Consider the following 56,144-nt stretch of genomic DNA (forward strand, 5'->3'; position numbering starts at 1 on the left):
CAGAGCCTCGGGGTGGTCGCCGGGCACGAGCAGCACGGGATGGCCCGCCGCGAGGGCCGCCAGGTGGACGACGAGCGCGTCGACGGTGTTGGCGCCGCTCAGCAGGATCAGCCGGCGCTCCCGGCCCAGGCGGCGCGCCGTGGCGTCCACGCGCGAGGCGAGCTCGCGGTAGGTCACCGCACCGTCGGCGGAGATGAACGCGGTGCGGTCGCCGTGGACGCCGAGGGACTGGGCGAACGGGACGGTTTCGGTACCCGGGAGTAGGGCGGAGGGGGGCATCACGTGCGAATCTTAGGAATGCCTTACCTCATTGGACAGTCACAGAAAAGTCACATTCGACCCGTTGAAGATCGACTGGTCGGACACCTGTAGGGTCGGCTCCGCCGCCGTCCGGACGCGGACGAAACGTTGTCTGCGTCACTCTTGACCTTTAGGTTAGCTTTACCTTAGTTATGGGGCGTAAAAACTTCTCCGCCGCACATGCAGGAAAGGCTTCCCATGCGACGCCCCTCTGTCCGACGTCTGACCGCGCTCTTCGCGGCAGCGCTCCTCCTCCCCGCTGTCGCCGGCTGCGGCGTCGACGAGGACGATGCCGGGCTCGTCATCTACTCGGGCCGCAACGAGAAGCTGGTCAAGCCGCTCCTGGACGAACTGGAGAAGGCCGTCGGCACCACGGTCGCCGTCCGCTACGGCGAAAGCGCCGAACTCGCGGCCCAGATCCAGGAAGAGGGCGCGAAGACCAAGGCCGCCCTGTTCTTCTCCCAGGACGCGGGCGCCCTCGGTGCCCTGTCCACCAAGGGGCTGCTGGAGAAGCTGCCCCAGGAGTCGCTCGACAAGGTCGACCCGGCGTTCCGCGGCGGCGCGGGCGACTGGGTGGGCACCTCGGGGCGCGCGCGCGTCCTCGCCTACGACCCGGGCCAGGTCACCAAGGTTCCCGACAGCGTGCACGACCTGGTCAAGCCGGAATGGAAGGGGAAGATCGGCTATGTCCCGACCAACGCCTCCTTCCAGGCCTTCGTCACCGGCATGCGCGTCCTCGAGGGCGACGACGCCACCCGCGCCTGGCTGCGGGGACTCAAGGCCAACGAGCCGAAGGTCTACGACAACAACCTGAAGGTGCTCGAAGGCGTCGGGAAGGGCGAGGTCTCGCTCGGCCTCGTCAACCACTACTACTGGTACGAGCAGGTCGCCGAAAAGGGCGAGACCAAGGTCAAGTCGAAGATCCATTTCCTGCCGGGCGGCGACCCGGGCGCACTCGTCAACGTGGCCGGAGTGGGCCTCGTCAAGGGCAGTTCCCAGACGCCGGCCGCCCAGAAGGCCGTCGATTTCCTCCTTTCCGAGAAGGCGCAGAAGTACTTCGCGGACGACACCAAGGAGTACCCCCTGGCCGCCGGCGTCACCAGCACGGTCAAGGACCTGCCGCCGCTGGCCTCTCTCGACGCGCCGAAGATCGACCTCGGCAAGCTCGAATCTCTTCAGGAGACCCTGAAGATGCTCCAGGACGCCGGGATGGTCTGAGCCGTCATGTCCGCCACGGATCCCGCCCCGCGCACGGATCCGGCCGCCCGCCCGACCGGTGTCTCCACGCCGGCCGGGCGGCAGCGTGCCGGGGCCCGCCCGCCGGCCGTCCTGCTGATCCCCGCGGCCGTCGCCGCGGTCTTCGCGCTGCTGCCCCTCGGCTACCTCGCGGTCCGCTCCCTGGAGCGCGGCCCCGCCTTCGCCTGGGACGTCGTCGCCGACGAGCGCACGGCCCAGCTGCTCGGCCGCAGCCTGACCCTCGCCGCGGTCGTCGTGACCGCCTGTCTGCTGCTGGGCGTCTCGCTGGCCTGGCTGACCGTCCGCACCGCGCTGCCCGGCGCCCGCGCCTGGTCGGTGCTGGTGACCCTGCCGCTGGCCGTGCCCAGCTACGTCGCCGCCTTCGCCTGGCTGTCCGCCTTCCCCGACCTCGTCGGCTTCACCGGTTCGGCGCTGGCCCTGACCCTGGTGAGCTTCCCGTACGTCTACCTGCCCGTCACGGCCGCGCTGCGCGGCACCGATCCGGCACAGGAGGAGGTCTCCCGCTCCCTCGGCCACGGACCGCTGAAGACCTTCCTGCGCGTCACACTGCCGCAGCTGCGCCCCGCGGCCGCGGGGGGCTCCGTACTGGTCGCGCTGTACGTGTTCTCCGACTTCGGTGCCGTCTCCCTGATGCGGTACGACACCTTCACCCGCGGCATCTACACCTCCTACCGCGCCAGCTTCGACCGCACTCCGGCCGCCGCGCTGAGCGTCGTCCTGGTGGTGATGACCGTGCTGCTCGTCGCCGCCGAGGCGCGCACCCGCGGCCGCGCGGGCCACGCCAGGACGGGAGCCGGCACCGCGCGCCCCGCCGTTCCCGCGCCGCTCGGCCGGTGGCGGGCACCCGCCCTGGCATGGTGCACGGCGGTCACCGCCGTCGCCGTCCTCACCCCGCTCGGCACCCTCGGGTACTGGCTCGCCGTGGGCAACTCCGCGACCTGGGATCCGGCCGGGCTCCTCGACACCGCCGGTACCACCCTCGGTGTCGCGGCCGCGGGTGCCGCCCTCACCACGCTCCTCGCGCTGCCCGTCGGGGTGATCGCCGCCCGCCACCGCGGCCGCACCGCACAGCTCCTGGAGCAGTCCGCCTACGCCGGGCACGCCCTGCCCGGCATCACCGTCGCACTGTCCCTGGTCTTCTTCGCGGTCCGCTACGCCGAGCCGCTCTACCAGGAACTCCCCCTGCTGGTCTGCGCGTACGCGGTGCTCTTCCTGCCCGTGGCGGTGGGGGCCACCCGCGCCGCCGTCCTCCAGTCCCCGCCGGTGCTGGAGGAGGTCGCCCGCTCGCTCGGCCGCTCTCCGCTGAGGGTGCTGCGCGAGGTGACCGTGCCCCTGGCGGCCCCCGGCGTCGCCGCCGGAGCCGCCCTGACCTTCGTCGTGTGCATGAAGGAACTGCCGGCGACCCTCCTGCTGCGCCCCACGGGCATGGACACCCTGGCCACCCGGCTCTGGACGGAGACGGGAACCGGATCCTTCGCCGCCGCGGCGCCCTACGCCGCAGCGCTGATCCTGCTGGCCGCCGTGCCCTCGTACCTCCTCGGAAGGCACCGCACATGACCGACTTGAAGATCACGGGAATGACCAAGGCCTACGGGACCGGAGCCACCGTCCTCGACGGGCTCGACCTCACGGTCCCCGGCGGCGCGCTGACGGCCGTCCTGGGCCCCTCCGGCTGCGGCAAGACCACCCTGCTGCGCATCATCGCCGGATTCCTGCGCGCCGACGCGGGCAGCGTCACCATCGGCGGCCGCACCCTGGCCGGCCCCGGCGTCCACCTGCCGCCCGAGCGGCGGCGCATCGGCATCGTTCCCCAGGAAGGCGCGCTGTTCCCGCATCTCGACGTGGGGCGCAACATCGCCTTCGGCCTGACCGGCCTGGACGGGGCCGCGCGCAAGGCCCGCGTCGGGGAGATGCTCGACCTGGTCGGGCTCGAGGGGTACGGCGACCGGATGCCGCACGAACTCTCCGGCGGCCAGCAGCAGCGTGTCGCCCTCGCCCGCGCCCTGGCCCCGCGGCCGCAGCTCGTGCTGCTCGACGAGCCGTTCAACGCCCTGGACAGCGCCCTGCGCACCGGCGTACGGGCCGACGTACGCGCGGCCCTGCGCGCCACCGGAGCGACCGCCGTCATGGTCACCCACGACCAGCAGGAAGCGCTGTCCACCGCGGACCTCGTCGCGGTGGTCCGGGACGGGCGCGTCGCCCAGTGCGCCAGCCCCCAGGAGGTCTACCACCACCCTGCCGACCCCTGGGTGGCCGCCTTCGTCGGAGACTCCGTGCTCGTGTCCGGCACCGTGGAGAAGGGTATGGCGACCACCGCGCTCGGCCGCGTCAGGCTGACGGACCGCCAACCCGGCGGGCGGGGTGAGGGCATGGTGCTGCTGCGGCCCGAGCAGCTGCGGCTGAGCGACGCCGATGCGGCGGAAGCCCGGGGAACGGTGACCGACGTCCGTTTCTACGGCCACGACGCCATGGTCACCGTCGCCGTCGACGGAATGGACGAGCCGGTGGACGTGCGCGTCCCAGGCCAGGCGCCCGTAGCCCCCGGCGGGCGCACCGGGATCCAGGTCACGGGGGATGCGACCCTGCATCCCGTATCCGTCCCGGACGGGGTTCAGGCGTAACGGCCTGGCGGGGCAGGCGGACCTCCTCGCGACTCGGGGACGTGCGGGACGTGCGTAGGGCGTGAACTACGAGCTGTGCACCAGTGGGAGCGCTCCCACTGTGCGGACACGGGCGCAACGACGTCAAGACGCTCGAAGGAACGAAGGCGTGCCGCTGAGGAATTTCGACCACTTCTCTTTCGCGGGGCGTCAGTTGGCGCTACCGTCTGGCCCCAACCAGTGGGAGCGATTCCGTCAGTCGGCGCGCCGTACAGAGCGCGCCCTCGCTGCAAGGAGTCGCTCATGCGACACCCCCCGCGTCTGTCCGCGTTGCTCGGCGCGGCGCTGCTCACCTTGGCGAGCACCGCCCTCGCCGTGGCGGGTACGGCCTCAGGAGCAGCGGCCGCACCCCCCTGCACGGTCCAGTACTCCGTCGTCGGCTCCTGGGCCGGCGGCTTCCAAGGGTCCGTCACCGTCACCAACAACGGTGCGATGTTGCACGGCTGGAGCCTCGGCTTCGATTTCTCCGACGGTCAGGAGATCAGTCAGGGCTGGGGTGCCACGTGGTCCCGGTCCGGGGCGCGCGCCACAGCCGTGAACGAGAGCTGGAACGGGACGATCGGCACGGGCGCCGGCGTCACCGTCGGCTTCATCGCCTCCTGGACGGGCTCCAACAGCCCGCCCACCACGTTCACGCTCAACGGCGCGGCCTGCACCGCAGTGCCGGACCCCACCCACCCGACCCCGACCCCGACCCCCACGCCGACACCCACCGGCCCGGCCGATCCCCCCGGCCCGGTCTCCGGGGCGCCCGAACTGAGCGTCACCGGAAACCGCCTCACCGACCGGAACGGCGCCACCCGCCGTCTCCTCGGCGTCAACCGGTCCGGGGCCGAGTTCATGTGCGTCCAGGGCCACGGCATCTTCGACGGTCCCGTCGACGACGCCTCGGTGCGCGCCATCGCCGACTGGAAGGCCAACACCGTCCGCATCCCCCTCAACGAGGAGTGCTGGCTCGGCCTCGACAACATCAAGCCCGAGTACCGGGGCACGCATTACGTCGACGCCGTCAAGGGCCTGGTCAGCCGGGTCCTCGCCCACGGCATGACCCCGGTCGTCGAGCTGCACTGGACGTACGGCCAGTACACCGGCAACTCCTCGGGGTGCGCGGACATCCACGCCTCCTGCCAGAAGCCGATGCCGGACGCCCAGTACGCCCCGGCGTTCTGGACCTCGGTGGCGAACACCTTCAAGAACGACCGCCGGGTCGTCTTCGACCTGTTCAACGAGCCGTACCCCGACCGGGCGACCCCCACGGCCGGGCAGGCCTGGTCCTGCTGGCGCGACGGCGGCACGTGCGCGGGCATCGGTTACGAGGTCGCCGGGATGCAGGACCTGGTGGACGCGGTCCGTGCGGCCGGGGCCCGCAATCTCGTCCTCGTGCCCGGCATCGCGTACTCCAACGACCTGAGCCAGTGGCTGGCCCACGCCCCGGACGACCCGACGGGCAATCTGGCCGCGGCCTGGCACGTGTACAACTTCAACGCCTGTGTCAGCGAAGCATGTTGGCAGTCGACCCTCGCCCCGGTCGCCGCCCAGGTCCCCCTGGTGGCGGGCGAGATCGGTGAGAACACCTGCGGACACGCGTTCATCGACCGCGTCATGAAGTGGTTCGACGACCGCGCCCTCTCGTATCTCGGCTGGACCTGGAACACCTGGAACTGTCACTCCGGGCCGGCCCTGATCACCTCGTACGACGGCACACCCACCGCATTCGGCACCGGGCTGCGCGACCGCCTGCGCGCCCTGAACTGAAAGGCACCCCACGAAATGAGCCGTACGCTTCCCCACACGACCACCCGCACCGCCCTGCTGGCGGCCATGAGTCTCGTCACCGCCGCCGGCGCCTCCGCCACCCTGTTCGGTACCACCGCCGGCGCGGCCTCCGCCGGCTGCACCGTCGACTACCGGGTCACCAGCCAGTGGAACGCCGGGTTCGGTGCCGATGTGACCGTCACCAACACCGGTGATCCTGTCGCCTCCTGGACCCTCGAGTGGTCCTACGGCGGCGACCAGAAGGTCGTCCAGGGCTGGAACGCCGCCATCACCCAGTCCGGTACGGCCGTGACCGCGAGGAACGTCTCCTACAACGGGTCCTTAGCCAGGGGCGCTTCGACGTCCTTCGGCTTCAACGGCTCGTACAGCGGCACGAACGCCGTCCCCGCGGCCTTCAAGCTCAACGGCGTCACCTGCAACGGCACCACCGTGCCGACGGAGCCGCCGACCACTCCGCCGACGACGCCGCCCACCACCCCTCCGCCCTCCGGCAGCAAGGCCGACAACCCGTACGCCGGCGCCAAGGTGTACGTGAACCCCGAGTGGTCCGCCAAGGCGGCCGCCGAGCCGGGCGGCACCAGGGTGTCGAACCAGCCGACCGGCGTCTGGCTGGACCGCATCGCCGCCATCCAGGGCGTGAACGGCGGGATGGGCCTGCGCGCCCACCTGGACGCGGCTCTGGCACAGAAGGGCAGCGGCGAACTCGTGGTGCAACTGGTGATCTACAACCTGCCGGGACGGGACTGCGCCGCCCTCGCCTCCAACGGCGAGCTGGGACCCACAGAGATCGACAGGTACAAGACGCAGTACATCGACCCCGTCGCCGCGATCCTCGCCGACCCCCGGTACGCGGGGCTCCGGATCGTCACCACGGTCGAGATCGACTCGCTGCCGAACCTGGTCACCAACGTCTCGGGGCGCCCGACGGCCACCCCCGACTGCGATGTGATGAAGAACAACGGCAACTACGTCAAGGGAGTCGGCTACGCACTGAACAAGCTGGGCTCGATCGCCAACGTGTACAACTACGTGGACGCGGGCCACCACGGCTGGCTCGGCTGGGACGACAACTTCGGCGCCTCCGCGGAGCTCTTCAAGCAGGCGGCCACCGCCGAAGGCTCCACGCCCTCCAAGGTGCACGGCTTCATCGTGAACACGGCCAACTACAGCGCCCTGAAGGAAGACCACTTCAGGATCGGGGACTCCGTCAACGGCACGTCCGTGCGCCAGTCGAAATGGGTCGACTGGAACCGGTACACGGACGAGTTGTCGTACGCCCAGGCCATGCGGTCCAAGCTGGTCTCCCTGGGGTTCGACCCGGGACTCGGCATGCTGATCGACACCTCCCGCAACGGCTGGGGCGGCACGGCCCGGCCCACCGGACCCGGCGCGCCGACCAGCGTCGACACCTACGTCAACGGCGGCCGCTACGACCGGCGCATCCACCTCGGCAACTGGTGCAACCAGGCGGGGGCGGGGCTCGGTGAGAGGCCGCAGGCGGCGCCGGCCGCCGGCATCGACGCGTACGTGTGGATGAAGCCGCCGGGCGAGTCGGACGGGGCGAGCAAGGAGATCCCGAACGACGAGGGCAAGGGCTTCGACCGGATGTGTGACCCGACCTACACGGGTAACGCCCGCAACGGCAACAGCATGTCGGGTTCCCTGCCGGACGCGCCCCTGTCCGGCCAGTGGTTCCCGGCCCAGTTCCAGGAGCTCCTGAAGAACGCCCACCCGGCGCTGTGACACAGCGCCCATGAGGAACGCGCGGGCCGTACGGAACCCCCGGGTTCCGTACGGCCCGGTCACAGCCGTGTGACGCACGTCGCACGACTTTCCCGCCGTCCCCGGCAACTCCGGCGGGTGCGGCGGCAACTCAGGGGCGACAGAGCAGTACTCCGCTCCACCTCCGCACAAGGAACGCCACCCGATGCCCCCTTCCTCACACCGCCGCTTCCCCGCCCGTCGCCGTCTCGCCCTGGTCACCACGGGACTCGTCACCGCGGCGGGTCTCGGCGTCCTGCCGTTCGCCACGCGTGCCGACGCGGGTGCCGTCGATCTCGCACATGACCGCCTGGCCGCCCAGGACGGCTGGGCGTCGAGCGGCTCCGGCACCACCGGCGGACAGGCCGCCGACGCCCAGCACGACATCACCGTCACCACGCGGGCAGAACTGGTCAAGGCGCTCCGCGCGGGCCCGTCCGGCGCCCCGAGGATCATCCGGGTGAAGGGCCGGATCGACGCCAACACCGACGACCAGGGGCGCCCGTTGACCTGCGCCGACTACGCGAAGGGCACGGGATACACGCTCGCCGCCTACCTCAAGGCCTACGACCCCGCGGTATGGGGACGGTCCAAGCTGCCGTCCGGCGCGCAGGAGTCCGCGCGGGCAGCGGCCCAGGCGAAGCAGGCCGAGCGGGTGGGCATCACCGTGCCGTCGAACACCACCGTCATCGGCGTGCCCGGCACCGACGCGGGCATCAGCGGAGGCAGTCTTCTGGTGCAGAAGGCGGACAACGTCATCATCCGCAACCTGACCTTCGCCGACACCCGTGACTGCTTCCCCCAGTGGGACCCTACGGACGGCTCCGAGGGCAACTGGAACTCCGCGTACGATGCCGTCTCCCTGCGGGGGGCGACCCACGTGTGGGCCGACCACAACACGTTCACCGACAGCCCCCACTTCGACGCCTCGAATCCGCGCCACTTCGGCCGCGAGTACCAGGTCCACGACGGAGCCCTCGACATCACCAACGCCTCGGACCTGGTCACCGTCTCGTACAACCGGTTCGCCGACCACGACAAGACCATGCTCATCGGCAGCAGTGACAAGGACACGAAACTCCGTGTCACGCTGCACCACAACGTCTTCCAGGGCATCGTGCAGCGCGCACCGCTCGCCCGGGTCGGACAGATCCACCTCTACAACAACCACTTCGACACCACCCCGCGCAACGGCTACACCCACAGCTACAGCGTGAACGCGCGTGCCGGCGCCCAGATCGTGGCGCAGAACAACCACTGGACGCTCTCCTCCGACCGCAAGACCTCCCAACTCCTGTCGGGTGACGGCACGGGCGCCTTCGCGGGCAGCGGGAACATGGTCAACGGCTCGGTCACCGACCTCGTCGCCGCCCACAACGCCGCGAACAAGAAGAAGATCAAGCCCGAGGTCACGTGGAAGCCCGCCCTCGCCAGGGGGCTGGAGTCCTCAGCCGCGGGTCTGCCCACGTCACTCGCCCACCGTGCGGGCGCGGGCGTCCTGAAGTGATCCACCGCCCCGGTGCCCGGGCGGGCGTGCCTGCCCCGCCCGGGCACCGCGGCGGGCCGTCGAAGGCGCAACGCCCGCACCGCCCCACCAGGAAAGAGCTGACCGAACGTTTGGTATGCTCACCGCCCCCGTCCCGACCGGCGGGTACGAACACCGGCACTGACTCGGGCAGGAGCACGGACACACCCCACGGAGACTCCGGTATGGCCCTCGACGACGCGTCCGCGGAGTTCCACGACTTCTTCGAGCGCCATCACGCCGAACTGGCGCGCCTCGCCCACCTGCTCACCGGTGAGGCGGATACCGCCGACGACCTGGCCGCCGACGCATTCGTGGCGCTCTGGCACCGCTGGGACCGCGTCCAGCGCGCCGACCACCCGGTGGCCTACGCCCGCGGTGTGGTCACCAACATGGCCCGCGCCCGCATCCGCGCTCTCATCCGGGAACGGCGCCGCATCCACCTCTTCTGGTCCGCCCTCCCGGGCCGCGCGCAGCACCCCGACGTGGACGCGGTCATGGACGTGCGCCGCGCGCTGGCGCGACTGCCGTTCCGCAAACGCGCATGCGTCGTGCTGCGCCACGCACTGGACCTGTCGGAGAAGGACACCGCCCTCGCTCTCGGGACATCCGTCGGTACGGTGAAGAGCCAGACCTCCAAGGCCATGGCCGAACTGCAGCGCCTCCTCGGTGCCCAGGCCGCCGAAGAACTGACCGGAACGAGGAACTGATGGAGGATCTGAAGCGCCGTCTCCGGGATGCGGCGGCGGCTCACGCCCCGGACAGGGACGGGATGCTGGAGCGGGTCCGGCACGGCATGTCCCGCACCCCGCGGCCCGGTCCCCGTACGGCCCGGCCGCTGTCCTGGCCCCGCGTCACCCTCGCCACCCTCGCTTCGACGGCGGCGCTCGTGGCGGGCGGATACACGATCGCGAGTACCGTCCAGACGAACCATCCCGGGCGGGAAGCCGCCACGATCACCGCAGCGCCGGCGCCCCCGTCGACGGCATTCGGTGCCCCCACCCCTTCCGCCCCGCCCGCGCCGCCCCGCACCCAGGACGGGCCGCTCCGCTCCGACGGCGCCGTCGACCCCCACATCAACGCCTACTGGTCGCAGAGCAACATCACCCTCCAGACCGGTGCGCCCCTGGACGCGCTCACGCTGGAGGTCCGCATCGCCCAGACGGGCGGCGTGGCGTCCACCGGCGCATGGCGGACCCTGCCCGAGGGCGACTTCACGCTGACCACGGCCGACGAGGGCGGCACCCTCACCTACCGGTGGACCCTCAAGCCGGGCCGAACCGTCCCCCCGGGACAGCACGTCTTCGCCGTCCAGTACAACCATGCCCCGGGCTCACGCGCCGTGACCGCCGATGCCTACACCGCGACGGCCACCACGACGACGGGAGCGCCGCACACCGTCACCGGAACGTTCCGCCCGGCGCCGAGCGCAACGGGCTGACGGGGCTCGGGCCGCGCCGCACACCCCGTCGAACGGGCCCGTCGGTGGCGCGCATGCGTGCCCGTTTCGTCCGCCGGTCCCGCTGTGCCCCTGCTGACCGTTGTCCGGAACGAGGGCCAGAGGCGTTACGCCATCCGGTGCGGTCAGAGGGAAGCGCCGCTCCGGGCCCGCGGTCCCGGGGCGGGATCGATGGCGAGGCCGGCGGACGGCCGGGCGACGTGGGGCTCTTGGCTGTGCTGCGGGGTCACCAAGGCGCGGAGGCTGCGGCCGAAGTTCCAGGCGTGGGTGCGCGCCTTCGCCTCCAAAGCCTGGTAGGCGGCTCCTTGGGCGGTCATCTGACCTGCGTGTTTACGGTACCGGTAGACCGGCCTGGGCAGGAGGATGCCGGGCGCGAGGCCGGTGATGCCCAGGGCCGAGACGTAGTCCTCGCCCTGGACGAGGCCGCCCATGGGGGCGGCGCGTACGAGGTCGGTACGGGCAAGGATGGTGGTGGGGCCGATCGGAATGGTGTGCGACGGGCTCTTCCAGTAGGTCCACACGTCCCCGGCCTCGTGCCGTCCGGGCGGGGTGGGGCATGTCCACAGGGTGGTCGAACCGTCCGGGTGGAGGTCTTCGCTGTATCCCGCGACCCAGCCGACCCCCGTGGTCCTGAGCTCGGACAGCCGCGTGCTGAGACTGTCCTCGGTGAATTCATCGTCGTCGTCGGCCCAGTTCATGAAGGGGGTGCGCACCTCGTTGAGTGCGAGATTGCGGGCGCAGGCGGCGCCGACGGGGCGGGGCAGGGCGAGTGTCCGCACGCGGGGGTCTTCGGCCAGTGACGCGGGCAGGCGGGCGGGGTCGGCGCCGTCGATCGCGATCACGGCCTCCCAGGGCACGTTCTGCCGGCGCAGGCTGGCATGCATGGCGTCGAGGTAGCCGAGTCGGTCCTCGCGCAGCTGGGTGGCGATGACGATCGTGATCTCGGGACGGGCATGCGGGGACAGCGGACTCTCCAGGGGAAGGGTGGGCCTGGGCTGACGGATTCCGGCCGGACCGCAGGCTCGGGCTGTGCGCTCGTCACCGGTTCGAAACGGGACCCGCGCCGTCGTCGCGGAGAGGGGCGGTGCACCGGGCTCGTTCCGCCGAGCCCGGTGCGCTCCAGCCGCCGGCCCTCCAGGGTCCCGGGAGGGCGAGGCGGTCCGGTCTCAGCGGTCTTTCGCCGTCGGTACGGCGCTCCCGAGCAGGCCGGAGGAGGCCTCAGGCGCGGCGGCACACACGTCGACGAGCCACGAGGTGAACTCGGGCGAGCGCAGCACGTCCGAATGACCGCCCGGGAACACCCGGTGGGCACAGTCGGCGGAGGTGGCACCGGCCCAGCGGCCGATTCCGCTGGTGGACGTCAGCGGGTCCGCCCCTCCACGTGCGGCGAACACAGGACAGCGCACCTCGGCGTATTGCGATGCGGTCGCCATGAAGTCCTCGAGCAGCCGGAGATCCTGCATGGCGGTTTCGAGGACGATCTCCCTCCATTCGTCGGATGCCTCGCCCGGTACGAGACCGGGGTCGATGTCGTCGAAGTAGGCGGCGGTGCCCGACGGGCTTCGGGTGGCGGCTTCGGGAACGGTGAGCAGCTCCGGTGCGGTGGCACCGACGACAATCAGGGCCGAGACCCCCGTCCCCAGCTCCTCCAGCCTCGTGGCCGTGGCCCGGGCCACGTAGGCGCCGAAGCTGTGTCCGACGAGGACGGGCCGGTCCGCCTGTCGGCGCGTCACCTGGGCGACGCACGACTGCACGATCTCCTCGAACGATCCCGCGGGACGACCGAGGTCCTTGCCGAAGCGTCCCGGGTACCGGGCGAGCCACGAGGGTGGCCCCAACTCGCCTAGCAGCGGCAGCAGTTCGCCGCCGAATGATCCGGCGCCCGGAAAGACGACGACGCCGGGACTCTCGGGAGGCACTGGCCCCTCCAATCGTGGGACTCGTGTGAACGTGTGACTCATGGATCAGAAGCCGAGACCCAGCTCGTCCATCACCACGGCGATGCTGACGGCGCTGAGCCGGGAGTCCCATTTCTCCGCACGGCCCTGACGCGGGGGCGTGTCAAGGCAGCTGCTGGTGAAGATGCCGCTCGCCGCCACGAGGTCGCGCCAGTCGTCCCAGGTCCGCGCATCCGTGACGGACCGCAGGTCGTACGCGGTGAACCCGTGCTTCCCGCGGCGGAGAACGGACTCGGGAACGATTCCTTCGTAGGCCGACTTGAGGCACGACTTCCCTTCGAAGTCGACCACCTTCGCGCTGTCGTCGATCTGCAGAGCGAGAGAGACCACCGCATGCGAGAGGAACGGGTAGCGGCCCTCGATCGAGTTGCCCATCAGCATGGAGTCGCCGTGATCACCGAGGAGGTGACCCGACATCTGAACGTAGACGTCGGCGATGGAGCGCAGCTGCATCTGGGAGAGGGACTTCACCTCGTCGTCGGAGAACGGGATCAGCCTCGTCCGCCAGAACTCGTTGCCCACGAGCGCCTCGCGTACGGCCGACGTGAGGTATTCCTCCCGACGCCTGGCCATGTTCGCCCAGTTGACCTCCCAGCTGAAGTCCGCTCTGCCCCAAGCCTGTTCGTTCTCCGCACGGGAAGCACGGCTCGACCTGGTCACACTGTCGAAAGCGTAGGAGTCGTAGCCGAAGAACAGCTCGTCCGCCCCCTCACCGGAGACGACTCCCTTGACCCCGGCGGAACGCGCCGTGTCCGCGAGCATCATGGCCGCTACGTTGTAGGTCTCGCGCTGCGGATAGCAGCAGTGCCTGACCATCTCCTCGAATTTCGAGGCGATGTCGCTCTGGCGGCACAGGACCTGCTCGTGCTTGCTTCCGACGGCGCTCGCCACCTCGCGCTGGAAGCGTCCCTCGTCCAGTTCCGGGTCGTCGAACACCGCTGAAAACGTCCGGACCGGACGGTCGAGGAGGGCGGCTGCTTCCATCAGGATCGCGGTGGAGTCGAATCCGCCGCTCAGGTAGGCCCCGATTTCCACGTCGGCCTGCAGACGGTCGAGCGTCGACTGCTTGAGACTCTCCCGGAGCGCCTCTCCCGATACGGGCTCCGAGGCCGGCGCGAACTCCCCGTAGCGCCAGTAGCGCACGGTCTCCTGGTGGTTCGCCCCGAACCGGACGGCGCAGCCCGGCGGAACGGCCAGCACTCCCTCGACGAGAGTGCGCGGCGCGACGATGTTGCCCAGCGCGAAGTACTGGTCGACCGCACCGATGTCGACCTTCCAGGCCTGGGCGACACATTGCACCAGAGGCTTGATCTCCGAGCAGAAGTGCACGTCCGATCCGGCCACCGTGTAGTACAGCGGACAGATCCCGAACCGGTCCCGAGCGAGGGTCAGCGAGTTCTCGGCGCGGTCGAAGATGACGGTGGCGAACTGTCCGTCCACCAGACCGAGCCCCTCGATGCCGAACCGGGCGACGAGTTCGGGGATGACCGCCACGTCGACGCCGTTGGCCTGCGGAGGGGAACCCACCTTCTCGCGAAGAGCCTTGAGGTTGAACACCTCGCCGTTCGTCAGGGCGACGTAGCGGCCGCTGTGGTCCTCCGCGGGCTGCCAGCCGTCGACCAGGCCGTTCATGCCCAGGCGGCCGAGCTTCGCCGAGATCGTCCCGGTATTCAGTGAGTAGGTCTCGTCAGGGCCGCGATGGACGAGCCGGGTGTGCATGGCAGCTGCGACGCTGCGATCGATCCGACCGTCCGGGGAAAAGGTCCCGCACACGCCACACATCGTGCTCACACACTCCGATCGCGTAGTTCATCGGCGAGAGCCCTCAGGTTCTCTGCTCGGAGCACGTCCCGGACTCCGGCGTCCATCCAGCCGAGCTTCTTGAGCCTGCTGACGAGGACGACCGTGGAGGCCGAATCGCCGCCGATGTCGAAGAAGTTGTCGTCGAGGCAGGGGTCGCTCACACCGGTGAGGCGGCGGACCAGCTCAAGGACCTGCTCCTCCGGTCCCGCCGCCCTGGCCGCCTCCGGGGCGGAGTTCCGGCCGGCCCTGAGGGCGTCACGGTCGACCTTGCCGTTCGGGGTGTAGGGCAGTGCGGCGATCTGCTTGATCACCGAGGGGACCTTGTACGAATCGAGGACCGACTCGAGGTGCGAGCGCATCGCCCGCGGAGTCGCGGCGCCCTGGTAGTAGCAGACGAGGGCGTCGGCGTCGGAGCCGTCCGCGCTGTCGTGCGACTCGGCGGTCACCACCGCCTCGGTGACCGAGTCGAGCCGGCACGCGGCCGCCTCGATCTCACCCGGGTCGAGGCGGTAGCCGCGCACCTTCAGCTGCCGGTCCAGCCGCTCGACGAAGTAGATCTGCCCGCCGCGGAGTTCGACCACGTCCCCCGTCCGGTAGACCCGGTTCGCGTCCTCGTCGAGGAAGGGCCGCAGACCCTGCGCGGTGAGGTAGCCGATCGCGACGCTCTCCCCGGTGATGACGAGTTCGCCGCGGACCACGGACGAACCCACGGGGTCCTCCCCGGCCGCAGCGGGCAGGGGGACGATCTCGTAGGCGCAGTCACCCACGACATTGCCGAGCGGCACCGCCTCGGTGCAGTGAGCCGGGTCCAGGGCGTCGCTGAGCAGGTTGCAGACCGTGGTCTCCGTGGTCCCGTACGCGTTGTGGAACGCCGCCGCCGACGACCACTTCTGGACCACCGCCTGACGGCACGAACCGCCGCCGTTGATGACGTGCTTCAGGCTCATCGCCGGTGTGGGTTCGGTGGCGGTCAGCGCGAACGGGGTGGTCTTCAGATGGGTGATGCGGAAGTTCTCCAGCGTCTTCTGAAGGACCGGTCCGGGACTGAGATGCTGCTCTCCGAGGACCACCAGGCATGCGCCCGCGGTCAGGGTCCACAGAATCTCCGTGATGCATCCGTCGAAGGTCAGCCGGGCGAACTGCAGCGTGCGGCACCGCGTGTCCATCCCCAGGGACCGCACGTGGTCCTGGACCATCGCGGCCAGCGGCCCGGTGCGCACCAGAACGCACTTGGGTTCGCCCGTCGAGCCCGACGTGTGGATCGCGTAGCCGATGGTGCCGCGGTACGCCGCGAGTCCCGCGGGTGCCTGGAGGAGTTCCGCTCCCGTGTCATCCCGCCATTCGGCGGGCGTCGCCGAGAGTTCGGGCGCGTTCGGGGAAGTCGTGCTTCTGGCGACCAGGTTGATACCGAGCCGGGACACCTTGGTCCGGTTCGACGCCTCGCTGTCGCGCGGGTCGATGAAGACGAACGGACGCCCTGACCGCAGTGCGCCGACCATGGCGACGATGGACCCGGAGGACCGGACGGCCTCGATTCCGATGAATTCACCGGGCGCCGCGTTCGCGTCGAGCCGTGCCGCGAAGTCACGGACCTGCTCACCGAACTCCCGGTAGGTGATCACCCTGTCCGGAGTCTCGATCGCTCCGCCTTCGGGATTCTCCTGAATGGCGCGCTCGATCGCATCCACTACTGACATCTGCTGTACGGTCAACTGCTCATGCCCTTTACGCTCGTCATCGGATTCCGGTCATCTCACGGTGTGAGTGAGGGTGCCCACGCCCTCGACCACGGACTGGATCGAGTCGCCGGGGCTGATCACGGCGGCCCCCGGAGTTCCCGTGCAGATGACGGTTCCAGCGGCGAGGGTACGGCCGGCCGTGAAGTACTCGACCAGATATCCCAGGTCGTACTTCATGTCGGACACCAGCGCGGAAGCGATGACTTCACCGTTGCGGATGGTCGACACCCGGATCGAGGCAAGGGCCGAGTCGTCGAACTCGTCCAGCGTCACGAACTGCGGACCGACGCTGCAGAAGGTGTCGAATCCCTTGGCCCAGGGAATGTACCGGGGATTTTCCCGGATGACGTCTTCGGCGGTCATATCGAGAACGGCCGTGACGCCCGCGATGACCGACCGCCATTCACCACGCCGTACGTTCTTGCATTCCGTTCCGATGATCAGGCCGAGTTCGGCTTCCGCCGTCACTCGCTTGCTCTGGGAGGGAAGTTCGATGTCCTCACCGTTGCCGATGAGGCAGTTGCCCGGCCTCAGGTAGGACCCGGGTCCGGACGCGGGCTGCTGGGCGTTCAGATCGGCGGAGTGGCCCTTGTAGTTCAGGCCGGCCCCCCAGATGTCACCGTCGTCGACTATGGTCGCGGCGCCGTCGAGCCGGATGCCGGCCGGTTCGGCAGGCGGCAGGGAGGGGAGCAGGGCCGCGAGTTCGGTGCGCCGTGCGTCGTCCAGCAGGTCGGTGATGCGGGTCGGAGTCTCGTACCCCTCGATGCCGGAGAGCGGAATCCAGCCCCCGGCGTGATGCGCGAAGATCTGATGTCCTCGTTCGGTCTTGAACCTTGCCAGTCTCACAGCGTTGCTCCCCGTTAGGTAGTGGTTAGACGGCGCTCTTGACGACTGCGGGGCGCTGGGCGATCCGCTGTGCCGCGGCGCGAATGTCGTTCTTGCCCGCGCTCGCCGGTGCCAGCTCGACGGCGGTCTCCATCACGGAGGCCGGGTCAACCGTGAGTTCGGCGCAGAGCTCCTCGACGAGCGGGAAGAAGCCGGAGTGGATCCCGATCACGCCGCCGAGCACCTGCATGGTCCGGTTCTCCGGAATGACGTCCATGCTGCTGCGGCAGAACTCGGCGAGTTTACCGAGCTCCTTGTAGTCGTACACGTCGCCACTGGTGAGGCTGAGGATGCCGGCCAGCGATTCGGTCTCCGCGTTTCCGGCGCCCCGGCCGATGCCGTTGAGCGTGCCGTCGACGATCGTGGCCCCCGCCTCGACCGCCGCGATCGTGTTCGCGTTCGCCATGCCGAGGTTGTCGTGGCCGTGGAACCCGACGACGGGGAAGAGGTCCTTCACTACGGTCACGTAGCGGCGGACGTCGCTGGGAAGCATCGAGCCGTACGAGTCCACGACGTACAGTCCCGCGATGTTGCGGGTGACCCCTTCCAGCAGTGCGGGAAGGCGCTCGGCAGGCGTGGCACTCGTCTTCATGAGGTTGAGGTAGACCTCCCCGCAGATCGCGGTGGCGCGCTCGATGTAGTCGAGGTGTTCGGCGACCCGCTCTGCCTCGATTCCGATGCGCACGAACGACATGCCCTGGTCGCAGAGTTCGGCGAGCGTCGTGAGACGGCTGAATTCGGGCTGCGCGAACATGCCCCAGGAGGAGGCGGTCAGTTCCGAACGCGCGATCTCGCACCAGTGGTGGAGGTCGATGTTGCAGGGCGTTATGCCGGCCCGTTCGGCCTCGAATCCGAGACCGTGACCGATCTCGATCTTCTGTATGGGCGTCTCGTTCAGGCGGCCGAGGAGCTCGATCACGAACTTCTCGTCGAGCTGGAAATCGACCGCGTAGGAACCGTCACGCAGTGTCGCGTCAAGGAGCTCGGTCGTCAGCGGGGCATGTGTTGCAGGCATGTCCATCCTCACAGGCTCAGCGGTTTGCGGGTGGATCCGGTCAACTCCTCGCGGAAGCTGAACCGGCGTTGACCTCTCTGGCGGCAGCCACGGTGATCACGCGACGGCAATGAGGGAACGGTGGACGGTCGATAGGTCCTCCGGCACTCATGGATCCGGAACGCCGGATCGACCGGGCTCGTACATGCAGAGGAAAGGGCCGGAACCGGCCGGGATTTTCCGGAGCGGTGGGCACAACCGGGCTCGCGGAAGAGCCGCGGAAGATTCCTGGAGGGGCCGGCGTCGTCGGTGGCCGATGCGGCATTGAGTACCTAACACTTTGTTTCGCCGAGGATCAACGAGCAAACGTGACAATCCGGCCGGTTGGCGAGATGTAGTTGATGTCGGTGGCTGGTATCGAGCGGTGTGTCAGCTCCGTGTCAGGGAATCCCAGAATCGTGTCAGCTCCGTATCAGGGACCCCGGTCGACCCGGCCCGACACACCTGAGTGAGGGCGTCGATCTTGGCCTGGACATGACTCACACTCTGTGTTTGGCTTGCCCGGCGAAGAGCTGGCCCCCTCATCAGGCCGCTCAGCGCCTCACCCCGCTGCACAGTTCGACAGGCTGGATCCTGCCGACTCGCACGCTGACGGATGCCGGGAACCGACCGGCTGATTCCGTAACGAACACGAATCCGCCGCCCCCAGTGGGTGTTTCGGTGATGGTGCGCCGGTCGGCGCACCCGTTCACAACACCAGGCCTCCACGAGCGAGGCTTCGACGACTCAAGTCGGCTGCGCCCCTTCAGGATGAAGCAGCCAGGGAGGATTCCGATGCGCACGACAATGCTGGACGAATTGCGGAGGGCTCTACCGGAGCAGGATGTGCCGGCGGTCGAAGAGTGCGCCACGAAGCTCTACAACGCCTTGCCGCGGCCGGGCGAGCTCGGGCGGAACACGGTCATGGTCGCCTACGGCGGTGGCAAGGACAGCGCCTACGCGGTGGCGTTCGTGCGCGCGGTCCACCTGACGCTCGCCGAACGGCACGGCGAGACCTTCCGGTTGCGCGTCGTCACCATGCGCCATGGTGGAATGCCCTACCAGGTGATGCTCAACATCGACCGCACGTACAAGGCGCTGGGGCTCTACGACGACCCGGATGCCGAGCTGCTGCTCCTGGAGGGCGGCCAGGTCCGGCCGTTCGCCCGGGACCGCAGCATGCCGCACCGGCTCATCGAGTTCAACCGGGTCGACATGCTCATGGGCGGCCACCGGACCTACGGCGACGGCCGGGCGACCTTCTGCAACGCCTGCAACCTGAACGTGGCCAACTCGTTCGGCGTGGCGGCCCGCCACGGCGGAGGCGTGGACCTCATCATCACCGGTGACTCCCCGCAGGAGCAGCGTGACTACGCCCTGTGGATCCGCCAGTTGGCGCGCGGGGCCGGCCAGAAGCCCGCCGACGGCAGGAAGGGGTTCAAGGGCACGCTGGAGACCCTCGACGGGCTGGCCAAGGCCTACTTCGAGGAGATCCACGGATCGGAGAACGAAGAGAGGATCAAGGACCGGGGGGTGACCTCGGACATCTCCGACGCCCTGGCCTTCTTCTCGATCTACGACTACACGAGCTACGCCTCGGGGGCGCACTGGAGCCTGCTGACGGACTTCCTCGACTTCGTCTTCGACGAGATCGCCTTCAACTTCACCGAGTCGGACTGTGCCAACCCCGCGCTCATGGCCCACTTGCGCGGGCTGCGCACCGAGCACGTCTACAAGCGCTCCTACCGGGAGGGCATCGCCCAGTACGTGGACTTCGCCCTGGAGCTGATGCGGCGCAAGCACTTCCCGGAGCACCTCGTCGAGGAAATGGAGGAGCGCTATCGCACCGATGTCGGCGTCAAGTCGATGCGCGAGGCAGCCACCGAGTACGGCGAGGTCGCCTTCGGCCTGGACACCACGCAGCTGGTCTGCATGGTGTACTCGCCCTTCGCCGGGCGCGCCGCCAACCTGCACGAGTACCTCGCGGGAGAGCAGCCGGACCTCCTTCCGGAGGAGGACCGCATCCGGGCACTGCTCGCCGGCGCGGAGGACCAGGCGCTGGCCGCGCGCCTGGAGCGGATCAGCGGACTGAGCGTCACCGATCTGCGGGCTCTCCACGACGGCGCGCTCTGGTCGCCGTTCCAGGACATGTCCGCTCAGCCGGGACTCCTCGCGAAGGTCATGGTCAGCGACCCGCACCAGAAGGTCATCAAGGCGAAGCGGAACGCGGAGGGCGACGAGGTCCTCGACAGGGTCTCCGGTCGCTAGGGGGTGGCCGGCCCCGGTTCCCGGTCCGTCCCGGCAGGTTGGACGGGTCCCGCGGACCGGGTCCGCCCGGGCGGGGCGCTCGCCACTCTCCCCGAGTGGCGCAGTACGCAGTTCAACGTCAGCGTGATCATGTGACCAAGTAGGGTCCCCAGCTATGGAAATTGAACAGCACGAGACCCCGGCGCCGCCGAAGACCAAGATCGTGGTCGTCCTGCGGGACGACCTCGAGAGCTGGCAGGCCGTGAACGTGACGGCGTTCCTGGTCAGCGGCTTGCCGACCGCGGACCCCGACATCATCGGGCAGGAGTACCTCGACGCGGACGGGGTCGCCTACCTCCCCATGTTCCGCCAGCCCGTTCTGGTGCTCAGCGCGACCGATGAGGTGCTCACCGCCGCTCACGGCCGCGCGGTCGCGCGCGGCATGCCGCTCTCGGTCTTCACCTCGGACCTGTTCGCGACGGGCAACGACCACGACAACCGCGCGGCGGTACGGGCGGTGGAGACGGCGAAGCTCGACCTCGTGGGCATCGCGCTCCACGGCGGGAAGAACCAGGTCGACAAGGTGATCAAGGGTGCGGTGATGTACCGGTGACGAGCGACGTTTCCCGCTCTGCGGCGACGGCGCGGTCAACGGCCGTCCCGTACCTGAACCTCCTCGTCACCATGGTCATGTTCGGCAGTGCCTTCGCCAGCTCCAAGGTGGTCGTGGGGGAGATGCCGCACGAGGTCGCGGCGGCCCTCCGGTTCGGCGGCGGCGGACTGCTGCTGATCCTCCTCGCCGTGGTGCTCAGAGGTCGCTCGCGTCCGATCGGACGTGCCGCGGCGGTACGCGCGGGGCTTGCCGGGCTGCTGGGGGTCCTGGCCTACAACGTCTTCTTCTTCTGGGGGCTGTCCCTGGCCCCCTCGCTCGACGGCAGCATCATCGTGCCCGTGCTGAGCCCCATCCTGACCACCGCCGCCCTGATCCTGCTGGGCCGTGAGACGGCTTCCTGGCCGCGGGTCGCCGGGCTGACGGTCGGCGCGCTGGGCGCGCTGGTCTTCTTCCTGGGGATCAGCGGGGAGGCGGCCGGCTCCACCCGGCTGGTCGGGGACCTCGTCTTCATGGCGGGGGCCGGGTGCTGGGCGGCGTACAGCATCCTGTCGAAGTCGATCCTGTCGGGCGTGGACCCGCTGCGGGCCACGGCCTGGGGAACCGGCGTCGGCGGGCTCGGACTGATCGTCCTCGCCGTCCCGGCGGCGGGCGACGTGTCGTGGCAGTCGGTCTCGGGCCTCGCCTGGGCGAACGTCATCTTCCTCGCCGTCGGGCCGACCACGATCGCCTACCTGTTCTACCACCGCGGACTGCGCAGCGTGAGCGCGTCCACGGCCACCACCATGATGTTCACCGTTCCGGTGTTCGGTTCCTTCTTCTCGACCGTGTTCCTGGGCGAGTCGTTCACGAGCGTGCAGTTCGTCGGCACGCTGATCATGCTGGGCGGGGCGGTCTTCGCCGTCCTCGGTGGCAGTCCGCTGCGCCGACGCACCGCCCCGGATTCCGTGCACGCCGGCTAGCCGGGGCCCAGGCACGGGCACGGTCGAGGAGCCTGCCTGCCGGCGCTGCAGCCGGTCGTCTTCCAGGAGGTTGCTTGATGATGTGCCGTCACGATCGGCCGCTCCTTCCACCCGGTGCCGCACCCGCGGCCCGTCGGCCGGAGGTGCGCTGATGGATCTCGGCATCGCGGGGCGTACGGCCCTGGTCTGCTCCTCGACGGGAGGGATCGGCGAGGCGATCGCCCGGCTGCTGGCCGCGGAAGGCGCCGATACGGTGGTCTGCGGCCGGCGGGGGGATCGGGCGAAGGAGATCGCCACGGACCTGCCCAGCGCCGTCGGCGTCGCGGTCGACCTCATCACCGAGGAGGGGCCGCACGAGCTGCTGCGGGCCACGGTCGAGGCATTCGGGACCCCCGACATCCTCGTGCTCAACGGCCCCGGCCCCCGGCCCGCTCCGGCGACCGGCATCGGCATCGCCGACGTGGACGCGGCCCTCGACGCCACGGTACGCCGGCACATCCAGTTGGTCTCGCTGGTCCTGCCCGCCATGCGGGCACGGGGCTGGGGCCGGATCCTGGCGGTCGGCTCCAGCGGGATCGCCGCTCCGCTGCCCAACCTCGCACTGTCGAACCTCGGCCGCGCCGCACTGGCCGGCTACCTCAAGACGCTGGCTGCCGAGGTCGCCGCCGACGGGGTGACCGTCAACCTCCTGCTGCCCGGCCGCATCGAGACGGACCGCACCGCGCAGGTCGACGCCGCGAACGCGGCACGCACCGGCCGTACTGTCGCCGAGGTGGAGCAGGCATCGGTCGCCACGATCCCGGCCCGGCGCTACGGACGCCCCTCGGAGTTCGCCGCGGCCGCCGCGTTCCTCTGCAGCGCGCCGGCCTCGTACATCACCGGGACGGCCGTACGGTGCGACGGCGGGCTCGTGCGCAGCCTCTGACCGGGAGCGCCGAACAGGGTCTTTGATAATCAACACCATTTCTCCACGGGTCAGTTGATGGTTTAGACCGGATGGTGAGATGGCCGTTGACTCGGCCCCCGGTTCACGTGTGAGCATGATCAGCGCATCGGCCGTCGCATGACTTCCGCACTGGCGGCATGCGGCGGCAGGAACGGGGGATTCTGCTATGCGCGTGTCTTTGTTGGGGCCCGTGGCCATCCAATCAACTCAGGAAACGTTCGCGGTCAGAGGGGAACGTCTCTGCACGTTGCTCGCCCTTCTCGCGAGTGCTTCTCCGTCAATCGTCTCCAGCACCACGCTGGTGGGTGAGATCTGGCCCAGACGCAGTCCCGAGAAGGCCGACAACGCCCTGCACGCCCTGATGTCCAGGCTGCGCCGGGACCTGGATTCCGCCTGCGGTGCCGGGTTCGCCAACTCCTGCGTGATCACCGGTCGGCCGGGGTACGGGCTACGGCTGGGCGAGAACGAGGTCGACTCACACCTCTTCGACCGGCTGTGCGCCGAGGCCCGTGCGGTGGGCGGGGAAGCGGCGGTGGGTCTGTACGAGCGTGCGCTGTTCCTGTGGCGCGGGCCCGCCCTGGGCGGAGTGTCGGACAGTGCCTGGCTGCGCGGGGTCCGGGCCCGGCTGGAAGAGGGCCGGCTGGTCGCCGCCAGCGAGAAGATCAACATTCAGCTCGCCCTCGGCCTCCACGTACAAGTCCTCAGCGAACTGCAGGAGCTGACGGCGGTGCACCCGGTGCACGAGGACTTCTCCCGCCAGCTCATGGTCGCGCTCTACCGGGCAGGGAGGCAGACGGAGGCTCTCATGGAGTACGCCCGTATCAGGCGGGCCCTGCGCGACGGGCAGGGCGTTGAACCCTCCCCTCCGCTGAGGGAATGCCTGGCCGCCGTCCTCCGTCACGACATTCCGTCCGCCGATTCACTGCTTCCCGTTCAGGCGGCGTGACAGGCAGGCACAGTTCAGAACAGGTGAATGCGTTGACATATTTTCCGCTCTCGCCGGAACAAGAGAGCATGCTTTTTCTCGAGGGCCTGTTCGGGCCGGGAATCTTCCACAACATGCGCGTCACGGTGGCCGTGCCCGAGGGCGTGGGCGTCGACGCCGTGCGTGACGCGGTGACCTGCTTCCAGCAGCGCCAAGACGCCCTGCGCACCCGCCTCTGCGGACGCTCGCCGTTCGTGCAAGCGGTGACCGCCGGTACGGCCGACCTGGTCGTCACCACGGCCGGGCCCGGCGAGGACGCCGTCGCGCTCCTGGAGCGACGGCGTGCCGAGCTGCTCAACACCGAGCAGCACCGCGGGGAAGCGGCTCGCACGCACTTCGAACTCGTCCAGGACGCGGAGGAGGGGCGCGAGCGCCATCTCACCGTCGCGCTCGATCACTTCACGTGCGACGGCAACTCGGCGGCGATCGTCGCCGCCGATCTGACCCGTCTCCTCCAGGGGCGCGGGGGCCTCGGGCCGCTCCCCAAAGGCTTCGCGGACCTGTGCCGCGACCGGTCGACGAGGGCGGGTGCGCAGCGGGAGAAGGAACTGCGGGGCTGGACCGCGGCGATGGAGCAGGTCGAGCCGCTCACGGGACTCATGCCGCACCGGTCCGCCGGCGCCGCGGACGCCGTGCCCCTGACCCGCAGTCAGGTCGACAGCACCTTCGTCGGGTCGGAGCTGTACGACCTGGTGAAGGCGGTGAGCGAGACCCACGAATCCACCCCGTTCGCCGTGATGTCCGCCCTCACGGCGCTGGCGATCTGGCGCCGCAGCGGCCGCAACCGCTTCGTCGTCTTCAGTCCCGTCTCCACGCGCCGTGACGCCGCCTCGGAGGCCGCCGTCGGCCTCTTCGCCCACGACCGGCCCGTGGTCTGCCGGGTGGATCCCGGCCAGCCCCTGTCCGCGTTCATGAAGGCGATGATGGCCGGCACGTGGCGGGGGTTCCGGGGCGCGCTGCTGAGCGTTCCGGAACTGGCCAGGGAGATACCGGAGTTCGGCCGGACCCTGCTCGATGACGGAGCGGAGTACATCCAGCTGCACGTCTGGATGGAGGACGCCGACGACGCCCACGCGGCCGATCCGGTGGAGCGGCGCGTGGTGACCGAGCACGGCGTGTTCGAACCGTCGCACGACCTGACCGTCACCACCTGGCGGTTCGGCTTCTCCCCCCGCAGGACGACGCTCCGTTCGTATTTCGGCGGACCGGCCGGGGGCCTGGAGGTCTCCGAAGAGATCGGCCACGAAGTGCTGACCCTCCTGCGCGCCGCCGCCGGAGCCGACGACGGCCCGGTCGGCCGCCTCGTCGAGTCGACGCTCGGCGCGGCGATCGGATCCCCACACCGCCCGGAACACTGAGGAGAGGCACATGGAAGAGGAAATCAGGCAGGTCATCTCCGAGGTGCCCAAGCTCCGCGAGATCGTGTCGCAGCTGGCAGCCGACGGGGACCTGTGGGACGCCGGCATGGATTCGATGACCAGCGTGCAGATGATGCTGCGGCTGGAGGACCACTACGGGGTGGAGTTTCCCGACGGGTCCCTGACCCGGGAGACCTTTGCGAGCATGCGCAGTCTAGGTGCGGTGCTCGGCCCGCTCCTCGAAGAGCGGAAGGCCACCACCGGATGACCTCGCCCACGGGGGAACACCTCCCCCCGGACATCGAACAGGCCGTGCGGGCCGCGGCCGAACAGGCCGCCGCATCCGCCGCCGACGTCGACCGCGGGGCCCGGCTGCCCGCGGAGGCGCTCAAAGTGATCCGTGACACCGGGCTGTTGACGGCCGTGGCCCCCGTCGAGCTGGACGGGGCCGGCCTCGGCCCGGGCGCCCTCGTGACCGTCGCCGAGCGGCTCGCCCGCAGCTGCGGGGCCACCGCGATGATCTGGGCCATGCACCAGGCCCAGCTGGCCTGCCTGGTGCGCCACCACCCGGACGCACCCTTGACGCGGCGGGCCGTCGCCGACCGATGGCTGATCGCCTCGGTGACCAGCGAGCGCGGAGTCGGCGGGGACCTGCGCAGCAGCCGGGCGGGTGTCAGTGACGGGGGCGAGCGCACCCGTACGCTGGAGAAGGAGGGCACGACCGTCTCGTACGGGGCGCACGCGGACGCCTACCTGATCACCGCCCGCAAGGGCACGGACGCCGGCGCGAGCGGTCAGGTGGCCGTGCTGGCCACCCGTGAGCAGACCGAGCTGACACGGACCGGCGAATGGGACACGCTCGGCATGCGCGGCACCTGCAGCCCCGCGTTCCGGCTCCGGGCCTCCTTCGACGTGTCGCAGGTCCTCCCGGTCCCCTTCGGGGAGATCGCGGCCCGCACCATGGTCCCGCTGTCCCACCTGTTGTGGGCCGGCGTCTGGAGCGGGCTCGCGGCCGAGGCGGTCCACCGGGCGGTGTCGTACGTACGCGAGAGGACCCGCTCGGGGGCGTCCGCCCAGGTGCCCGCCCTCGCCGCGGCGCACGCGAAGCTCATGGGGATACGGGGCCAGGTGGACGCGGCGGTACGGGCCACCGAGCCCGTGTTCCAAGCCGGCCTGGAGCCGACGCTGGGCCTGGGCATCGAGCTCAACGCACTCAAGGTCGGTGTCTCGGAGGACGCCGTCGAGACGGCCCGACTCGCGCTTCAGGTCTGCGGCATGGCCGGCTTCGCCGAGCACGGCCCGTACTCCGTGGCCCGGATCCTGCGCGATACGTACTCCGCACCGCTGATGATCGGCAACGGTCGGCTGCTGGCGGCCAACGCACAGACACTGCTGCTCGCCAAGGGAGAACGATGACCACGGGGACCACGTCGGCAGCGACGACCGCGCACGGGGCCGGAGCGCCCGGGGTGGCCCTCACCCCCCGCCGGGACGGCCGTGTCCTCGACGGGCTGCGCGCCGGCCTCGCCACGCTGTTCGGCGCGCAGACCGAGGAGCACTACAGCGCCCCGCCGGTGATCGCCCGCAGCACCCTGGACCTCGCCGGATACCCGGAGTCCTTCCCCCAGCTGCTCGGCACCGTGCAGGGCAACCCGGACGGCGGCGAACCCGGCCCGACGGACCTGGCCCTCACCTCGGCGGCCTGCCACCACCTGTACCCGCTGGTCGCCGGCGAGACGATCACGGGCGAGCGCTCCCTGAGCGTGGAGGCCACCTGCTACCGGGGCGAGGCCACCTCGGAGCCGGGGCGGCTCCGTTCCTTCCGGATGTACGAGGTCGTACGCTTCGGGGCGCCGGACGCCGTCGAACGGTGGCGGGACGAGGTGCTGGCGCTGGCCGACGGCTGGCTGGGCGAGCTGGGTCTGGCGACCCGGGTGATCGCTGCCAGCGACCCCTTCTTCGGCCGCCCGGGCCGCCTGGTGGCAGCCGTGCAGCGGGCCGAGGAGCTCAAGTGGGAGGTGACCGCCGAGCTCGCCGACGGGCTCGTGCAGTCGATCGCCTCGGCCAACTGGCACAAGGAGCACTTCGGAGAGGCCTTCGGCTTCACGCTGGCCGACGGGTCCATCGGACACAGCGCCTGCTTGGCCTTCGGCCTGGACCGCATCGTGATCGCGCTGCGCCACCGGCACGGCGACGACCTGGAGTCCTGGCCGGCGCCCGTCCGCCGGCGACTGGGCCTCTGATACACCGCGGGGCCCGGCCTGTATCAGGCCGGGCCCCGCGGTGTATCGGCGCAGCGTGTCGGCCTCGTGCGCGCCTCAGATCCTGGCGGCGACGATCAGACCCGAAGACCAGTCGAGCCGGGTCGCCCTGAGCCGCCCGTCGGACATCAGGCGTTCCGCCAGGGCCTCGGCCCGCGGACCGTGCCCCTCGGGCCAGGAGGGCTGGGGCAGGAGGTCGTCCACCACGTACAGTGCGCCCGGGGCGAGCAGCTCCAGGGTCTCGTCGAGCCTTTCGAACTTCCCGGCCCAGGTGTCGGCGAAGACCAGGTCGAACCGTTCGCCCTCGAGCCGCTCGATCAGCGCACCGGCGTCGCCGTGGACGAACCGCACCCGTGCGTCGTGCCCGAGATGCTGCCGGGCCACCTCGACCAGGCTCTCTTCGCTTTCCACCGTCAGCACACTGCTGTCGGTGGCCATGCCGTCGAGCAGCCAGGCGGTGGACATGCCCGCCCCCGTGCCGAGTTCGAGGATCCGGCCACCGGGCCGGGCCGCCGCGAGGGTGCGCAGCAGCGCTCCCGTGCGCGGGTCGCAGGACATCTCGAAACCGAGCCGGGCGCAGGACCGGGCGAGCGATCCCAGTACGTCGGCGGGCGATCCCGCCGGGTCCTCGGGCCGTGCGGCCGCCGCTTCCACGTTCACCGAGTGCTCCTCAGCAGGACGGGCAGGCTGCGCGGCCTGCGGAATGTGACTCCTTCCACCGGCGGCACGGCCCCGTCCGGCGAGGTCAAGGCCGTGGTGCGCGCCAGCAGTTCGTCCACAGCGTATTCGATCTCGGCAGCCGCCAGCCGGTTTCCGGGGCAGGAGTGCCGGCCGCGGCCGAAGGTGAGTTCCGAGCGTTCGGAGCGGCCCGGAACGAACCGGTCGGCGTTCGCGAAGACGGACTCGTCCCGGTTGGCGGAGGCCAGGTTCAACTGAACCGCCGCTCCCGCCGGGATGGCGACCCCGCCGAGCTCCGTGTCCTGGCGGGCGTAGCGCAGGGTGAAGTGCATGGGGGGCTGCCAGCGCAGCACCTCGCGGACGAAGTCCGCGACGCTCACCCGCCCTTCGCGCAGATCGTCCTGGACGTCGTCGACCGTGAGGAGGCAGACCACCGCGTTGGCCAGTGAGCAGACCGTCGTCTCGGTGCCCGCGCTGAGCAGCAGGGTGGCGGTCCGGACGATCTCCTCCTCGGAGAGGTCCAGGCCGTCTGCCTGCGCGCAGCGCCCCAGGAGCCCGCCGCGCCCGAGGCCCCTGCGGAGCACCTCAGCGGTGTGCGCCTCCAGCGCGTCGCGGGCGTCGGCGGCCGGGCCCAGCGGGGCGGTGGTCCGGTCCAGGCAGTCGACGAGCGGGCGGAGCCGGTCGGCGAGCCAGTACCGGTCGGCGGGGTCGAGGCCGGTGAGGGCCACCGCCACCCGCAGCGGCAGTTCGGAGGCGAAGTCCTCCACGAAGTCGCCCCCGCCCGATGCCGCCATCGCGGCCGCGAGTTCCGCCGCGGCGGGCCTGACCACCCGCTCGATCAGTGTCCGGACGGCGTTCCCGGTCAGGTCGGCGTTCACGAAGGGCCGCAGCCGGGTGTGATCGGGGCCGTCGGTGTCGAGCAGCGTCGGCCCCAGTGCCTGTCGGCTGCGCCGGAAGGGGTGTTCCACGGTGAAGTGGGAACTGCGGAACACGGTGTCCGCCGGGGCGTGGCCGTGGACGAAGAAGCACCGGTGGACTTCCGACCAGCCGACCGGCCGGTGCGCGCGGAACCAGGCGTAGTAGGCCCAGGGGTCCTGGGGGTGCAGGGACGCGTCGAAACCGGCGAGCCCCCCGACGTCTCCCGGTACGATGACGGCCGGCCGCATCAGATGTCCATGCGCAGGGGGCCGGTCCCCGCGACGTAGTCGTGGAGGCCGCAGACCTCGCTGAGCCGGTGGCCGGCCCGCAGCGCCTCGCGCAGTTGCTCCTCCTGACCCTGCAGGAGCCTGGCCGCCGAGAAGACGGCCGAAAGGTGCCGTGCGCGCACGAGCACGACAGCGTCCTCGTCGCCGAAGATCCAGTCGCCCGCGCGGACCTCGATCGCCGCGTCGCGGCTCCCGGACTCGTCGACGATCGGGACCGTGACCTCCATGGGCAGCCGGACGGCCGGGACCAGCGCCGTCTTCGCCGAGATGATGTCGACCTCGGTCGAGTACACGGCGAGGCCGAGGTCCCGCAGATAGCCGACGTCCCGTACCGCGCCGTTGACCACCAGACCGCCCAGCCGCTGGGCGACGGCCGCGGTGGCCAGGATGTCCCCGGCGAGCGCCTCGGAGCGCTGGGCGGTGTTGCTGACCAGCAGGACGTGCCCCGGCGGAGTGGCGTCGAGGCCCTGCAGGACCGGCAGCATGTCGTTGTCCGTGGCGACGGGGAAGGCCGGGCCCGCGAGGTGGGTGACCTGGGTGCGGCGCTCCAGCGGCCAGGCCACCACCTCGACGTACTTGGGCGCCGAGTCCCGCAGCTGGGCGCAGCCGAAGCCGGCGAAGTCCGCGCGGATCTCGGCGATGCGCTGCTCGTCGGGGCTGCTCATGCCGCCACCTCCGCCACGTACGTGTCGTAGATGCGTTCCAGGGTGTGGAAGGTGCGCAGGGAGTCGGCGGTGAGCTCGATCTCCCGCCCGACGAGCTCCTCCAGGTGGATCAGGACCTCCACCATCGCGAAGGAGTCCAGGAAGCCGAGGTCCCAGAGGTTGTCCGCGGGGCCGGGCACCGGCAGTTCGCGGGGCGCCCTGAGGGTTCGAAGGGTGTCGGAGAATCGGGTGTAGAACTCTTCGCGCTGCATGTGTGCTGCTCCTGTGACAGGGGATCGGTGGCGGCCGGCCGTCTTCGTTCAGACGGTCTGCTCCACCTCTTCTACGAGTACGTCGAGCGAGTCGGCCAGCTGCTCGCGCGGGATGGTCAGCGGAGGTGCCACCCGGATCCGGTCGCCGACCGCTCCGCCCGTGAAGGGGAGGATGCGGCGGCGGACGCAGCCGCGCACCACCTCCTTGGCCCGGGGATGGCCGAACGACAGGGCGGGGCCCGTGGTGTGGAGGTCGCGCACGGCCGGGATCTCCCCGAGGCGCTTGGCGCACCGCGCCAGGGCCTCGCTCACCTCGCCGACCAGGTCCTCCAGGTGGCCCTGGTCGATCCAGGCGGCGACGGCCGCCGCCGCACGGAAGCCGAGCACGCCGGTCTGGAACGTGTGGGCGAGTGCGAGTGCGGTGCCCGCGGACGTGTCGAACGCCTTCGGGTAGACCACGGCGGACAGCGGGTAGAGCCCGTTGGTCAGGGACTTGCCGAACAGGTGGATGTCCGCGTCGATGCCCAGGGCCCGGGTGGGGCTGAGGTGGCCGTGGCGGTAGTACCCGGCCTGGATCTCGTCCGCCACGACGACGACCCCGGCGCGCCGCGCCGCCGCGACGGTCGCCGTGAGCCAGTCGGGGTCGATCGGCACGTAGCCGTTGGCGCCCTGCACCGGCTCGAAGACGAAACAGGAGATGTCCTCCCAGTCGCGGAACTCCGCGCCCGGCCTCAGATGCGTCACCAGCGGGTCGACGGCTGCGGTGAACACGCTGTTCTGCAGGGCCAGTTCACGGTGCGTGCGGGTCGCGGCGAGGGTATCCAGCCCCAGGCCGTGGAAGGCCCCGTCCAGGGCGAGCACCTTCCCCGGCCGCACCCGCTGGGCGATGGCCAGCGCGCTGGACACCGCAAAGCTGCCACCGACCTGGAAGAGCACCTGATGGCCGGGAAGGCCCAGGCGGTCGGTGAGCCACTCGGCGAACGTCGCGGCCTCCGGCGGGTACACGCCGGCGGCGATGTCCGCGGTGAGGTCGACGTGGGGAGTGATGAGCGGGTTGAGGTGGCCGAAGTTCACCGCGCCGTAGGCGCTCATCAGGTCGGTGTACGAAGCGGTCGCGCCCTCGGAGTCGCGCAGGAGGAGCGTGGCGTTGTCGGCGCTCTGCAGGGTGAGCCCGCGGCCCAGTACGGAGGACTCGTCGAGCGGGCTGATCCGGGTGGTCATGAAGATCCTTCGGTCGCTGGTCCGCTCCCGGCGTACCGTGCACGCAACCGCGCTCGGTCGATCTTGCCGTTGGGCGTGGTGGGGAGCGGGGAGTCGGTGAAATGGAGGCTGCCGGGCACCATGTACGGCGGCAGCAGGTCGGCGCACCACCGGCGCAGCTCCGCACCGTCGAGCGGAGCTGCGGGGGTACGGGCGCCGGGCGCGTCGTGGGAGTCGGCCGGGGCCGGGCGGCGGGCGATCACTGCCAGCAGCCCGTCGGCCACCGCGGTGACGGCGGCCTGGGCGACCCGCGGATGGCTGCCCAACACCCGTTCCACCTCCTCCAGTTCGATGCGATTGCCGCGCACCTTGACCTGGAGGTCGTCCCGCCCCTTGAAGTAGAGGAGCCCGTCGGCGCCGAGTTCGGCCCGGTCGCCGCTGCGGAACACCAACTCGTGGTCGTGGGGGCGCAGCGGGTTCGCCACCAGGGCCCGGCCGGTCGCCTCGGGATCGCGCCAGTAGCCGGAGAAGAGGTTGTCGGCCCGCAGGTACAGCTCTCCGGTCGCGCCCGGCTCGGTGACGGGTTCGCCGTCGTCGTCGAGCAGCAGCAGCTGCGCCCCCGGATGGCCCCACCCGATCGGCAGGTTGTCGCTCTCCTCGGGGAGCGGGTTGGGCAGGTCGAGGAAGGAGCAGGCCACGGACTCCGAGTGGCCGAAGCAGTTGATGATCCGCAGTTCGGGGAACGCCCTCCGCAGGGTGCGCAGTTCGGAAGCCGGAAAACCCTCGCCGGCGAAGAACACCGTACGGAGCGACGCGGCCCGGTGCAGTTCCCCCGGGGCGTAACGCAGGATGGAGGACCACAGCGAGGGCACTCCGTTCATCTGCGTCACGCCGGTGGTGCCGAGGAAGTCGAGCATCCGGCGCGGCTGGTGGAAGAGGGCTCGGTCCACGAGGACGAGCGTGGCGCCGGAACCCAGGGCGAGGCCGTAGTCCAGCAGGGAGAAGTCGAACTGCAGCGGCGAGAAGCTGCCGACCCGGGCGTCGCCCTCCAGGGCGCAGTGCTCGGCCAGCGCCCGCCAGAAGGCCAGGACCGCCGAGTGGCTCATCATGATGCCCTTGGGCTCACCGGTCGTCCCCGAGGTGAAGATGAGGTACGCGAGGTCGCGCCCGGTGGTCTCCAGGCGGACCGGGCCCGGTGGCGCCTCGCGGGGCCCGGAGAACTCCAGTGCCCCGCCGTGCAGGCGGGCCCGGGACCACGGGGTGGCGGAGCCCTCCCCGGGGGACCGCGGGCCGGTCCCGTCCTCGGCGATGAGCAGGACGGCCTCGGTGCGATCGGCGAGGGAGCGGAAGCGGGCCTCGGGGGTCTCGGGAGCGACGGGGACGAACGCCGCGCCCGTCATCGAGCAGGCGCACAGCAGAGCGAGCGCGTCGGGGGACGGGTCGAGGCCGAGCACGATCCGGTCCCCGGGCTCCACCCCCCAAGCAGCGAGCTGCCCGGCGAGGGTGGCGGCGCGGGAGGCGAGCTCGGCGTAGGTGAGGGTCGACTCGCGGCCGATCACGGCGGGCCGGTCGCCGAGGCGGGCGGCGTGCCGGAGGAGGAACTGGTGCAGCAGCGTGGCGTGCCGCTGCTCGTACGGGAGCGGACCCCGAGCCAAGGGCGTCACCGCGCCTCCACCACGGAGACGCCCCACTGGTTGGGGCCGGAGGCGAGCAGCAGCATGCGTTCTCCTGGTTCCGCCGGGTTCATTTCGAGTGAGTCCGCGAGATTGATCAGGTTGTCGGAGGCCAGCGCGTGGCCGAGCCGCGAGATGTTCGCCATGAACACCTGGTCGACGGAGAACCCGGTGATCTCCGCGAGACCGCGGTTCACGCGGTTGTTGTAGTTGTTCGGCAGGACGCGGGAGATGTCCTGGGGGAGCGATCCGACCGCCGACAGGGCCTTCTCCGTCGTCTGAGCGCATCCCTTCCCGAACAGGGACATGTGGCGCAGGAAGTTGACGGACGGGTCGATGTCCGCGAGGACGGGATCGATGTGGAGTTCGGTTCGGAGCAGGCGCAGCGAGCCGGGCAACGGATCACGAGTCACGAGCACGCTGCTCGCCGCGTCGCAGTGCACCGAGATGCCCCCGCTCACCGAGCGGTCGCCGTCAGGCCCGAGGGCGTCCGCGCAGATCACGAGTACGTCGCCGGCGGCGCCCGCGGAGATCAGCGCCGCCGCCAGGTGCAGGGCGCTGTGCAGGTTGGCGCAGTACCCGAGGGAGATGCCGAGCGGGAAGGCCTTCACCAGGCCCAGGGACTGCTGCAGGCGACCGCTTCCCACCTCGTGCATCGCGGCCTCGTCGTGGTGGCTGTTGGTCGCGTGGATCACGTGGGTGACCGCGTCCCGCCGGCCCGGACCGACCACCCCGAGCGTGCGCAGCGCCGAGGCGTGGGCGAGTTGGACGGAGGTGCGGGACGTCGTGCGGAAGTCCGACACGCCCAGTTCGCGCAGCCCCTCCAGGACATCGGCGGGGAAAGAGGTGAGATCCGCCAGAGACTTTTCCTGTTCTCCGAGTTCATAGGCGATTCCGGCGAGGAATACCGCAGTTCCCGTCATGACTTCCGTGCGCCCCCGTCATCAATTGATCGACCGGCCCAGTGGAGCCCGCGACCCCGGGGGAAGTCCAGCGGTTTCGCGGGCCCGTATGCCCGTGTCGACCGGCCGTCAGGGTCCTGTCAGAGGCGTATCAGGTTGGGGTCAGCATGGGGCGGAGCAGTTGCTCGGGGAGGTACGGGTATCTGATCATCAACTCGGCCGTCCGGTGGTCATTCACGAATCGGGGAAAGGGGGTTCCGCGCTTATGTCCGGCTCTTCGGCGCGTGACGCGGTCCGTGGTCACAGCCCGGACAGCGGTGCACCGGCCGGCAGGTCGGTGCGGTCGCGGGACTTCGTCCTGTTCCTCACGGCACGGGGGGCCGCCCGGCTGGGTGAGACCATGCTGCCCGTCGCGCTGGCCGCGGGTCTCCTGCGCGTCGGTTACGACGCCGGCGCGGTGGGTCTGGCGATGGCCGCCCCGCTGGCCAGTTTCGTGGCCCTGATCCTCTTCGGCGGTGTCTTCGCCGACCGGTTCGACACCCGGCGGCTGATGATCGCCGCCGACCTGGCCCGGGTCGCCACGCAGGCACTCACCGCGGCCCTCTTCTTCTCCGGCCACGTGCTGCTGTGGCAGGTCTGCGCGATCGGAGCGGTGAGCGGTGCGGCCACGGCCGTCTTCCAGCCCGGTGTGGCCAGTACGATCCCGGCCCTGGTCGACGACGTGCAGAAGGCCAACGGCGCGCTCCGGGTCGCGGAGTCGGTCATGGCGCTCGCGGGCCCCGCGCTCGCCGGCGTGGCCGTCGCGTTCTCCTCGGCGGGCGGCGTCTTCGTCCTGCATGCCGGAACGTACCTGATCAGCGCGGTCTGTCTGCTCCTCATCCGGCACCGGCCGCAGGCGGCGACGGCCGGCAAGGAGCGCGCCACCGGTGTCCTTCGTGATCTCCGGGAGGGCTGGCAGGAGTTCACGGCCCGTACCTGGCTGTGGAGCGTCATCGTGATCTGGTGCGTGCTCACCCTCACCGTGTGGGGGCCCGCCGTGCCGTTGGTCGCGGCGAGCGTGGTCGACGAGCACGGGCCGCGTGCCTTCGGCCTGATCAGTTCCGCGCTGGGAGCCGGCACGATCCTCGGCGGACTGCTCGCCCTGCGGCTGCGTCCCCTGCGGATGCTGCGCGCCGGGGCCTTCGCCTTCGCCGGATTCGCCCTCTACCCGGCTTCCGTGGGCGCGCACTTGCCGGTACCGGTGATTGCGCTCTGCATGACGGTGGCAGGCGCCGGGATGGCGTTCTGGGGAGTGATGTGGTCCACGAGCATCCAGACACAGGTGCCACAGGCCGTACTCAACAGGGTCTCCGCGTACGACCTGGCGGGTTCGCTGGTCATGCTGCCCGTCGGCCAGGCGCTCGCGGGACCCGCCTCCTCCCTCTTCGGCACGGGCCGTGTCCTGCTGGGGAGCGGGGCGATGACCCTGGCCGTCTCGGCGGCCCTGCTGGCCGTCCCGGCCGTGCGCCGGCTGCGCCGGGTCGACGCTCCCGGGGACAGGTGAGCCGCCCTGACATCCGCCTCCACCCAAGTCCGCTCGGCGGCCACCGCCCGCGTGCTCGCCGTGTGCCGCCCGCGCCGCCGGGGCGGAGGCCGCCGGCTCTGTTCCTGGGTGGGCGGCGCGAACGGAACAAGCGGAACCAGTATGACTTCCGAGCGTCCCGCCATCGAATGGACGGGGCGCCTTGAAAACCTTCTGACAACGACACCGTGAGGGCTGCGGGGGGGAGTGGTCGGCTGCCGTTCCATGGGGTGGGGGAATTCTGATGCTGGGGTACAAGCATGTGGGTACGCTTGCCGCTGCCCACTTGGGTGGGTTACCGAGAAGCTTCTGGATCGTATTCGCCGGTCAGTTCGTCAACCGTGTCGGCAGCATGGCGGTTCCCTTCCTGGTCCTCTATCTGGGAGAGCAGGGAATCTCCACTCGGGACGCCGCATTCGTCCTCGGCACGGTCGGCGTGGGAGGTCTCGTATCCCAGCCTGTGGGGGGTTTGCTCGCCGACCGGTGGGGCCCTCGTCTCGCCCTGGTGACAGGCCTCCTCGCGAGTTCCTTCGCCATCGCCCTGCTCGCCGTGGCCCGTGGCCTGCCGATGATATTGGCCGCGGCCCTCCTGGTCGGCGCCGCGGCGGACATCTACCGTCCGGCCGCCGCCGCGCTGGTGGCCGCCGTCGTGCCGGGTACGGACCGGCCGCGCGCCTACAGCCTCATCTACTGGGCCGTCAATCTCGGGGTGGCACTGGGCGGCCTGGTCGCCGGACTGCTGGCCCGGCACGGCTACTGGATGCTGTTCGCGGCCCAGGTCCTGACCACGGCCGCGTTCGCCGCGGTGACCGCCGTCCTGCTGCCCGCGGACCGCCCGCCGGCCCGACCGGCCCGCGCCGGCGACCGGTCAGCCGGCCGGGACGTGCTGCGGGACCGGCTCCTCCTCGCCCTGACCGCCCTCAACCTGGTCAACGGGGTCGTCGCCGCGCAGATCACGGTCGGCCTGCCCCTGTCCATCAAGGACGACGGCCTCGGTGGCGCCGCCTACGGATCGATCTTCCTGGCCAGCGGAATCATCATCGGAGTGACTCAGCCGCTGCTCTCCGCCTGGCTCACTCGTTACGACCGGCTCACCGTCCTGGCCGTCTCCTGGCTCGTGTTCGGCCTGGGCATCGCCGCTACGGCCTTCGCCGACTCCCTTTCCGAATACCTCGTGACCGTATGTCTCTGGACCCTCGGTGAGATCGGTGCCGCGAGCTTCGTGGGCTCGCTCGTCGCCGACCTGGCCCCCGAACGGGCGCAGGGCCGGTACCAGGCCACATTCGGGTGGTCGTACGCGGCCGCCCAGCTCATCGGACCCCCGATGGGGGCGTACTCGTACGCCGCCGGGCCCTCCTTCCTCTGGTGGTCGTGCGCCGGCCTGGGCTTCGCCGGCCTCGCGGGCGGCCTCGCCCTCGTCGGCCCCATGCGGCGCCGACTGCACCCGGCCCCCGAACCCAGCACCCTACAGAAGGCGCTCTGACCTGCATGCCGACCTTGACGGACGCCTCTTTGGCGTCAGCACCGCACACCTCGCTCCTGGACATGTTCCGGCGCATGAGCCTGGCCAGGAGACTGGACGAGCGACTGCCCGCGCTGATGGAGGAAGGACTCGTCCGCGGCCCCATGCACCTGGGCATCGGCCAGGAGGCCGTCGGCATCGGCGCCACCGCCGCGCTGGAGGACGGTGACCTGGTGACCGCCACCCACCGACCGCACTCCCTCTACGTAGGGCGCCGCATGCCACTGGGCCGCACCCTCGCCGAGATGATGGGACGCGTCGACGGCCAGTGCCGGGGCCGCGGCGGACACATGCTCATCGGCGACCGGGATCACGGCGTGCTCGGGCCGTCCGGCATCATCGGCCACTCGCTGCTCCTCGCGGTCGGCCACGGGATGGCCCAGCAGCGGGCGGGCGGACGGCGCGTGACGCTGTGCGTCACCGGCGACGGGTCCGTCAACTCCGGTGCCTTCAACGAGGCGTTGAACATGATGGCGCTCTGGCGGCTGCCCGTCGTCGTGCTGGTGGAGAACAACGGCTACGGGCTGAGCGTGCCCCTCGACCAGCACGTCCACGAGACCGAGTTGTACCGCCGCGGCGCCGCCTACGGCATACCGGCCGCGCGGGTCGACGGCAGCGACGCCGAAGCGACGCGGGACGCGGTCGCCGACGCGGTGGCGCGGGCCCGCGCGGGCTCCGGTCCGACCCTCGTCGAGGCCCTGACCTTCCGGGACTGCGCCTTCTCCGGCTCGGACCGCGGCGGCTACCGGCCGGCCGGGGAACGGGAGACGTATGTGGACCCGCTCGAACGTGCCGCCGCACGGTTGAGGGACCGCGGCATTCCCGAGCAGACCCTCGCCGCCATCGCCCGCGAAGTGGACGAGGAGATCACCGAAGCCGTCTCCTTCGCCACTGCCAGTCCGTGGCCGGACCCGGCCGAACTGTTCGAGTTCGCCGCCACATGGGACGCAGAGGAGGTCCGATGAAGCACATGACGTACAGCGAGGCGCTGAACTCGGCGCTGCGCGAGGAGATGCGCCGCGACGAGCGCGTGATCCTGCTCGGCGAGGACATCGGCGTGTACGGAGGTGTCTTCTCGGTCACCCGGGGCCTCCTCGACGAGTTCGGCCCCGAACGGGTCGTGGACACGCCGATCTCCGAGAACGGCATCGTGGGCGCCGCGGTCGGCATGGCCATGAGCGGCCTGCGTCCCGTCGTCGAGATCATGTACACGGACTTCATGACCCTGGCCCTGGACAGCATCGCCAACAGCGCCGCCGTCTTCCCCTTCGCGTACGGCGGCCAGGTCACCGTGCCCGTCGTCATCCGCACCCAGGGCGGAGCCGGGGCCAACGCGGGTCCTCAGCACTCCAAATCCCTGGAGGCGTGGACCGCCCACCTGCCCGGGATCCACACCGTGCTGCCGAGCACCCCCGCGGACGCCAAGGGGCTGCTGACCGCGGGACTTCGGAGCGACGACCCCGTGGTCCTCGTCGAGCACAAGCTGCTCTACGGAAGCGGCGGACCCGTGCCCGAGGGGGAGCACCTCGTGCCCCTCGGCACGGCGCAGGTCGTCCGCCCCGGCACCGACGTCACGATCCTGGCGCTGTCCCGCATGGTCGGCGAGGCGCTGACGGCCGCCGAGCGGCTCGCCGACGAAGGAGTGGACGCCGAGGTCATCGACGTCCGCTCGCTGCGCCCGCTCGATGTCACCACCCTGGCGAAGTCCGCCCGCAAGACGGGGCGGGTCGTCGTGGCGGCCGAGGCCTGGGTCCGGTACGGGCCCTCCGCCGAGATCGTCGCCGCGGTCACGGAGCGGGCCTTCGCCGAACTGCGCGCCCCTGTCGTACGACTGGGATCGCTCGGCGTCCCCTTCCCGGCCAGCCCTGGTCTGGAACCCACTGTGCTGGTCGATGCCGCGGCCATCCAGCAGTCCGTCGAAACACTTCTGAAGGAGTAGACGTGTCAGCCGAACGTTTCGATGGACAGGTCGCGCTGGTCACCGGGGGAGGCACCGGCATCGGGCGGGCCATAGCGCTCGCCTTCGCACGGGAAGGCGCGAAGGTCGTGGTCGCCGGGCGCCGTGCGCAGGAGCTGAGGGAGACCGTCGCCCTCGTCGAGGCGCAGGCCGGTACGGCCGACGCCCGGACCGCCGACGTGACCGACGAGGAGCAGGTCGCCGGCCTGGTCGCCGCCGTCCTGGACCGCCACGGAGCCCTGCACATCGCCTGCAACAACGCCGGCGTCCCCGGATCCGGTCGCAAACTCCATGAATTCGCCACGGACGACTGGCGCCGCATCGTCGACACGAACCTGCACGGCGTGTGGCTGTCCATGCGCCACCAGATCCCCGCGATGCTGGCGCAGGGCGGCGGGGGCATCGTCAACGTCTCCTCCATCGCGGGGCTCGTCGGCTACCTCGGTGCGGCCCCCTACACCGCCGCCAAGCACGGCGTGGTGGGCCTTACCAGGAATGCCGCGATCGACTACGGACCTTCCGGCATCCGGGTCAACGCGGTCTGCCCCGGCCCGGTGCTCACTCCGATGCTGGAGCAGTCCCGTAGGGACCGTGGGCCTTCGGCCGACGCGTTCTATCTGCGCAACATCCCGCTGGGCCGCCTGGCCCGGCCCGAGGAGGTCGCCTCTGCGGTCCTGTGGCTCTCCTCCGCGGGGGCCTCCTACGTAACCGGCCAGGCGCTGGCCGTCGACGGGGGCTGGACCGCCCAGTGACGTTCTCCCCGCCTGCCCGCTGCCGTACTGAAAGGCCGTGATCCGCATGACCGATCGACACATCGCCCTGGTTGACACCTATGCCCTGTCGCAGCGGCTCGCCGCCGGCTTCTTCGCCGCCGGATACACGCCGGTCAGGGTCCAGAGCACCGTCGACGTGCCGACGCTCTACGCGGGCAAGCCGGATCCGCACCCCTATGCGACCGATCTGGTGCACAGGGGGGACGTACGGGCAACGGCCGCGAAGCTGGCGGAGTTCGAGCCCCTCGGCGTCGTGGCGGGCGGAGAGCTGGGAGTCGAACTGGCGGACGCGCTCAGTGAGGAGCTTGCCGCCGGGTCGGGAATCCCGACGAACGGCACCGCACTCAGCGGCGCACGCCGGGACAAGTTCGAAATGATCGAGCGCATCAAGTCCTGCGGGCTGCGCGGCGCGGAGCAGATCCGCGTACGGAATGAGGAGCACGTCGAGCAATGGCACCGGCAGTCGGGTGGCCGGGTCGTACTCAAACCCCTGCGCAGCGCCGCGAATGACGGTGTGGTGTGGTGCGACACCCCGGAGGAATCGGTGCGCGCCTTCCGACTGCTGTCGGGCAGGCACAACATCTTCTCCGAGAGGGAGGACGGTGTGGTCGCCCAGGAGTACCTGGTGGGTGCCGAGTACCTGATGAACACCGTCAGCCGGGACGGCCGCCACCACGTGACCGACCTGTGGAAGACACACCGGATCAGCGCGAACGGGGTGCCCGACCTGGCTGTGGCCTGCCACCTGCTGCCGCGTCGGGGAGAGGTGCAGGACCACGTCGTGGAGTACGGGCTCCGGGTGCTCGACGCGCTGGGCATCCTGCACGGCCCGGCCCACATCGAAGTGAAGATGACACCCGCGGGGCCCTGCCTGGTGGAGGTCGGGGCCCGCATCGCCGGCCTCGACCTGCCCGGGTTCACCGAACGGGCCACCGGCGAGTCCCAGATCGGCTGGACCGTGGACGCCTACACCGCACCCGAGCGGTTCTTCGCCCGCTGCGACGAGGACTACACGGTGCGCCGCAGTGTCGCGTGGGCGGGCCTGGTCTCGCCGGTGGGCGGGCGGCTGCGAGCCTATCGCGGACTCGAAGAGCTGAAGGCCCTGGAAAGCGTCGAGGACGTGCGCATGATGGTCGCCCCGGGCGATTCCATCACCCCCACCGTGGACGACTCCACCTACCCCGTGGCGCTGTCGATGGCCCACGACGTGGACGAGATCCTGCTGCGCGACCTCGGCACCGTCCGCTTCCTCGACGGGCACGGGTTCTACGAGCTGGAAGACGCCCCGGCGAACGGCCGGGCCGCCTGAGGCGCCAACTCCCGTGACCGGTCATACAAGTGAGGAACTCCCCTCGTGGACGCCATGAACTTCACGTCCGCTGCCGCTGACGCGGCCCGGCGCACCGTGACCGCCGCCGTCGTCCAGGCGGCCGCCCCCCTGTTCGACACGCCGACCGCGCTGGTTCGTGCGGAGGAACTCATTCGCGAAGCAGCCGTCGCCCATCGGGCCGAGGTGGTCGTCCTGCCCGAGGCGTTCCTCGGCGGCTACCCGAAAGGTCTCGACTTCGGCATCACCGTGGGCAGCCGTAGCCCGGCCGGCCGTGAGCTGTTCCGCCGCTACCACGCCGCCGCCATCGACGTCCCGGGCCCCGAGGTCGACGTCCTGGCGGCCCTCACCCGGGAACTCGGCATCCACGCCGTGGTCGGGGCGGTCGAACGCCAGGGCGGCACCCTGTACTGCGTCGCGCTCTTCTTCGGCCCCGAAGGCTACCTGGGCCTGCACCGCAAACTGATGCCGACGGCCGCCGAACGTTACCTGTGGGGGCAGGGCGACGGATCGACGCTCACGGTCGTCGACACCGGCACCGCCCGACTCGGTGCGGGGATCTGCTGGGAGAACTACATGCCGCTGTTCCGCACCGCGATGTACGCCAAGGGGGTGGACCTTTGGTGCGCCCCGACCGTGGACGACCGCGACGCATGGCAGGCCACCATGCGCCACATCGCCCTGGAGGGACGATGCTTCGTCCTCAGCGCCAACCAGTTCCTGCGACGCGATGCCCTGCCCGACGACGTCCGTCCCGTCCAGGGGAACGAGCCCGGTACGGTGCTGATCGGCGGAGGCTCCGTCGTCGTCTCCCCGCTCGGCGAGGTCCTGGCCGGCCCACTGCGCGAGGGCGAGGGCATCCTGGCGGTCGAACTCGACCTCGACGACCTCGTACGCGCCCGCTTCGACTTCGACCCGACCGGTCACTACGCCCGCCCCGACGTCTTCGTCCTCGACGTCGACGAATCCATCCGTTCCACCGTCCGTGAGCGGGTCGCTGCAAGCCGGAGACCTTGAACACCGTGTGGGCCGGCGGGCAGGCCGGTGGCGGGGAGCGGGGAGACCACGGTGATCAGGGCGTCGGCCAGGTCCTGGTGACGACCTCGTCATTCCGGGCCCCGTTCCCCGAGCGCCGACCCCGCTGACGGCGTGCCCATGGCGCGGGCATCGGGCGCTGCGCGATGGACTTCGGCGTGCCGCCGAGGGCGAGAAGCACCGAGGCTCCCGAGAGGGCTGCCAGGACGGCAAAGAGCGTCGGGTATCCGCCGAGGAGGCCGGCGAGGGCGGCGCCGGCCCAAGGGGCGAGAGCGGCGGCCATGTGGGCCGGAGCGCCCAGGAGGCCGGAGAGGCGGCCGTAGTGGCCGGTGCCCCAGCGGTCGGTCACGGCGGTGGCCTGGAGGAGGGTGAGGTTGCCGCGGACGATTCCCGCCAGGACCGCGAGGACCACCAGCAGGGGCATCGGGCCGGGGACGAGGGCGAGGGCGGCTGTGGTGGCGCCACCGAGGGCGATGAGAGTGGCCGTGCGGGTCGTGACGGATGTGCGGGCCGACAGGCTGGCGTACAGGGTGCGGCCGAGGGTCTGTCCTGCCCCGCCGAGTCCCAGTGCCCAGGCGGCTGTCGACGCACTGGCCCCGCGCTCGGTGAGGAGCGGGATGAGGCCGATGACCACCGCGTACATGGCGAAGCTGGAGAGGGTGAAGGACGCGGCCAGGAGGGCGAAGGGGCGGCTTCGGGGGATCGGGGTGCGGTCCGTCGTGGGCGGCGGGGGTGGTGCGGCCGGCCATGGGGCGCGCAGGGCCAGGGCGTGTGCGGGGATGGTGATGGCCGCGAGGATCACGGCGAGGACCGCGTACGTCTGCCGCCAGGTGAGGTGTGCGGCCAGGACGGCGGTCAACGGTGCGAAGACGGTGGAGGCCAACCCTCCGGCGAGGGTGACGATCGTCAGGGCGCGGATGCGGTCGGGGCCCCACCAGCGGGTGAGGGCGGCGAAGGCGGGCGGGTAGAAGGTGGCCGCCATGGCCGTGCCCGCCAGCATCCAGCCCAGGAAGAAGACGGGCAGGCTGGGGGCGGCCGCGATCACCAGGAGTGCGAGTACGCCGATGACGGAGCCGGTGGTCATGACCGCGCGGGGACCGCGTCGGTCGAGGATGCGGCCGACCGGGATGCCCACCACGCCGGAGACGAGAAGGGCCATGGAGAACGCGCCCGTTGCCGCGTGGGCGGACCAGCCGGTGTCGGCGGTCAGGCGGGACAGGAGGACGGGGAACGCGTAATAGACGATGCCCCAGCTGGTGATCTGGGTGGCGCAGAGGGCGGGCAGCGCGGCGCGCGGCCGCGACCGGACCCCCGTCCCGCTCGCGGCCGCGCCGCTGTGAAGGTGTGTCACTTCGCCGGTCAGCAGCCGCCGGAGGAGGCGGGAGCGCCGATGGTGAGGGTGGCGGGGGCCGCGCAGCAGCCGCCACCGGTGGCCTCGGCGGCCTGGGGCTCGTCGAAGAGGCCCGCGCCGCCGCAGACTCCGGTCTCGGGGAGGGTGAGTTCGACGCGCCCGGCGGCCTCCAGGTCGCCGGCGAGGGCGGCGGCGATGGAGCGGACCTGCTCGTAGCCGGTCATGGCCAGGAAGGTGGGGGCGCGGCCGTAGGACTTCATGCCGACGAGGTGGACGTCCTTCTCCGGGTGCGAGAGTTCGTTGACGCCGTGCGGGTAGACGGTGCCGCAGGAGTGCTGGTTGGGGTCGATCAGCGGAGCCAGCTCGGTCGGCGCCTGGAGGCGCTCGTCGAGGCCGAGGCGGAGCTCGTCGAGGAAGGTGAGGTCGGGGCGGAACCCGGTGAGGACGATGACCTCGTCGACCGGGTCCAGGCGGCGGCCGTCCTCGGCGACGAGGGCGAGCTGGTCACCGGCCTTCTCCACGGCGCTGGTGCGGAAGCCGGTGACGGCGTCGGCGTACCCGTTGTCGACGGCAGCCTTGGCGGCGAGGCCGAGGGCGCCGCGGGCGGGCAGCTGGTCGGCTTCGCCGCCCCCGAAGGTGGAGCCGCTGATACCGCGCCGCAGGATCCAGGTGGTGTGGGTGCCCGCTTCGTCCTTCGCCAGGTCCGCGAGGTAGGCGAGCGCGGTGAAGGCGGAGGCACCGGAGCCGATGACCGCGATGCGCTTGCCGGTGTAGCGGGCGCGGACGGCCGGGTCCTTGAGGTCCGGGACCCGGTACGAGATCCGGTCGGCCGCGGAGCGCTCACCGAGGGCGGGCAGGCCGTCACCACCGATGGGGCTGGGGGTGGACCAGGTGCCGGAGGCGTCGATGACGGCGCGGGCGGTGAGCCGTTCCTCGCTGCCGTCGGCGTGCGTGATGTGAACGGTGAAGGGCTGGGTCTCGCGGTCGGCGTCCACGACCCGGTCACGGCCGAGGCGGGAGACGCCGGTGACCCGGGCGCCGACGCGGACGCGCTCGCCCAGGACGGCGGCCAGCGGCTGAAGGTACTGCTCGGCCCAGTCGCCGCCGGTCGGGTAGGCGGCCTCGTCCGGCTTGACCCAGCCGGTGGGGGCCAGGAGCTTCTCCGCGGCCGGGTCGACGACCTCACCCCAGGTGGAGAACAGCCGTACGTGGCTCCAGTCCCGCACGGCGCTGCCCGCTACCGGTCCGGCCTCCAGGACCAGGGGCTCGATGCCCTGGTCGAGGAGGTGTGCGGCGGCGGCCAGGCCGATGGGGCCCGCTCCGATGACGACGACGGGCAGCTCGATGTGGGCAGGCGCGTTCACGGTCGGCTCCTCGGTGTTTCGACATCTGTCGATGGCTTGTGCAGCCAGCATGGCAGCTGATTCGATGAGCGTCAACATAGACATTCGTCGAATCGGGCGATCGTTCCAGGGAGCACGCCGACGTCGTGCCGCGGCCACGATCCGGCCGTCAGCTACCCGCCCGGAGGTAATTCGACGGCGGGTGTACGGACCGTCATCCGCACCGGCGCGAGGGCGTCGCGCACCTCGCGGCAACCCCTGGCTGACTAGTTCGACATGTGTCAACATAGACGTATGTCGAATGTGAACGTGTTGCCGCTGCTGGAGCCGGAAGCCGTCGCGCCCTGCTGCCCGCCGCTCACCGAGCGCCCGCTGACCGCGGACGAGGCGGAGCGCACGGCCACGATGTTCAAGGCACTGGGTGATCCCGTGCGCCTGCGGCTCTTCTCAGCGGTGGCTTCGCATGAGGGAGGTGAGGCCTGCGTGTGCGACATCTCCGACGTGGGCGTCTCCCAGCCGACCGTCTCCCATCACCTGAAGAAGCTCAAGGAGGCCGGTTTGCTCTCCTCCGAGCGGCGCGGCACCTGGGTCTACTACCGGGTGGAGCCGGCGGTCCTCGCGGCCATGGCCCAGCTTCTGACCCGCGCAGCCGGCGTGTAGGTCGCCCCCGCCCCTGCCGGTCAGTCGTGACGAGCGAGTTGGACCGCGGAAACGAGCAGGATCACGGCCAGCGCGGGGATGAGCACCAGGTCCGGAAACATGTCGAGGAGCAGCCCGCCCAGCACCGCGCCGGCGACCGAGCCCGCGGCCATGACCAGGGTGAAGCGCAGGTTCGCGCCGAGCACGGCGAAGCTGCCGTCACGGCTGTAGCGGGCGAAGGCCACGAGCATGGTCGGCAGCGACACCAGCAGCGAGAGGCTTCCGGCGGTCTTGATGTCGACGCCGAACAGCAGCACGATCGTCGGGATCAGCAGCTCACCGCCGGCCACTCCCATGATCGCCGCGACCACCCCGATGCCGAACCCGGCCACCACCCCGCACGGCACCTGCGCCCACAGCGGCAGCGCGAGCGCGTCCGGCGTGGTGGTGTGCGTGACCAGCAGGGCGGCCGCCATGAGCACCATCAGGGCAGCCAGCACCTTGTAGAGGGTGGCGGAGCGCATACGCACCGCCCAGGATGCTCCGGCCCAGGCACCCAGCAGGCTCCCGGCCAGCAGGTTGACGGCGACCGGCCAGCGCGCGGCCACTTCGGCGGCCGGGACCGCCGCGAGGCGGGCCGGCAGCGCGACCAGCACCACCACCAGGCTCATCGCCTTGTTCAGGATGACGGCCGGGAGCGCGGCGAATCCGAAGAGGCCGATCAGCAGCGGAAGGCGGAACTCTGCACCGCCCAGCCCGATCATCCCGCCCAGTACGCCGATGGCCGCTCCCGCACCGCACACCAGGGGTGCTGAGTGCGTCGGGCGGAGGGGAGTGAGGTTCTGATCAGTGGTCACGACGGGCATCCTCGCTGGTCGGCGCGGCCGCCTGCTATGCCACGACCCCACCTTCGGGCAAAGGCACCGGCCGTCCGCTCAGGAGTCGTCCGGACCTCCGAGCACCTGCAGCGACGCCCGGGCCGTCTGCGGGCCGACGCCTCTCTGCGGCCAGTGACGACCACGTGGCGTCGCGGCTCGTTGACGTGCGGGTCAGGCTCGGAGCAGGTCCGCGATCCCGCGGGCCGCTTCGCGAGCAGGCCGGCCGACGCCGATGAGGGTGGCGGAGGCGGGGCCGGTCCAGTCGCCGTAACCCAACAGGTGCAGGCGGGGTTCGTCCACGGCACGGGTGCCGATCGTGGCGATGCGGCCTCGGGTGCCGCGCAGGCGCAGCGAGGCGAAATGGGCCAGGTCCGGGCGGAAGCCGGTGCACCAGATGATCGCGTCGGCCTGCGCGCCCGTGCCGTCGGCCCAGGCGACACCGCCCTCGGTGAGGCGGCTGAACACGGGCGCGGCGGTGAGGAGCCCGGCGTCGCGGGCGGCGCGTACGGGCGGGACGGCGACGATGTCGCCGAGCGAGGCGACACCACCGGTGTCCGTGCGGCCGGCGTCCAGGGCCTGGCGGCGGGCGGTGGCGGCGTCGAAGAGCGCCCGGCCGTCGATCTCGTCCGGCAGATAGCGCGGGGGACGCCGGGTGACCCAGGTCAGGTCGGCCGTACCCGCGAGGTCGGCGGCGATCTGCGCGCCCGAGTTTCCCCCGCCCACGACCATGACGCGCTGTCCGGCGAAGTCCTCGGGGTTGCGGTACTGCGCCGTGTGGAGCTGGCGGCCCGCGAAGTCGCGGCGGCCCGGGACGGCGGGCAGGAAGGGTCGGGTCCAGGTGCCGGTGGCGCTGATGACGGCCCGGGCCTGCCAGTCGCCGCAGTCGGTCTGGACTCGGAGGAAGGCGCCGTCCCGGTGGACGGCATCGACCCGCACGCCGCGCTGGACGGGCAGCTCGTACCGCTTCTCGTAGTCGGTGAGGTACGACACCACATGCTGCGCGTCCGGGTAGAGCTCGCCGGGCTGGACGGGCATGAGCCGACCGGGCAGCGAGGAGTAGGCGGCCGGGGAGAACAGGTGGAGGGACTCCCAGGTGTGCTGCCAGGCTCCGCCCGGTGCCGCCTGGGCGTCGAGGACGACGAACTCGATCCCCAGGCGGCGCAGGTGGTACCCGGCGGCGAGCCCTGCTTGGCCGCCGCCGATCACCACTGCGTCCGTGCTCTGCATCATGGCGCGCCGGCTCCGGCGGTCGCAGTCCTGCCGCGCATGAAGATGACCGCCACCAGAGCCAGGCCGACGACGGCACCGGCCAGTTGGGCGCATATGAAGCCCGGAACCGATGCAGGCGCGATGCCCGCGAAGGTGTCGGTGAAGGCGCGGCCGACGGTGACTGCCGGGTTCGCGAAGGAGGTGGAGGAGGTGAACCAGTACGCGGCGCCGATGTACGAGGCGACGGCGACCGGCGCGAAGCGCAGGCGGTCGGTGCGGGCCAGGCCGAAGATCAGCAGGATCAGACCGGCGGTGGCGACGACCTCGCCGAGGAGGAGGTTCCCGGCGGAACGGTCGTGGGTGGACCACTTCACCAGCGGCTCGCCGAACATCGCGTCCGCCAGAACGGCGCCCGCGATCGCGCCGACGACCTGCGAGGGCACGTACACGGCCAGTTCGCGGGCGTTGACCCCGGCGCCGCCGCGGCGGGCCGTCCACCATTCGGCCAGGGTGACGGCCGGGTTGAAGTGGGCGCCGGAGACCGGGCCGAGGAGGGCGATCAGTACGCCGAGACCGAAGACGGTGGCCAGGGAGTTCGCCAGCAGCTGCAGGCCCACGTCCTGACTGAGCTCGGTGGCCTGGATACCGGAGCCGACCACCACCGCCACGAGCGCCGCGGTGCCGACCAGCTCGGCGGCGGCGCGGGCGATCAGCGGGGTCTGGGGCGGGGTCGCGCCGGGCGCGGATCGGGGCGCGCCGGCGGCTGTGCCGGACGCCGCTGCGGGGGTGGCGGCGACGGGCTCGGTGACGGACAACGGTTCTCCTCGGGCAGGTGAGGCAGAAAGCGGGCTATGGGCAGGACCGCTTGAGGTTCGCTTCGGCGGTGGCGCGCGCGGTCTGGGCGAGGTCGGCGAACTGACCGGCGATGGCCTCGATGACTTCCGGGCGCAGGCGGTAGTAGATGTACCGTCCGCACGGCTCCGTATCCACGACACCGGCCTCGCGCAGCACCTTCAGGTGGTTCGAGAGGTTCGTCTGCTTGGCGCCCGTCTCCTCCACGAGATGGGTGGTGCAGAGCGTCTCCTTGGCGAGGAGGGTCACGATCTGGAGCCTGAGCGGGTCGGCCAGTACCCGGATCAGTTCAGTGTCGACTGACGTCATCATGGACTGATACTGTCACATCACCCGGTCCTGATACCAGCCCGGGCTGACCTCTTGGACCCCGTGGAGGGTTCTCATGTCTGCGTGCAGCCACCACGCTGGCCGCCCCCCAGCTGGCCGCCGCACTCCTCACGCACCGGGCGGGCAGCGACGTATCGCCGTCGTCCGCGAGATCGACGCCCACCCCACCGAGCTGCTCACCGGGCTCGGCGTCCGACACACCCGCTCGCTCCCACCCCGCAGTCGACTTCACCCCAAGGAAGAACGATGTCCTCCACTCCTGTCGCGTCCGTGCTGTTCGTCTGCATCCACAACGCCGGCCGCTCGCAGATGGCCGCCGGCTTCTTGCGCCACCTCGCCGGAGACCGCGTCGAGGTGCGCTCCGCAGGCTCCGTCCCCGGTGACCGGATCAACCCCTCCGCCGTGGCCGCCATGGCCGAACTGGGCATCGACATCTCCGGCCAGAAGCCGAAGGTCCTCACCCCCGAGGCCGCCCAGGCGTCCGACTACATCATCACCATGGGCTGCGGCGACGCCTGCCCCTACTTCCCCGGCAAGACCTACCTCGACTGGCAGCTCGAGGACCCGGCCGGCCAGGGCGTCGAGGCCGTCCGCCCCATCCGCGACGAAATCAAGGGCCTGATCGAGGGCCTGATCGCCGAGATCGACGCCAAGCCGAAGGCCTGAGGCCGACTCGAACACCGCCGACGGCATGCGCAACGTCATCGTCATCGAGAACCGAGCGGTTCGGCGCCGAGATGATCGACGACGGCATCGTCTCCGTGGTTCCGGTAGCCGGAGCCGGTCGCGATGATCGCGGCCTGCGCGCGGTGGTCCGTGCCCTCCGCGTCGGGGACGGTCTTGGTGTCGCCGGTCAGATCGAGTTGAACCTGTCCAAGGAGGAAGAGCTCTCCGGGCGGGGCGTGTCCTGGTGCGCGACCTGCGACGGCTTCTTCTTCCGTGACCGCGACATCGTCGTGGTCGGCGGCGATACCGCGATGGAGGAAGCCACCTTCCTCACCCGCTTCGCCCGCTCGGTCACCATCGTCCACCGCCGCTCGACCCTGCGGGCCTCCCAGGTCATGCAGAACCGCGCGTTCTCGGACGACAAGATCTCCTCCCTCTTCGACAGCGAGATCATCGGACTGCAGGACAAGGACGGGAAGCTCTCCGGCCTCACGGTCCGCAACGTGATCACCGAAGAGGCCCAACGCCTCGACGTCACCGGCCTGTTCATCGCGATCGGCCACGACCCGCGCACCGAACTCCTCGCCGAGCAGCTCGACCTGGACGCCGAGGGCTACCTCAACCTCCAGTCCCCGTCCACGCGCACCAGCCTCCCCGGCGTCTTCGCCGCGGGCGACGTCGTCGACCACGCCTACCGCCAAGCCGTCACGGCCGCCGGCACCGGCTGCGCCGCCGCCCTCGACGCGGAGCGGTACCTCGCCGCGCTCGCCGGCGTGTCGCAGTAGCCGCCCACCCATGGGAGGAGGCCGCATCGTGGCCCTCAGGAGCGTGACCGACGCGTCCTTCGTCGAAGTCGCCCGGGCCCGAGCCGGGGCGCCGATCTCGACGCTTCCGGACCCGCAACGGGCGGTACCGTAGCCGGCCCGGACGCTATCGCGAGACGGGCTGCGCGGGCGACGGTCACCAGCGTGATGGGTACGCGCCCGTGTCGCTCGTCGGCAGTGCGCGCGTGCCGGCACTCCCCTCGGCGTCAGCGGACGGACGGGCTTCGGCGCTCCAGCAGTACGACGTCTCGCCAGGCTCCTCGGTGACGGCCGATGCGTTCGCGGGTGCCGATGATGCGGAAGCCGGCCCGCTGGTGAAGAGCGAGGCTGGCAGCGTTCTCGGGGAAGATGCCCGACTGGATGGTCCAGATCCCGTTGGCCTCGGTGGAGGCGATCAGCGTGTTCAGCAGTGCGAGGGCAACGCCTCGGCCGCGCGCTTCGGGGTGGACGTACACGGAGTGCTCCACGACTCCCGCGTAGGCGCAGCGGTCCGAGACCGCGCTCGCCGCGATCCAGCCGATGGTCCGGCCGTCCCTGCCGGCGGCGACGAAGCGGTGCTCCGCGAGCTTGGAAGCGTCGAACACGTCCCACGCCGGGGCCGTGGTCTCGAAGGTTGCGTTGCCTTCGTCGATGCCCGCCTGGTAGATCGCGAGGACCTGCGCGGCGTGCGCGGCACTCATCGGCAGGACGGCCGGTTCAGCACTCACCGCCGGTTCCCTTCTGGTTGAGGATCGCTCGCACCGCATCCGGGAAGACGGTCAGGCAGTTTCGGTTGACCTCGTAGAAGGTCGACGTGCCCTGCCGGTCGGCGAGGACGAACCTCGCCTCCGCCAAGATCTTGAGATGGTGGGAGACCGTCGACTGGCCGACCGCGGCTCGCTCGACGACCTCACCCACGCTCATGGGCCGGTCCGCGCATGCCAGCAGGTGCAGGAGCTGGATGCGGGTCGGATCGGCAAGGGCTTTGAACCAGCCGGCGAAGCTGCGGGCGTCTTCCGCGCCGAGCGGTGTTGTCTCATTCATCGTTCATCGACGATAGTCGATGAACGGCTGGCCCATCGGAATGAGGCGGCGCGTCGCAGTCCGGGCCGGGTAGGCGATGCCTCGACACCCACCTGCCGCCGATCACGCGACGACCACGCCGTGACGAGGGCTTCAGCGGGGGGAACGAGGCATACCCATGGCCACTGTCCAGGGGTTGCGGTCCCACGGCGGGCACCTGTGCGCGATGGCCGGATGTGCCGGCTACGCAGTCGGCTGGACCGTGCTGCGGCGCCGGATCGGACGGCCCCGGCCCGCCTCCCCCGGGCCCTGGGACCTCGCTCGCATCGCCACCGCCACGTTCCGGCTCAGCCGGCTGATTGCCAAAGCCACCGCGACGCGGCCGGTGCCCTGACCGCTCCGACCCTCTCGGACGCCCTGCAGTTCGGACATTCGGCTCTCTCAGAACGCGCGGGTCACTGAGTGCGGCGTTGCCGGCTTGCCGTCGTCTGCCGGGCTCGCGCGAGGGAAGGCGCCCGGATAACCCGAGGCAACCGACCGTTGCCGGACCCCGGCTGCGCGCCCCGAGGCGGCTCACCCCCCTCTCTGGCGGGCATCGCGCTGAGTGTCTTCGAACCGGGTCCGCGATGCGAGCCGCCCCGCCCCACCCGGCACCTCGTCAGTCCGCCTGGTCCCCCTCGGGCTGCACAGTCGTGCCGAGCGCGCAGGCCCATCAGGTCGGGTTGTTCCTCGATGGGTGCGCGGTGGGTTCAGGTCGGTTCGAATTCCAGAGCCGACTCCAACGCGGCCTCCCGCGCACGCACCGTGTCGGCGTGCCCGGCGATGACGGTGTAACGCCAGGTACGGCCATCGAGGGGTTCGTCCGCGTGCAGTACCACCCCTTCTCCGCTGTCCGGATCGAACGCAAGGCCGAACTGCCGCAGCCGGGCGGCGGCCTGCGCGAAGGTGAAGGGGATACGAGTCCTGCGCTTGTCGACCATCCAGGCGGGACGGGGAGGGCCGGAAGCCGCCGTCAAGCGCATGACCATCGCGTGCGGTGTGGTCGTCGCGGTGCGGCGTACGTTGCTCTCACCGGCGTAGACCACGCCGTCCGTCCCGATGAGGGCATCCACGCCGAACGGGCCGAGGTGACCTCGGTCCGCCAGGTGGCGGCCCAGCGCGGTGCCCCAGCGCTCCAGGTCGCCCGCCGCATGGGCGCTGTCCGGCGGGAGCGGTGACGCGTACCCCGAGAAGGAGCCCTGCACGGTGCGCATGGCCCCGCTGAACAGCATCCGTGGTCCGGCCGGGGTGTTCTCCATCTGAACGCTGACCGATGCGGCCACGGGGATGTACTCCTCCACCACCCAAAGGCCCTGGGGCCCGCCGACCGCATCGAGGCGGAGGGGGGCCGTCCCGCGCACGTCCCGGGCCGAGAGGAAGCGCATTCCGTGGCCTCCCGCCGAACGGTCGGGCTTGACCACCACCTGTTCGTGCCGACCGAGCAGGCTGCGCACCGCCGACTCCACCTCGTTACGGCCGCACACCACTCCTTCCGGCAGCCGCATGCCCAACTGCTCGGCGACCCGGCGGAAGCCCGCCTTCGTGTTGAGCAGCATCGTCGCCTTCAGGGCGGCTGCGGCGTCGTCCGCGGTGGCATAGGGGTGCACGGTGATGCCGAGTTCGCGGGCGAACTCGATGGCGGAGGCGTCGGGGGCCGTGGGAAGCAGGGCCGTGCCCGGCCCTCGGGCGTGCAGGCGGACCCGCTCGACGAGGCCGGCGGTACGGACGGCGTCCGCGAGCGGGACAGCGCCGGCGGGTGGCACCTCGATGACGCCGGCGTCATCCGGTCCCACACCCGTCAGGTCGCTCACGTAGCGGCGGAACTCCCCGCTGAGCCGTCCGGGGGCCACCAGGACGTCCCCCGCCCGCAGCAGCCAGACCTTCCGGGGAGCTTGTTGCGCCCACGTCTCCAGCACGCGGCCCTGGGACAGGTCGACCGCCAGGTCGGAGAGAAAGTTGGCGAAGACGACAAGAGGCGGCGCGACGGGGGAGTTCACCAGTGTCTCCTGTCCAGCTCACCTGCGTTGTGAACGGATTCCGGGCCGCCGGAGGAACGGTCGAGGGCAAGTGTGCCGGCGGGTCCTCGCCGGGCATGCGCACGCGCGGCCGGGGAGGACCGCTGCGGCATCCCGTCGAACCCGGCATGCTCATGGGGTGCCTCTGGTGTACCCCGGCCGTTCCGGTCGACGCCGCCTGCCGCGCAGAACGGTGTGCGTTCGGACATGACGGGGCTCCTCACGGCACGGCGCATGCCGGCGGAACTGCCGGCACCGCAGTCACCGTCCCCCTCGCCCTGGGCGGCCGCCAGGCCGGCTGCGCCGAACGGCCCTCAAGCCGTCGCCCCGCCCTCGGGTCCCGTGGGCCGCAGCCGGGTGACCTGTCCATTCGCAGGGCCGCGGTCACGGCACGTGCACCTCGGCCCCGTCCGGTCGACGGCGCCGCCGCTGCCGGCTCCGGCCGTTCGCCTGGTACCGCCGCGCGGCCACGACCGTGGCGAGCGCGGCTTCGACGAGATTGCCGCCGTAGTGCATCACCTGGGCTCCGGCCTGCAGATCTGCCGACGCGAACGCGGTGCCGGGCGGATCCGCTCGGTGTCAGGGTGCCCGGCGCGTCGTCGCCTGGTCCCGGGTCAGGCCGGTACGCGGCCGTCGGTCCCGGCGGACTCCTCGACGACGTTCGCGAGGCGGGCGAGCATGCTGCGGTGGCGTAGTTGGATCAGTGCGTCGACTGCGGCGTTGTGCAGCGTGCCGCCGATGCCCCGCAGGGGGTGCTCGTCCACTTTGACCAGGGTCTCCTGACCCCAGGGGCGGACTTCGATCGCGACCCGGGCGGTCCCGAGGGGGCCGCTGTCGACTTCGAGTTCCAGTTCCGTAGGCGCGTCGACGCGCCGTACGACGGTGGTGCCTGCCACGGTCCAGGGACCGATCCGGACGGTGTACTCGAGGGCGGAACCCAGCTCGGGCCACAGGCCGCGGCTGGCGCGCGAATCGCTGGTGCCCACCACCCAGTCCGCGTAGCGCGAACTGTCGGCGAGCACGGCCCACACCTGGCGTGGTGCGGCGTGGATCAGGTGGTGTCGTACGGCCATGACTGTCCTCCGGGGCGAATGTGAGGGTGCCGGTCCGGCCTTGCGCGTGCCTTGGTGTCGGCTGCTGCGCCGCCCGGCCCGAGGAGGCCGGTGGGTGGCAGGGGGTTGTTTCCGCGGGTCGCGAGGACCCATCGGAAGTAGTGCACGACGAGCGCGGGCATGAGGGCTCGGACCGCTTGCGCGCCACGCACCCACTGCGGGGCGTACACGTGGGGCGAGCGGCGTTCGATACCCCGGACCATGGCGTCGGCGTAGACGGCGGCATCCTGATTGACGGAAGCCGGCCACGGCAGGTGCGCGCGCAGCATCTGGAAGACCGCGGTCTGGTCTGCGTGGCGGATCAGGGAGGTGTCGGCCCAGTTCAGGTAGGCGATGCCGACGCCGACGCCCCGGTGGCTGACCTCGGCGCGCAAGGCGTGCGCGAAGGCTTCGACTCCGGATTTGGAGGCGCAGTACGCGGTGAGGAGCGGCGTGGGCGCGAGAGCCGTCAGCGAGGCGACCTGGAGGTAGTAGCCACGGCTGCGCAGCAGGTCGGGGAGGAAGCAGCGGGCGGTGAGGGCGCTCCCGACGAGGTTGACCTCGATCACCCGCCGCCAGTCCTCGGGATCGCATTCCAGAAGCGGCCCGCCGATGGCGACCCCGGCGTTGGCGACGACGACGGAGGGCGTGCCGAAGGTGTCCCGGACAGCGGCGGCGGTCTCCGTGAGGGCGTCCGTGTCGGTCACGTCGACCGTCCAGGGGGCTGCGGGGCCCGGGAGGCTTCCTGCCAGCCGGTGCAGCCGCTCCTCTTCCAGTCCGAGCAGGGCCACGCGGGCGCCCCGCCGCGACAAGGCGTACGCCGTGCTCGCGCCGATCCCCCGCGCGGCGCCGGTCACCACGGCGACGCGGCCCTCCAAAGGGTGCGCGTCGGGGTGCCGGCGCGAGCGGGTCCTCATGACAGGCGCCTGCCCGGCCGGCGCGATCTCACGCAGGGCTCCACCCCGCGCACGACCGCGTCGTACGGATCTCTCGGCACGGGCCCGGCAGTGCGCTCGTGGGGCAGATCGTTCACCGCCCGGGACGTCTTCGAGGGGCGTGACGCATCCGCCGTTCCCGCGATCAGCTGATCGCCCGGGGTCTGTCGTTGCGGGGGCCGTGCCAGTCGAGGCACAGAACGGTGGCGTCGTCCTTCGGCTGCCCGCCGTCGTAGGCGTCGCTGACCGCGCCGACCAGGGTGCGCACGACCTCGCGCGGGTGCTCGGCGGCGGTCTTGCGTAGCAGGGCCGGGAGGTCGACGGCTTCGGCGTCGCGTTCCTGCATCCCGTCGGTGTGGAGCAGGAGCCGGTCCCCAGGTCGCAGGTCAAGGTCCTGCACCTTGTACGGGCCCTTGAGGGAGGCGCAGCCGAACGGGAGGTTCACGGCCAGACGCAGCTCGGTGACCGCGCCCTCCCGCAGGAGGAGGGGCCAGGGGTGGCCGGCGTTCACGAGCTGTGTGCTGGTGCCGTCGAGGGCGATGCGCAGGAGCTGGCCGGTGGCCAGGGTCTTCCGGCCGTGCTCCAGGAGCGCCTGGTGGACCTGGCGGGCCTGTTCGGCGAGGTCTTCTCCGGCGCGGCGGGCACCGCGGGAGGCGTTGACCAGGAGGGTGGCCATGAGGGAGGCCTCCACGTCGT

General features: G+C 70.9%; 53 protein-coding genes and 1 pseudogene (2 of these 54 only partly in view). 27 read left to right on the forward strand and 27 right to left on the reverse strand.

Annotated elements, in window-relative coordinates:
* Nucleotides 1–279 carry the 5' end (the start) of an AMP-binding protein gene (locus ACFWUZ_RS03005; RefSeq protein ID WP_384366334.1) on the reverse strand. Its footprint begins 2,280 nt before the window's first position, so only the first 279 of its 2,559 coding nucleotides appear in the window; the start codon lies at nt 277–279; the stop codon falls past the left edge of the window.
* Nucleotides 280–498: 219 nt separating this feature from the next.
* On the opposite strand from ACFWUZ_RS03005, the gene ACFWUZ_RS03010 reads away from it, so the two are divergent.
* The 8 genes from ACFWUZ_RS03010 (at nt 499) to ACFWUZ_RS03045 (ending at nt 10,720) form a co-directional block, all read left to right on the forward strand.
* Entirely contained in the window at nt 499–1,518 is a 1,020-nt protein-coding gene (locus ACFWUZ_RS03010; protein WP_384365950.1) for an iron ABC transporter substrate-binding protein, read from the forward strand.
* Between the two features lie 6 nt (nt 1,519–1,524).
* The gene (locus tag ACFWUZ_RS03015) at nt 1,525–3,114 is read left to right on the forward strand and encodes an ABC transporter permease (RefSeq protein WP_384365953.1); all 1,590 of its coding nucleotides are present in this window, start codon (nt 1,525–1,527) and stop codon (nt 3,112–3,114) included.
* Nucleotides 3,111–4,178 carry an ABC transporter ATP-binding protein gene (locus ACFWUZ_RS03020; protein WP_384365956.1) on the forward strand — a complete coding sequence of 356 codons (1,068 nt, stop codon included), beginning with the start codon at nt 3,111–3,113 and terminating at the stop codon, nt 4,176–4,178. Before ACFWUZ_RS03015 ends, ACFWUZ_RS03020 begins: the two co-directional genes overlap by 4 nt.
* A gap of 282 nt (nt 4,179–4,460) precedes the next feature.
* Nucleotides 4,461–5,972 (forward strand): cellulase family glycosylhydrolase, encoded by a 1,512-nt coding sequence (locus ACFWUZ_RS03025; RefSeq protein ID WP_384365959.1) that lies wholly within the window; start codon nt 4,461–4,463, stop codon nt 5,970–5,972.
* Between the two features lie 15 nt (nt 5,973–5,987).
* Nucleotides 5,988–7,736, forward strand: coding sequence for a glycoside hydrolase family 6 protein (locus tag ACFWUZ_RS03030; RefSeq protein ID WP_384365962.1), 1,749 nt, complete (start codon nt 5,988–5,990; stop codon nt 7,734–7,736).
* Between the two features lie 184 nt (nt 7,737–7,920).
* Nucleotides 7,921–9,261, forward strand: coding sequence for a polysaccharide lyase family 1 protein (locus tag ACFWUZ_RS03035; RefSeq protein ID WP_384365965.1), 1,341 nt, complete (start codon nt 7,921–7,923; stop codon nt 9,259–9,261).
* Between the two features lie 203 nt (nt 9,262–9,464).
* Nucleotides 9,465–9,989: a SigE family RNA polymerase sigma factor gene (locus tag ACFWUZ_RS03040; RefSeq protein WP_384365968.1), complete on the forward strand. Its 525-nt coding sequence runs from the start codon at nt 9,465–9,467 to the stop codon at nt 9,987–9,989.
* Nucleotides 9,989–10,720, forward strand: coding sequence for a hypothetical protein (locus tag ACFWUZ_RS03045; RefSeq protein ID WP_384365971.1), 732 nt, complete (start codon nt 9,989–9,991; stop codon nt 10,718–10,720). The genes ACFWUZ_RS03040 and ACFWUZ_RS03045 overlap by 1 nt, the downstream gene beginning before the upstream one ends.
* 143 nt (nt 10,721–10,863) lie before the next feature.
* On the opposite strand, the gene ACFWUZ_RS03050 is transcribed toward ACFWUZ_RS03045, so the two are convergent.
* The 6 genes from ACFWUZ_RS03050 to ACFWUZ_RS03075 form a co-directional block, all read right to left on the reverse strand.
* Nucleotides 10,864–11,673 carry a glycosyltransferase gene (locus ACFWUZ_RS03050; protein WP_384366337.1) on the reverse strand — a complete coding sequence of 270 codons (810 nt, stop codon included), beginning with the start codon at nt 11,671–11,673 and terminating at the stop codon, nt 10,864–10,866.
* 231 nt (nt 11,674–11,904) lie between these two features.
* A complete protein-coding gene (locus tag ACFWUZ_RS03055; protein WP_384365974.1) occupies nt 11,905–12,657 on the reverse strand; it encodes a thioesterase II family protein in 753 nt (250 codons plus the stop codon).
* A gap of 45 nt (nt 12,658–12,702) precedes the next feature.
* Entirely contained in the window at nt 12,703–14,478 is a 1,776-nt protein-coding gene (gene asnB / locus ACFWUZ_RS03060) for an asparagine synthase (glutamine-hydrolyzing) (RefSeq protein WP_384366340.1), read from the reverse strand.
* Between the two features lie 5 nt (nt 14,479–14,483).
* Nucleotides 14,484–16,196 (reverse strand): non-ribosomal peptide synthetase, encoded by a 1,713-nt coding sequence (locus ACFWUZ_RS03065; protein WP_384365977.1) that lies wholly within the window; start codon nt 16,194–16,196, stop codon nt 14,484–14,486.
* A gap of 51 nt (nt 16,197–16,247) precedes the next feature.
* On the reverse strand, nt 16,248–17,084 hold the full coding sequence (locus ACFWUZ_RS03070; protein ID WP_384365980.1) for a fumarylacetoacetate hydrolase family protein: 837 nt from the start codon (nt 17,082–17,084) through the stop codon (nt 16,248–16,250).
* Between the two features lie 25 nt (nt 17,085–17,109).
* The gene (locus tag ACFWUZ_RS03075; RefSeq protein WP_384365983.1) at nt 17,110–18,138 is read right to left on the reverse strand and encodes a hypothetical protein; all 1,029 of its coding nucleotides are present in this window, start codon (nt 18,136–18,138) and stop codon (nt 17,110–17,112) included.
* 813 nt (nt 18,139–18,951) lie between these two features.
* Between ACFWUZ_RS03075 and ACFWUZ_RS03080 the strand changes: the two genes are divergently transcribed.
* From ACFWUZ_RS03080 to ACFWUZ_RS03120, 9 genes are all read left to right on the forward strand, one after another.
* Complete coding sequence (locus ACFWUZ_RS03080) at nt 18,952–20,424, forward strand: PqqD family protein (RefSeq protein WP_384365986.1); 1,473 nt, start codon at nt 18,952–18,954, stop codon at nt 20,422–20,424.
* Between the two features lie 154 nt (nt 20,425–20,578).
* Nucleotides 20,579–21,016 carry a DUF2000 family protein gene (locus ACFWUZ_RS03085; RefSeq protein ID WP_384365989.1) on the forward strand — a complete coding sequence of 146 codons (438 nt, stop codon included), beginning with the start codon at nt 20,579–20,581 and terminating at the stop codon, nt 21,014–21,016.
* Nucleotides 21,013–21,975 carry a DMT family transporter gene (locus tag ACFWUZ_RS03090; protein WP_384365992.1) on the forward strand — a complete coding sequence of 321 codons (963 nt, stop codon included), beginning with the start codon at nt 21,013–21,015 and terminating at the stop codon, nt 21,973–21,975. The genes ACFWUZ_RS03085 and ACFWUZ_RS03090 overlap by 4 nt, the downstream gene beginning before the upstream one ends.
* A 151-nt stretch (nt 21,976–22,126) precedes the next feature.
* Complete coding sequence (locus ACFWUZ_RS03095) at nt 22,127–22,900, forward strand: SDR family oxidoreductase (protein ID WP_384365995.1); 774 nt, start codon at nt 22,127–22,129, stop codon at nt 22,898–22,900.
* A gap of 187 nt (nt 22,901–23,087) precedes the next feature.
* Nucleotides 23,088–23,867, forward strand: a complete 780-nt coding sequence (locus ACFWUZ_RS03100; protein ID WP_384365998.1) for a BTAD domain-containing putative transcriptional regulator — start codon at nt 23,088–23,090, stop codon at nt 23,865–23,867.
* Entirely contained in the window at nt 23,798–25,264 is a 1,467-nt protein-coding gene (locus ACFWUZ_RS03105) for a condensation domain-containing protein (RefSeq protein ID WP_384366001.1), read from the forward strand. The genes ACFWUZ_RS03100 and ACFWUZ_RS03105 overlap by 70 nt, the downstream gene beginning before the upstream one ends.
* Before the next feature lie 10 nt (nt 25,265–25,274).
* Nucleotides 25,275–25,532 (forward strand): acyl carrier protein, encoded by a 258-nt coding sequence (locus ACFWUZ_RS03110; RefSeq protein WP_384366004.1) that lies wholly within the window; start codon nt 25,275–25,277, stop codon nt 25,530–25,532.
* Complete coding sequence (locus ACFWUZ_RS03115) at nt 25,529–26,680, forward strand: acyl-CoA dehydrogenase family protein (RefSeq protein WP_384366007.1); 1,152 nt, start codon at nt 25,529–25,531, stop codon at nt 26,678–26,680. The genes ACFWUZ_RS03110 and ACFWUZ_RS03115 overlap by 4 nt, the downstream gene beginning before the upstream one ends.
* The gene (locus ACFWUZ_RS03120) at nt 26,677–27,507 is read left to right on the forward strand and encodes a hypothetical protein (protein ID WP_384366010.1); all 831 of its coding nucleotides are present in this window, start codon (nt 26,677–26,679) and stop codon (nt 27,505–27,507) included. The genes ACFWUZ_RS03115 and ACFWUZ_RS03120 overlap by 4 nt, the downstream gene beginning before the upstream one ends.
* Nucleotides 27,508–27,582: 75 nt before the next feature.
* On the opposite strand, the gene ACFWUZ_RS03125 is transcribed toward ACFWUZ_RS03120, so the two are convergent.
* From ACFWUZ_RS03125 to ACFWUZ_RS03155, 7 genes are read right to left on the reverse strand one after another with little or no spacing between them, the layout of a single operon-like run.
* Nucleotides 27,583–28,185 carry an O-methyltransferase gene (locus ACFWUZ_RS03125; RefSeq protein WP_384366013.1) on the reverse strand — a complete coding sequence of 201 codons (603 nt, stop codon included), beginning with the start codon at nt 28,183–28,185 and terminating at the stop codon, nt 27,583–27,585.
* A complete protein-coding gene (locus ACFWUZ_RS03130; RefSeq protein WP_384366016.1) occupies nt 28,182–29,369 on the reverse strand; it encodes a cytochrome P450 in 1,188 nt (395 codons plus the stop codon). The genes ACFWUZ_RS03125 and ACFWUZ_RS03130 overlap by 4 nt, the downstream gene beginning before the upstream one ends.
* Nucleotides 29,369–30,073, reverse strand: coding sequence for an RraA family protein (locus tag ACFWUZ_RS03135; protein ID WP_384366019.1), 705 nt, complete (start codon nt 30,071–30,073; stop codon nt 29,369–29,371). Before ACFWUZ_RS03135 ends, ACFWUZ_RS03130 begins: the two co-directional genes overlap by 1 nt.
* Nucleotides 30,070–30,324 (reverse strand): hypothetical protein, encoded by a 255-nt coding sequence (locus ACFWUZ_RS03140; RefSeq protein ID WP_384366021.1) that lies wholly within the window; start codon nt 30,322–30,324, stop codon nt 30,070–30,072. The genes ACFWUZ_RS03135 and ACFWUZ_RS03140 overlap by 4 nt, the downstream gene beginning before the upstream one ends.
* A 48-nt stretch (nt 30,325–30,372) precedes the next feature.
* A complete protein-coding gene (locus ACFWUZ_RS03145; protein WP_384366024.1) occupies nt 30,373–31,545 on the reverse strand; it encodes an aminotransferase class III-fold pyridoxal phosphate-dependent enzyme in 1,173 nt (390 codons plus the stop codon).
* Nucleotides 31,542–33,188 carry an amino acid adenylation domain-containing protein gene (locus ACFWUZ_RS03150; RefSeq protein WP_384366027.1) on the reverse strand — a complete coding sequence of 549 codons (1,647 nt, stop codon included), beginning with the start codon at nt 33,186–33,188 and terminating at the stop codon, nt 31,542–31,544. The genes ACFWUZ_RS03145 and ACFWUZ_RS03150 overlap by 4 nt, the downstream gene beginning before the upstream one ends.
* Nucleotides 33,185–34,120, reverse strand: coding sequence for a 3-oxoacyl-[acyl-carrier-protein] synthase III C-terminal domain-containing protein (locus tag ACFWUZ_RS03155; protein WP_384366030.1), 936 nt, complete (start codon nt 34,118–34,120; stop codon nt 33,185–33,187). The genes ACFWUZ_RS03150 and ACFWUZ_RS03155 overlap by 4 nt, the downstream gene beginning before the upstream one ends.
* 244 nt (nt 34,121–34,364) lie before the next feature.
* Between ACFWUZ_RS03155 and ACFWUZ_RS03160 the strand changes: the two genes are divergently transcribed.
* The 7 genes from ACFWUZ_RS03160 (at nt 34,365) to ACFWUZ_RS03190 (ending at nt 42,256) form a co-directional block, all read left to right on the forward strand.
* The gene (locus ACFWUZ_RS03160; protein ID WP_384366033.1) at nt 34,365–35,642 is read left to right on the forward strand and encodes an MFS transporter; all 1,278 of its coding nucleotides are present in this window, start codon (nt 34,365–34,367) and stop codon (nt 35,640–35,642) included.
* 262 nt (nt 35,643–35,904) lie between these two features.
* Nucleotides 35,905–37,143, forward strand: a complete 1,239-nt coding sequence (locus ACFWUZ_RS03165; RefSeq protein WP_384366036.1) for an MFS transporter — start codon at nt 35,905–35,907, stop codon at nt 37,141–37,143.
* A gap of 5 nt (nt 37,144–37,148) precedes the next feature.
* A complete protein-coding gene (locus tag ACFWUZ_RS03170; protein ID WP_384366038.1) occupies nt 37,149–38,147 on the forward strand; it encodes a thiamine pyrophosphate-dependent dehydrogenase E1 component subunit alpha in 999 nt (332 codons plus the stop codon).
* Complete coding sequence (locus tag ACFWUZ_RS03175; RefSeq protein WP_384366041.1) at nt 38,144–39,121, forward strand: alpha-ketoacid dehydrogenase subunit beta; 978 nt, start codon at nt 38,144–38,146, stop codon at nt 39,119–39,121. Before ACFWUZ_RS03170 ends, ACFWUZ_RS03175 begins: the two co-directional genes overlap by 4 nt.
* Nucleotides 39,122–39,123: 2 nt before the next feature.
* Nucleotides 39,124–39,891, forward strand: a complete 768-nt coding sequence (locus ACFWUZ_RS03180) for an SDR family NAD(P)-dependent oxidoreductase (protein ID WP_384366045.1) — start codon at nt 39,124–39,126, stop codon at nt 39,889–39,891.
* Nucleotides 39,892–39,937: 46 nt separating this feature from the next.
* Nucleotides 39,938–41,221 (forward strand): ATP-grasp domain-containing protein, encoded by a 1,284-nt coding sequence (locus tag ACFWUZ_RS03185; RefSeq protein ID WP_384366048.1) that lies wholly within the window; start codon nt 39,938–39,940, stop codon nt 41,219–41,221.
* A 54-nt stretch (nt 41,222–41,275) separates the two neighbouring features.
* Nucleotides 41,276–42,256: a nitrilase-related carbon-nitrogen hydrolase gene (locus ACFWUZ_RS03190; protein WP_384366343.1), complete on the forward strand. Its 981-nt coding sequence runs from the start codon at nt 41,276–41,278 to the stop codon at nt 42,254–42,256.
* A gap of 55 nt (nt 42,257–42,311) precedes the next feature.
* Here the strand turns inward: ACFWUZ_RS03190 and ACFWUZ_RS03195 are convergent, their stop codons facing one another.
* Nucleotides 42,312–43,625, reverse strand: a complete 1,314-nt coding sequence (locus ACFWUZ_RS03195; protein ID WP_384366051.1) for an MFS transporter — start codon at nt 43,623–43,625, stop codon at nt 42,312–42,314.
* 8 nt (nt 43,626–43,633) lie between these two features.
* Complete coding sequence (locus tag ACFWUZ_RS03200; protein WP_384366054.1) at nt 43,634–44,989, reverse strand: NAD(P)-binding domain-containing protein; 1,356 nt, start codon at nt 44,987–44,989, stop codon at nt 43,634–43,636.
* A gap of 273 nt (nt 44,990–45,262) precedes the next feature.
* On the opposite strand from ACFWUZ_RS03200, the gene ACFWUZ_RS03205 reads away from it, so the two are divergent.
* Nucleotides 45,263–45,628: an ArsR/SmtB family transcription factor gene (locus ACFWUZ_RS03205; RefSeq protein ID WP_384366057.1), complete on the forward strand. Its 366-nt coding sequence runs from the start codon at nt 45,263–45,265 to the stop codon at nt 45,626–45,628.
* 20 nt (nt 45,629–45,648) lie between these two features.
* Here the strand turns inward: ACFWUZ_RS03205 and ACFWUZ_RS03210 are convergent, their stop codons facing one another.
* The 4 genes from ACFWUZ_RS03210 to ACFWUZ_RS03225 all read right to left on the reverse strand — a co-directional run bounded on the left by ACFWUZ_RS03210 (nt 45,649) and on the right by ACFWUZ_RS03225 (nt 48,858).
* The gene (locus tag ACFWUZ_RS03210; protein WP_384366060.1) at nt 45,649–46,464 is read right to left on the reverse strand and encodes a sulfite exporter TauE/SafE family protein; all 816 of its coding nucleotides are present in this window, start codon (nt 46,462–46,464) and stop codon (nt 45,649–45,651) included.
* Nucleotides 46,465–46,656: 192 nt separating this feature from the next.
* Nucleotides 46,657–47,715, reverse strand: a complete 1,059-nt coding sequence (locus ACFWUZ_RS03215; protein WP_384366063.1) for an ArsO family NAD(P)H-dependent flavin-containing monooxygenase — start codon at nt 47,713–47,715, stop codon at nt 46,657–46,659.
* Nucleotides 47,712–48,509 carry an aquaporin gene (locus tag ACFWUZ_RS03220; RefSeq protein WP_384366066.1) on the reverse strand — a complete coding sequence of 266 codons (798 nt, stop codon included), beginning with the start codon at nt 48,507–48,509 and terminating at the stop codon, nt 47,712–47,714. Before ACFWUZ_RS03220 ends, ACFWUZ_RS03215 begins: the two co-directional genes overlap by 4 nt.
* A gap of 34 nt (nt 48,510–48,543) precedes the next feature.
* The gene (locus ACFWUZ_RS03225) at nt 48,544–48,858 is read right to left on the reverse strand and encodes a helix-turn-helix transcriptional regulator (RefSeq protein WP_112447650.1); all 315 of its coding nucleotides are present in this window, start codon (nt 48,856–48,858) and stop codon (nt 48,544–48,546) included.
* A gap of 264 nt (nt 48,859–49,122) precedes the next feature.
* On the opposite strand from ACFWUZ_RS03225, the gene ACFWUZ_RS03230 reads away from it, so the two are divergent.
* Nucleotides 49,123–49,542 carry an arsenate reductase ArsC gene (locus ACFWUZ_RS03230; protein WP_384366069.1) on the forward strand — a complete coding sequence of 140 codons (420 nt, stop codon included), beginning with the start codon at nt 49,123–49,125 and terminating at the stop codon, nt 49,540–49,542.
* A gap of 203 nt (nt 49,543–49,745) precedes the next feature.
* Nucleotides 49,746–50,327 (forward strand): annotated as a pseudogene (locus ACFWUZ_RS03235) (NAD(P)/FAD-dependent oxidoreductase); the annotation flags it as partial.
* A 245-nt stretch (nt 50,328–50,572) separates the two neighbouring features.
* Here ACFWUZ_RS03235 and ACFWUZ_RS03240 read toward each other — a convergent pair.
* The 7 genes from ACFWUZ_RS03240 to ACFWUZ_RS03270 form a co-directional block, all read right to left on the reverse strand.
* Nucleotides 50,573–51,046, reverse strand: a complete 474-nt coding sequence (locus ACFWUZ_RS03240; protein WP_384366347.1) for a GNAT family N-acetyltransferase — start codon at nt 51,044–51,046, stop codon at nt 50,573–50,575.
* A gap of 16 nt (nt 51,047–51,062) precedes the next feature.
* Nucleotides 51,063–51,389 (reverse strand): ArsR/SmtB family transcription factor, encoded by a 327-nt coding sequence (locus ACFWUZ_RS03245; protein ID WP_384366072.1) that lies wholly within the window; start codon nt 51,387–51,389, stop codon nt 51,063–51,065.
* A gap of 728 nt (nt 51,390–52,117) precedes the next feature.
* Nucleotides 52,118–53,404: a peptide ligase PGM1-related protein gene (locus ACFWUZ_RS03250; protein ID WP_384366075.1), complete on the reverse strand. Its 1,287-nt coding sequence runs from the start codon at nt 53,402–53,404 to the stop codon at nt 52,118–52,120.
* 402 nt (nt 53,405–53,806) lie between these two features.
* A complete protein-coding gene (locus ACFWUZ_RS03255; protein WP_384366078.1) occupies nt 53,807–53,941 on the reverse strand; it encodes a hypothetical protein in 135 nt (44 codons plus the stop codon).
* A 95-nt stretch (nt 53,942–54,036) separates the two neighbouring features.
* The gene (locus ACFWUZ_RS03260; RefSeq protein WP_384366081.1) at nt 54,037–54,495 is read right to left on the reverse strand and encodes an SRPBCC family protein; all 459 of its coding nucleotides are present in this window, start codon (nt 54,493–54,495) and stop codon (nt 54,037–54,039) included.
* On the reverse strand, nt 54,474–55,430 hold the full coding sequence (locus ACFWUZ_RS03265) for an SDR family oxidoreductase (RefSeq protein WP_384366084.1): 957 nt from the start codon (nt 55,428–55,430) through the stop codon (nt 54,474–54,476). The genes ACFWUZ_RS03260 and ACFWUZ_RS03265 overlap by 22 nt, the downstream gene beginning before the upstream one ends.
* 163 nt (nt 55,431–55,593) lie before the next feature.
* A protein-coding gene (locus tag ACFWUZ_RS03270) for a PP2C family protein-serine/threonine phosphatase (RefSeq protein WP_384366087.1) crosses the window boundary here: on the reverse strand, nt 55,594–56,144 show its 3' portion. 646 nt of this gene lie beyond the right edge of the window; the window shows 551 of its 1,197 coding nt (coding positions 647–1,197); its start codon lies off the right edge, out of view; its stop codon occupies nt 55,594–55,596.

The organism is Streptomyces sp. NPDC058646 (assembly GCF_042716875.1).
In the GTDB taxonomy this organism is placed as follows: Bacteria; Actinomycetota; Actinomycetes; order Streptomycetales; family Streptomycetaceae; genus Streptomyces.

Coding starts and splice junctions, on each gene's coding strand:
- ACFWUZ_RS03190 (WP_384366343.1), top strand. CDS start 41,276: ATGAACTTCACGTCCGCTGCCGCTGACGCGGCCCGGCGCACCGTGACC.
- ACFWUZ_RS03010 (WP_384365950.1), top strand. CDS start 499: ATGCGACGCCCCTCTGTCCGACGTCTGACCGCGCTCTTCGCGGCAGCG.
- ACFWUZ_RS03140 (WP_384366021.1), bottom strand. CDS start 30,324: ATGCAGCGCGAAGAGTTCTACACCCGATTCTCCGACACCCTTCGAACC.
- ACFWUZ_RS03035 (WP_384365965.1), top strand. CDS start 7,921: ATGCCCCCTTCCTCACACCGCCGCTTCCCCGCCCGTCGCCGTCTCGCC.
- ACFWUZ_RS03025 (WP_384365959.1), top strand. CDS start 4,461: ATGCGACACCCCCCGCGTCTGTCCGCGTTGCTCGGCGCGGCGCTGCTC.
- ACFWUZ_RS03065 (WP_384365977.1), bottom strand. CDS start 16,196: ATGTCAGTAGTGGATGCGATCGAGCGCGCCATTCAGGAGAATCCCGAA.
- ACFWUZ_RS03030 (WP_384365962.1), top strand. CDS start 5,988: ATGAGCCGTACGCTTCCCCACACGACCACCCGCACCGCCCTGCTGGCG.
- ACFWUZ_RS03015 (WP_384365953.1), top strand. CDS start 1,525: ATGTCCGCCACGGATCCCGCCCCGCGCACGGATCCGGCCGCCCGCCCG.
- ACFWUZ_RS03175 (WP_384366041.1), top strand. CDS start 38,144: ATGAAGCACATGACGTACAGCGAGGCGCTGAACTCGGCGCTGCGCGAG.
- ACFWUZ_RS03170 (WP_384366038.1), top strand. CDS start 37,149: ATGCCGACCTTGACGGACGCCTCTTTGGCGTCAGCACCGCACACCTCG.
- ACFWUZ_RS03240 (WP_384366347.1), bottom strand. CDS start 51,046: ATGAGTGCCGCGCACGCCGCGCAGGTCCTCGCGATCTACCAGGCGGGC.
- ACFWUZ_RS03100 (WP_384365998.1), top strand. CDS start 23,088: ATGCGCGTGTCTTTGTTGGGGCCCGTGGCCATCCAATCAACTCAGGAA.
- ACFWUZ_RS03155 (WP_384366030.1), bottom strand. CDS start 34,120: ATGACGGGAACTGCGGTATTCCTCGCCGGAATCGCCTATGAACTCGGA.
- ACFWUZ_RS03205 (WP_384366057.1), top strand. CDS start 45,263: ATGTCGAATGTGAACGTGTTGCCGCTGCTGGAGCCGGAAGCCGTCGCG.
- ACFWUZ_RS03160 (WP_384366033.1), top strand. CDS start 34,365: ATGTCCGGCTCTTCGGCGCGTGACGCGGTCCGTGGTCACAGCCCGGAC.
- ACFWUZ_RS03045 (WP_384365971.1), top strand. CDS start 9,989: ATGGAGGATCTGAAGCGCCGTCTCCGGGATGCGGCGGCGGCTCACGCC.
- ACFWUZ_RS03075 (WP_384365983.1), bottom strand. CDS start 18,138: ATGCCTGCAACACATGCCCCGCTGACGACCGAGCTCCTTGACGCGACA.
- ACFWUZ_RS03130 (WP_384366016.1), bottom strand. CDS start 29,369: ATGCGGCCGGCCGTCATCGTACCGGGAGACGTCGGGGGGCTCGCCGGT.
- ACFWUZ_RS03040 (WP_384365968.1), top strand. CDS start 9,465: ATGGCCCTCGACGACGCGTCCGCGGAGTTCCACGACTTCTTCGAGCGC.
- ACFWUZ_RS03105 (WP_384366001.1), top strand. CDS start 23,798: ATGCCTGGCCGCCGTCCTCCGTCACGACATTCCGTCCGCCGATTCACT.
- ACFWUZ_RS03230 (WP_384366069.1), top strand. CDS start 49,123: ATGTCCTCCACTCCTGTCGCGTCCGTGCTGTTCGTCTGCATCCACAAC.
- ACFWUZ_RS03110 (WP_384366004.1), top strand. CDS start 25,275: ATGGAAGAGGAAATCAGGCAGGTCATCTCCGAGGTGCCCAAGCTCCGC.
- ACFWUZ_RS03245 (WP_384366072.1), bottom strand. CDS start 51,389: ATGAATGAGACAACACCGCTCGGCGCGGAAGACGCCCGCAGCTTCGCC.
- ACFWUZ_RS03145 (WP_384366024.1), bottom strand. CDS start 31,545: ATGACCACCCGGATCAGCCCGCTCGACGAGTCCTCCGTACTGGGCCGC.
- ACFWUZ_RS03120 (WP_384366010.1), top strand. CDS start 26,677: ATGACCACGGGGACCACGTCGGCAGCGACGACCGCGCACGGGGCCGGA.
- ACFWUZ_RS03260 (WP_384366081.1), bottom strand. CDS start 54,495: ATGGCCGTACGACACCACCTGATCCACGCCGCACCACGCCAGGTGTGG.
- asnB (WP_384366340.1), bottom strand. CDS start 14,478: ATGTGTGGCGTGTGCGGGACCTTTTCCCCGGACGGTCGGATCGATCGC.
- ACFWUZ_RS03095 (WP_384365995.1), top strand. CDS start 22,127: ATGGATCTCGGCATCGCGGGGCGTACGGCCCTGGTCTGCTCCTCGACG.
- ACFWUZ_RS03265 (WP_384366084.1), bottom strand. CDS start 55,430: ATGAGGACCCGCTCGCGCCGGCACCCCGACGCGCACCCTTTGGAGGGC.
- ACFWUZ_RS03080 (WP_384365986.1), top strand. CDS start 18,952: ATGCGCACGACAATGCTGGACGAATTGCGGAGGGCTCTACCGGAGCAG.
- ACFWUZ_RS03135 (WP_384366019.1), bottom strand. CDS start 30,073: ATGAGCAGCCCCGACGAGCAGCGCATCGCCGAGATCCGCGCGGACTTC.
- ACFWUZ_RS03115 (WP_384366007.1), top strand. CDS start 25,529: ATGACCTCGCCCACGGGGGAACACCTCCCCCCGGACATCGAACAGGCC.
- ACFWUZ_RS03085 (WP_384365989.1), top strand. CDS start 20,579: ATGGAAATTGAACAGCACGAGACCCCGGCGCCGCCGAAGACCAAGATC.
- ACFWUZ_RS03225 (WP_112447650.1), bottom strand. CDS start 48,858: ATGATGACGTCAGTCGACACTGAACTGATCCGGGTACTGGCCGACCCG.
- ACFWUZ_RS03020 (WP_384365956.1), top strand. CDS start 3,111: ATGACCGACTTGAAGATCACGGGAATGACCAAGGCCTACGGGACCGGA.
- ACFWUZ_RS03185 (WP_384366048.1), top strand. CDS start 39,938: ATGACCGATCGACACATCGCCCTGGTTGACACCTATGCCCTGTCGCAG.
- ACFWUZ_RS03215 (WP_384366063.1), bottom strand. CDS start 47,715: ATGATGCAGAGCACGGACGCAGTGGTGATCGGCGGCGGCCAAGCAGGG.
- ACFWUZ_RS03165 (WP_384366036.1), top strand. CDS start 35,905: ATGCTGGGGTACAAGCATGTGGGTACGCTTGCCGCTGCCCACTTGGGT.